Origin of the sequence: Actinomycetospora sp. NBRC 106378 (assembly GCF_030269685.1) — a bacterium.
In the GTDB taxonomy this organism is placed as follows: Bacteria; Actinomycetota; Actinomycetes; order Mycobacteriales; family Pseudonocardiaceae; genus Actinomycetospora.
This window is the reverse complement of the sequence record NZ_BSTT01000021.1, coordinates 1-56,478: the sequence shown is the minus strand read 5'-3', so window position 1 is coordinate 56,478 and position 56,478 is coordinate 1. Positions and strand designations below refer to the sequence as shown.

Sequence of the window (56,478 nt, the reverse complement as noted above, 5' to 3'; positions counted from 1 at the left end):
GACCGGTGACTTCCCGATGAAGCCGCAGCGCATCCTCGCGGACCTGCGCGCCGAGATGGACGACGACGACATCCTGATCTCGGACGTCGGGGCCCACAAGATGTGGGTCGCGCGGCACTACCCGACCTACACACCGAACAGCTGCATCATCTCCAACGGCTTCTGCTCGATGGGGATCGCCGTGCCGGGCGGGGTCTCCGCGTCGCTCGTACACCCCGACCTGCGGGTCGTCGCCCTCTCCGGCGACGGTGGGTTCCTCATGAACGGCCCGGAGCTCGCCACGGCGGTGCGGCTCGGCGTCGCCCCGGTGAACCTCGTCTGGGAGGACAACGGCTACGGCCTGATCTCCTGGAAGCAGGAGGTCGAGTTCGGGCGGCACTTCGGCACCGACTTCCCGTCGCCGGACCTGGTCAAGATCTCCGAGGGGCTCGGCTGCCATGCCCGCCGGCTCGAGAGCGCCGACGAGCTGCGGCCCGCGCTCAAGGAGGCGTTCGCGCAGCGCGATCGCCCGTCGGTGATCGTCGTGCCCGTCGACTACCGGGAGAACGTGAAGCTGACGAAGCGGCTCGGGCAGCTCATCGCGCGGTGAGTCCCGACGGTCAGGTCCGCTCCACCCGGCGGACCTGACCGCGCTCGCATCTGGCTCTGTGCAATGCTCCCGGTCCTGTCGTCGCAGGGACGGCGCTCACGCTCGCGAGGAACCGATGGCTGACGTCTCGTCGCCCGCCGTCGAACGGCGGAGGCGATCTCAGCGCACCCCACGGGAGTGGGATCGCATCGTTTGGTGGGCGATCGTCCTCGGAGCGTGCCTTCGGGCAGTCTGGATCCTCGCCGTCCATCCGCCGGTGCGTTTCGTGTACTCGGACATGCTGGGCTACGTCGAGCGGGCGGCCCGGCTCGCGTCGGGTGCGCCCCTCGCTCCCATCGACGCATTCTTCCCGCCCGGCACCCACCTCCTGCTGTCGATCCCCATCGCCCTGTGCGGGCTCGTGACCGGGTTGTGGGTGGCCACGCTGCTCTGGTGCCTGCTCTCCATCGCCACCGTCTACGTGTCGTGGCGCCTGGCGCGGATTCTGCTCACACCCGCCGCTGCCGCCCTCACGGCGGCGTTCTGCGCAGTGTGGCCGCTCTTCATCACCTATGGCGGCTACTTCACGTCAGAGACCCCGGCGTTGGCTTTTCTCGTGACCGCGCTCTGGGCAGGGGTCGAGGCCACTCGACGTGACGGCCGAGCGGCTCTGGTCCTCGCTCTCGCCGGCGGGATTCTCGGCGGGGCCGCGGCGGCGACACGACCACAACTGTTGATCAATGCACTGATACTTCTCACCGTCGCCCTGTTCAGCAGGAAGGCGAGCGCCGCCTCCGCGGCGGGGCTGGCGTCCGGACTCCTGCTGGTCCTCGCACTGGTCGTGGCCCTCAACAGCGCTGCCTCCGGACACTTGGTCGGACTGGCGCGGAACGGCGGCGTGAACTTCTGGCTCGGGCACTGCGACGTGAAGACCGTCAACACCGTCAATGCCGACAATGTCCTGACCTACTCGATCACCCATCCCGTAGCGTCACAGCTCGGGCGAACAGGCGTCATCGTGGTGAAGAACCACGATGTCTGGGACGAGGGACTGTTCGTCGGGCTGGGCCTGCGATGCATCGAGGAAGACGGGGTCGGTCACATCGCGCGCCTGGGTCAGAACATTCTCGACATGACAGCGACGACCACGCCGTGGCCCCAGTCGGCGGCCGACGGTTGGCCGAGAACTGTCGTACAGGCGGCCAACCTCGCCTACGCCGTGCTCCTGCCTTTCATCCTCGTCGGCTCCCTGCTCCTCCTCGTGCGGCGGAGGCGAGAGGGGTGGAACAGCGGCGAGGCGTTCTTCCTGGTGAATCTCGTGTGCGTCGTGGTGGTGGCGGTTCTGGCCATCGGGGACCCTCGTGTGCGGACGGTCTACGACGTATTCGGTTTCGCCCTCCTCGGGGCGCTGCTCGCCGACCGTCTCCACCTCGACCGTCTGCCCGACGAGGAAGCACTCGAGGACCGCTGAATCCGGCCGGTCAGGTCCGCTCCACCCGACGGACCCGACCATCCGGGCGCCACGACTCGATCACGAGCCGGTCGCCCAACTCGGCGATCCGGGTCAGCACCACCTCGGTGACGTCGAGGGCGAACGACGCCCCCTCCTCGGCCGGCGGCCCGCTCCGGGCGCGCCCGGCCACCTTGGCCTCACCGGGCCACTGCGACGGGTCCTCCGGCGGGTCGACCGACGGCGAGTGCAGCGCGACGCGCGGATCGCGCCCTACGTCGGCGAGCTTCACCGAACCCGGCATCATCCCGAAGGTCAGCTCACCGTCGACGAACTCCGTCTCGATCCCGCTGATGCGCGGCGAACCGTCCGCCCGCAGCGTGGCCATCGTCTTGTGCTTCCCCCGCTCGAAGCACGCCCGCACCGCGGCGGCCAGCTCGGGTGCCGCTCCCTCGACCTCGCTCCACGTCGTCACGGATGGAGGTCTAGCAGCGGCCCCCGACACCGTCACCGACGATGCGGGGTCCCTGCCACTGGATGACAGCAACGACGCTTTCCTGCCACGGCGAGGCGATCCGGCGTCGTTCTTCACACCCGATGTCCTTCCGTGGGCGAACCATCCAGACTGGGCACACGTGACCACCGCCGCGCCGCGACGCCCCGCCGCGTCCCTCGGGACCCCGCTCCTCGTCGCCGCGATCGTGCTCGTGGCGCTCAACCTCCGCGGCCCGATCGTCGCGGTCAGCCCGGTCGTCGACGCGATCCGGGTCGACCTGGGCGTCTCGGCCGCCGTCGCCGGGTTGCTGACGAGCCTGCCGGTGCTCGCGTTCGCCCTCGCCTCGCCACCCGCGTCCTGGCTGATCGGACGGATCGGGGCGGAGCGGGCGATGCTCGTCGGGCTCGCGGTCCTCACCGCGGGCACCGTGCTGCGGTCCGCGGACGGGATCGCCGGCGCGCTCGTGGGGACGGCCGTGATCGGCGCCGGCATCACGGTCGGCAACATCGTGATCCCGGTGGTCATCGGCCGCGACTTCCCCCACCGTTCGGGGCTGCTGCTCGGCGTCTACACCGCCACGATGAACGTCGGCTCGATGATCACGCTCTCGGCCACCGTGCCGATCGCCGCCGGTACCGGGTGGCGGCTGGCGCTCTGCGCCTGGCTCGTCCTGGCGGTGGCCGCCGCCGTTGTCTGGACCCTCGCGACCCCCTATCGGCGTGCTCAGCTGCTCTGCCGCGAAGCCCCCGACGAGTCCCGTCCCGACGACAGCTCGGTGGCGGCCCGTGCTCCCTGGGCCCGGCCCGTCGGGTGGCTGCTGCTGTTCGCGTTCGCCGGGCAGTCGTTCTCGTACTACGGCCTGACCGCCTGGCTGCCCGAGATCCTGCGTGACCTCCGGGGACTCGACGCCACAGGTGCCGGGGTGGCCTCGTCGCTGTTCCAGATCCTCGCGGTCGCCGGGGCGCTGGTGACGCCGCTCGTGGCGCGGCGAACCAGCCTGCGGCTGGCCTTCGTCCCGGTCGCGGCAGGGTTCCTCGCCCTGCCGGGCGGGTTGCTGCTCGCGCCGTCGCTCTGGCCGCTGTGGTGCTCGCTCGCCGGCGCCGCGCAGGGCGGCGGTTTCACCGTGATCTTCTCCGCATGCCTGGCCGCGAGCCGCGACACCACCGAGAACCGCCGGATGGCCGCGTTCATCCAGGGCGGCGGCTACCTGCTCGGCGCGCTCGGACCGTTCCTGCTCGGCGCCGTGCACGAGGCCGTCGCCCCTCCGGCCTGGGACGTCCCGCTCGCCGTCGTGCTCGGCGCGCTGGTCGTCCTCGCGGTGGCGGGAGCCGCGGCCGTGACCCGCGTGCGGACTCAGTAGCTGCGCGGCATTCCCAGCACGTGCTGGCCGACGTAGGCGAGCACGAGGTTGTTGTTGACCGGCGCCACCTGGTAGAGCCGGGTCTCGCGGAACTTCCGCTCGACGTCCCAGGTGTCGACGAAGCCGTAGCCGCCGTGGGTGTCGAGGCACGCGTTGCCGGCCTGCCAGCTGGCCTCGCTGGCCAGGAACTTCGCGAGGTTGGCCTGCTCGCCGCACTTCTCGCCGGCGTCGAACAGCGCCGCCGCGCGGTAGCGCATGAGGTCGGCGGCACCGACCTGGGCGTAGGCGCGGGCGAGCGGGAACTGCACGCCCTGGTTGGCGCCGATCGGGCGCCCGAACACCTGGCGGTCGTTCGCGTACGCGGTCGCGCGGTCGATGAACCAGTACCCGTCGCCGACCGCCTCGGCCGCGAGCAGGATCCGCTCGGCGTTCCAGCCGTCGAGGACGTAGCGGAACCCCTGGCCCTCCTCGCCGATCAGGGCGCTCGCGGGCACCCGCATGTCGTTGTAGCGGACCTCGTTGGTGGCGTAGTTGAACATGGTGCGCACCGGCTCGACCTTGAGCGTGTCGGGCTCGTCGCGGCGGACCTCGCGCAGGTCGACCAGGAACAGGCTGATGCCCTGCGTCCGCTCCTTCGGGTCCCCGCCGCGGGGGCTGGTGCGGGCGAGCACGAGCGCGAGGTCGGACTGCTCGATCCGGCTGGTCCAGTTCTTGTGTCCCGAGATGACGTAGTCGTCGCCGTCGCGGATCGCGGTGGTGCGGATGTCGGTGGTGTTCGACCCGGCCTCGGGCTCGGTGATCGAGAAGGCCTGCAGGCGGATCGACCCGTCGGCGATCCCCGGCAGGTAGGTCTTCTTCTGCTGCTCCGACCCGTGCTTGAGCAGCGCGCCCATCGTGTACATCTGCGCGTGGCAGCCCGCGGAGTGCCCACCGGAGCGGTTGATCTCCTCGAGCACGATCGAGCCCTCGGTGATCCCCAGCCCGCTCCCGCCGTACTCGCTCGGGATCAGGACGGCCAGGTACCCGGCCTCGGTCAGCGCGTCGACGAAGGCGTCGGGGTACTCGCGGTTGCGGTCCCGCTCGCGCCAGTACTCGTCGGGGAACCGGGCGCACAGCTCCCGCACCCGTCCCCGCAGCTCCTCCTGCGCCTCGGTGGTGACACCGACGGGGGTGGGGGTGCTGGGCATCGGTGCGCTCCTCGGGCCGGTCTGCTCGACGAAGACCATCTTCCCTTCCCGACGGCGGGTGCGCTCGGGCTGCCAGCTGGGGCAGGAGACGACGAACGGCCGCCGTCCGGGGCGGACGACGGCCGTTCAGGAGTGGACTTCGATCAGGTCTTCCGGACCTCGGTGAGGTTCGCGTAGACGATGATGTTGGCCTCGTAGCTGCGCGCGGCGGGATCGAAGACGCCACCGCAGGTGATCAGCCGGAGCTGGGCGTCCGGGGTGTCGCCGTAGACCATGTTGGCGGGGAAGGCCGCCTTGGGCACGGTGTCGACGTTGCTGACGGTGAAGACCGCCGTCTGACCGTCCTGCCGGTTGACCATGATCTGGTCGCCGGCCTTGACATCCTTGAGCTTGTAGAAGATCCCGGGCTTCCCGCTGCCGTTGACGTGTCCGAGGATCACGGCGGGGCCCAGCGACCCGGGGGTCGGGCTCTTGTCGTACCAGGCCGCCTGCATCGGGGTCTGGAGGGAGGGAACCTCGAGTTCGCCGTCCGGCTTCTGGCCGAGGGCCAGGAGCGAGGACTGGGCGCCGATCGAGGGCACCGACACCGACGTGGGTGTGGACGCGGCGAGGGTCTCGACTCCCGACCCTCCGCCGCCGCGGGACCCACCGGAGGTCCCGACGGCGACGAGGGCCACGAGTGCGAGGAGCACGACGATCCCGATACCGACCTTGGTGGTGACGGAGTCGGTCCGTGACCGCTCCTTGGTCGGCGGGGTCTCCGTCGATGCATCGCTCACGAGTGATCTCCTACTGGAACGAGCCGTCGCCCGTGTCCACGCCGCCCTTGGGCACGCTGGACACCTGCGTCGCCACCACGGTCGTGGGCACGTAGGTCGGCGCCGCGTAGCGGTCGCAGCCGCAGCCGTGGTCGTAGTACTTGCCGTAGTAGCGGTGGCCGTAGTCGCCGAAGACCGGCACCGGGTACGGGCTGTACTGGATGACCGTGTTGTTCCCGCTGGGCCCGGTGGGCGTCGTCGACGTCGTGGCGTTGGTGGACACGATGCTGGTCAGCGTGTCGGTGACGGCCGTGGCGCCCTGGGTGAGAGCGTCGGTCACGGAGCTGACGACGTCGGTGACCGGGTTGGACCCGGTGGTCGTGCCGGCGTCGGTGGAGACGATGCTCGTGAGCGTGTCCGTCACCGACGACAGGGCATCGGTCCCGCCGGTGGTGCCGGTGCCGGTGGTGCCGCCGCCGGTGGTCTGCGCGAAAGCAGCCCCGGACATCGTCGTTCCTACGAGCAGCATCCCGGCGAGCACCACACCGGTGCGGCGGAAGATGTCCCGCCCTCTCGACTTCATTCCAGCCCCGTCCTGTTCGATCCGACCCACATCTACGTGTCCGCTTGTCGTGCGGACAGAGACCTTCGTTACGTCGAACGAGCGACCGTCTCGCCAGTTTCGTCTCGAATCGGTAACGGTCGGCCTCGCGCCCTGGACAGCCTGCCCCGGAACCACATGATCACCCGCCGGGCGGCCTCCGGCGACAGGAACACCAGGTAGAGGCAGAGCATCCCTGCGCTGAAGAAACCGACGATGACGCCCACCGCGATCAGGAGGTGCATGAGCACTCCGAGCGCGATCACGTAGGGACGAGCGCGTCGGTTCCAGACGAGGACACCCAGGCTGAGCTCGAGCAGCAACGTGCCGAAAGTGAGCCACTCCGACACGACCACGGAGCCGAGCAGGGCATCGGGCGGCGGGAATCGCGTGATGTCCTGGACACGCAACGCGTAGGTGACCGCGGTGCCGTTCCGCCAGGTATCGCCCTGGAGCTTCGCCCAGACGGTCGAGACGTAGATGAGGCTCAGCTGGATCTGGAGCAGCCGGAGGGCCCAGGGTGCACGGAGTTCTGCGGTCCAGAAGCTCGCCCGGTCCCGGCGCCAACGGTCCAGCGACAGAGCCGCTCCGGACGGCGCGAGCATCAGGTAGAAGGCGAGATAGCGCAGGAGATCGTCGCCGTTGTTGAGGACGTAGGAGTTGCGCCGCTCGATCGACAGGATGCCGACGAAGACGATCGCGGCGGCGAGACGCGGACGGCGGCCGACCGTCAGTGCCACCGCTGCCAGGAGGGTGGCGAGCCAGACCACGGACACGGCGAGCACGCTGCTGTTGAGGTTCAGCAGGCCCCATTGCCACGACTCGAGCGGACGGGGCGACGGCAGGACGCCGTTCGGACCGAGGAACGTGAAGAGGTCGGGCAGGTGACTGAGCGTCCACAGCGTGGCGACGACGCCGAACGCGATGCGGAAGAGCGCCAGCGGCGTCGTGTCCGTGGGCTCGAACCAGAAGCGGTTCCACGCGACCAGTGCGGCACGTACGCGTCCGCGGGTCCCGGTCACGGCGCGACACCGATCGCGAAGAACTCGCGGTAGACCGCCGGGCCCCGAGCCGGACCGTCGCCGGGCGGCAGCGTGTCGGACCGCCGATTGACCAGGGCGACCCGTACCGGCTTCCCGCCGGCTGCGCGGTCCTGATCGGCGAGGTAGCGGCAGAACGGGTCCCACATCGCCACGTTGTCGGGGCCGTTGGCGAGCCGGTCGGCCCATCGCTGCCAGCGGTAGGTCCAGTACTCGTCCAACCCGCGTCCGGACTCGATCGGCACGATCCGCTGGGAGCCGTCCACCTGCTGGATGTGGGCCTCGACCTCGAGACTGAAGCCGCGCGGGTTCGGGGCGAAGACGCCCCACCCCTGCTCCATGCCGAGGGCGCTGAGTACCGGGGCCACGACGGTCATCAGCCCTCGTTTGGTGGCGCTTGCCGGAGCGTTGATGACGAGCAGCGAACCGACGAGGACGACGAGGAAGACCGAGATCGCGATGCGCCCACGACGGGTTCGCTCCAGCCGGACGCTCCACGGTTCCTTCCGACCCATCGTCGCGGAGTCACTCGGGACGGACTCCGGGGAGTTCTCCGTGTCGGCCTCGTCGTGGCGAGCGCTCCCGTCGAAAGAGGTGCTCACGAGGAGGACCGTCGTGAGGGGCGCCACAGCACGCACGGCACGCTAGCGGACGTGACTACCCGCAAGTACCTCGGCTCCGGCTGGGACTGCGACGCGTGGCTCGTGGACGGCGTCTGGGTGGAGCGCACCGCGAAGCGCCCCGACGTCGAACCGTGGCTGCACACCGAGACCACCCTGCTGAGTCTCCGCTGACGGTGCGCCACCGGATCGTCCCCGGGCGTCCGGCCCTTCCCGACGACGGGCCCGGCGTCGGGACCGCGATCGGCGAGTTCCTCGCAGCCCTGCACGCCGTCGACCTCGCCGAGGCCGTCCGCCGGGGCCTCCCGCCACCGGAGCGGACGTCTGCGATGCGGGACGCGCACGTCGACCGGTTCACCGCCGAGGTCGTCCCCCGCCTGCCGGGTGCGACGGGTCGGTGGTTGCGCGGCCGGCTGGACCTCCTCCGTGACGCGCCCGCCGCCGTCGTCGTGCACGGGGATCTCTCGGCGGATCACGTGCTCGTCCACCGGGGACGGGTCTCGGGCGTGATCGACTGGGGCGACGCCCGGGCCGGCGACCCGGCCAAGGACCTGGTGTGGCCCCTGCTGCGGGCGGGCCCGGACACGGCACGCGAGCTGGCCTCGGCCTACGGCGTCACCGACGAGCTCGCCGCCCGAGCGCGGGCCTGGCTCGACGTCGGCCCCTGCTACGCGGTGACCCACGGGGACGACGTGGGCGACCCGTCCCTCGTCGCCGAGGCCCTCACCTGGTTTCCGGCGCTCTGACGCGTGGGTAAGTCAGCTTACTGGTCGTCGGGGATCGGAGGAGTGCCATGCGGTGGAGTCCCCCCGGATGGGACGCGGTGGTCGGCTTCGGTCTCACGACCATGGGCCACGCGACCATCGGCGTCACGGGCCTGCGGCACCGGTCCGTCGGGCCGACCGAGCAGGTCACGCACCCCGGCGGCGGCCCCGTCGTGCTGCTCGGCGGGATGTGCGAGACCGGACCCTGCCTCGAGCCGATGGCCCGGTGGCTGACCCGCCTCGGCTACGACGTCCACCCGTTCACCCTCGGCTCGGGGATGGGCTGCGCGCAGCGCACCGTCGACTCGCTGACCCGGCGGGTCCGCACGATCGCCGCGGACGCCGGCGAGCCGGTCCGCGTGATCGGGCACAGTCGCGGCGGCCAGTTCGGCCGCGCGGTGGGCGCCGCCGCGCCGGAGTCGGTGGCCCAGTTGATCACCATCGGCACGCCCTTCGACCGCTGGGGCGGCCTCACCCCGTCCATGGCGGCCGTCGCCTGGAGCATGGCCGCCATCGGTTCCGCCGGGATGCCCGGGCTCTTCGGGCTCGGCTGCATGATCGGGCGCTGCTGCGCCGACTTCCGCGGGACGCTGCGCGCGCCCTGGCCCGAGGACGTGCCCTTCACCAGCATCTACAGCCGCACCGACGGCGCGGTGCCGTGGCGGTCGAGCCACGACCCCTACGCCCGCAACGTCGTCGTCGAGGGCGGCCACATCGCCCAGCTGACCTCGGCGGCCGTCCAGCGCGTCGTCGCGGCCGAACTGGCCTCGGTCCCGACGACGGCTGACCGCGCGATCGCCTAGGCGCTGCGCCGCGCCCGGCTACGGCATCCCCGGCGCCAGGTGCCGGGCGAAGAAGTCGAGGATGATCTCGGCGCGCTGCACGCGACGGCGGGGGGAGCCGGTGCGCGACAGCTCGTGGCCCTCGTCGGGGAACCGCCAGTACTCCACCTCGCGGCCGAGCAGGCGCAGCGCCAGGTACAGCTGGTCGGCCTGCTCCGGCGGGCACCGCAGGTCGTCGTCGGCGTGCAGGATCAGCAGCGGGGTGTGGATGTGCTCGACGGACGAGGTCGGGGACATCCGGCGATAGACGTCCGGGTGCGCGAGGTGGTCGACACCCATCTCGAACCGGAAGAAGCCCGCCAGGTCCGACCCGCCCCACTCCAGCGACAGCAGGTTGTTCGCCGCCCGCTCCGAGCAGGCCGCCGCGAACCGGTCGGAGTGGGCGATCAGCCACGTCGTCATGAACCCGCCGTAGGAGCCGCCGAGCACGCCCACCCGCGCCGGGTCGAGCGCGGCGTCGCGCGCGAGGGCGGCGTCGAGGGCGGCGAGGACGTCGTCGGCGTCGACGCCGCCCCACCCGGTGCCCGGCGTCTCGGCGGATTCCGGCGACCGGATCGCGCGCAGCGCGGCCTCGGTGTCGCCGCTGGACCCGTGCGGGTTGCACCAGAGCACGGCGTAGCCGGCGCCGGACCACATCGCGAACTCGTCGAACCACGCCGTCGGGTACTGGGTCATCGGCCCGCCGTGCACCGAGAGCAGCAGCGGCGTCCGGCCGTCGGCGCCGGCCAGCGCGGCGCTGCGCGGCCGCAGCAGCCACGCGTCGATCTCCCCGCCGCCGGACGAGGGCACCCGCAGGTGCTCGGGCGCGTCGACGGGCAGGTCCCGGTGGAAGGCGGCGGAGAACGACGACAGGGTCGTCTCCCGACCGTCGCGCACCACGGCGAGCTCGGGCCGGGAGGTCGGACCCGTCGTCAGGACCGCGAGGGTGTCCCCGGCCGCGTCGTACCCGACGATCGCGCGGGTGCCGCCGAGGACCTCGACGGGCTCGCCGGAGCCGTCCGCGGGGACGGCGTACAGCGGCTGCGTGCCGTGGTCCTCGACGGTGAAGAGGAGCTCGGAGCCCCGCCACAGCGGCGCGCGGCCGCCGACGAACGGCGCCGCCTGACGGTCGAGTCCCGCCGTGAGCACCGCCGGTTCCCCACCCGTCGTCGGGACGACCGCGACCCGCCCGAAGGACGGGATGAGCGTGACGTCCTCGGTGAGCACCGCGATCGACGCGCCGTCGGGGGACCACGACGGGCGGGTCACCGAGAGGCTCGAGGAGGTGGTGAGCGGCCGGATCTCCCCGGTCCCGACGTCGAGCCGGTGCAGGGCCTCCACCATGGTCAGGTCGGCGTCCGGCTCGTCGCGCACGGTCGTGACCGCGAGCTCCCGCCCGTCGGGCGACCAGGCCGGTCCGCTGATGTCGTAGCGGTGGTGGGCGATGAGCCGGGCGGACGCGGGCGTGTCGGCCGCGACCACGAAGACCGCCCGCGGGCGGTCGACGATCCAGCCCTCGCCGTCGAGCTTGGGGAGCAGCCGGTCGATGCGGCGGGGGAGCGTCGTGCGGTCGGGCGTACCCACGACGGTGAACGGGGGCGCGTCGGGCCGCGGCTCCCGCGAGGTGAAGGCGATCGCGGACCCGTCCGGGGACCACGCGGGCTCCCCGATCGCGGACGCGCGCTCGACGAGCGTCACCGGCTCGCCGGGTCCGTCGACCGGGAGGACCAGCAGCTGGTGCGGGCCGTCCGGCCCGGGTCCGGAGCGGGTGAACGCGAGCCGCGTCCCGTCCGGGGACCAGCGGGGGTTCGCGTCCCCGTCGCCGCTGGTCAACGGCCGCGGCCGACCGTCCACCGGCGCGATCCAGATCGCGGTGCGGTAGCGGTCGGCCTCGAGGTCGACGCGGCTGACGACGAGCGCGACCCGGCTGCCGTCGGGGGAGACCCGCGGGTCACCGGGGCTGACGAGTCGGGCGATGTCGGCCGGCTGCACGGGCGCCGACGCTAACCGGTTCCGACGCGGTGCGCGCCCGGATTCGCGGTCGGGTCCGGCGCGCGGGTTCAGCGGTCGGTGCGCTCGCTGGGGTAGCGGCGGGTGGTGGAGCCGTCGGCGCGGTAGGGGTCGTACCGGGACTGCTGCGGCCCGTACTGCCCGGCCTGGCTCGGCCCGGGCACCGTGCGTCCGGGGACGCTGGTCTCCTTGCGGACCTGACGCAGCGCCCCGTCGATCTGGCGGCGGAAACGGCCGTTCGTGCGCTGGTCGATGAAGGAGGCGGCCTGGTCGGCGTACCGGTTGACCTTCTCCGGGTTCTGGCGGGCGTACTGCCGGGCCGCGGCCACCGCGGCCCCGAGAGTGGCCACTCGACGCATCAGAGCCATGTGCTGCACCTCGTCGGTTCGGGGACTGGCGGGCAGGGGCCCGGACCGGTGGAGGCACCGACGCCCGGGACGCCCATCATCGTGGATACCACGACCGACGGCTGCCCGACCCCGTTCCTGCGGGCCGACGGGACGGGCCCGAGTTCGAGTAGCCGGGCAGCACACCTCCGGGTCTGGGGGGGTGACCCGGATTTCGTCGGGGGGAGACGTTGCTGCCCGGCTACGGATGCCACGGTAAACCTTGCGAGGACCCGACGACAAGCGTCGGCGCGGAAATCGCGATCGCGCGGGAAACCGGGCGGTAGGTCGGATCACGGTGCGGAGCAGGGGAGCGTGCCACCGGACGCCGGTTCTGCGAACGCCCAGCTCACACGCGGGGTGGCGGATGGGGGAGACGTCGACTCCACCTGGGGGGCGAATTGATCGTCCGGTCGAATTCACAGTGCACGATTCAATTGTTCGGCGCGACGGAAATGCAGAACCCATGGTTCCGTATGCATGTATCGATCCGGTCGCGGCCGTCACCATTTCCTCACGCGTCGGCGCCGGAGCGCGCCGTGGCGTGCGGGAAGCCGAGGTGGTGCTGCGGCACCTCGGGCGAGGCGGTGTCGAGCGGGACGGCGGGGGAGCGGACGAGCCCGAGCTGGGCGCTCTGGCGCGGCTGCAGGGCCTCGAGCATCCAGTCCACGGCGATCCGCAGGCGGTTCCCCGGCATGGCGGCGAGGTGGTAGCCGCGGGTCACCACCTTCGCCGGGAGTCCGGTCAGCGGGACGCGCAGCGGGGCGGCGGCCGCCTCCAGGCCGCCGAGGTCGACGACGAAACCGAGGTCGCGGTGGCGGTACGGGCGCACGGTGCCGTAGCCGAGGGAGGCGGCGACGTTGCGCCCGGCCAGCGCGCCCTGGCGCACGGCGTGCTGGGCGGTCATCGGGGTGGCCTCCCCGGGGCGACTCGGGTCGGGCACCGCCGCCGCGTCACCGCACGCGTAGAGGTCGGGACGGCCCGGCACCTGCAGCGTCGCCTCGACCACCACCCGCCCGCCGTCGATCTCGATGGGCAGGTCCTCGATCAGCGGGTCCACGCGCACCCCGACGCACCACAGCAGCGTCCGGGTCGCGATCCGCTCGCCGGAGGACAGGAGCACGTCGTCCCGCGCGGCCTCGTCCATGGTCGTGTCCGTGTGCACCTCCACCCCGCGACGACGCAGGACGGCGTCGGCGGTGCGGGAGAGGTGCTCGTCGAGCCCGGCGAGGACCCGGCCCCGGCTGACCAGCACCCAGCGCATGGAGTCCGGGTCGAGGCCCCGGCTGCGCGCCAGGGCCCGCGTGAACAGCTGGCCCTGCGCGGCGACCTCGGTCCCCGTGTAACCCGCGCCGACCACGACGAAGGTGCACCGCGCGGCGACCTCGTCCGGATCCTCGCTCATCGCCGCGAGGTCGACCTGGCGGACCAGGTGGTCGCGCAGGTAGTGGGCCTCGGGGACCCCGCGGAAGCCCACGGCGTACTCGCTCACGCCCGGCACCGGCATCACCTTGTGGACGCTGCCGGCGGCGAGGACCAGGCGGTCGTACCCCGTCCGGTGGGCGACACCCTCCGGGTCGAGCCAGCCGATCTCCCGGGCCTCGAGGTCGATGGCGTCCACCTCGCCCGGCGCGTGCCGCACGCACGGGGGCAGCGTGTCGGAGAGGGCGACCGCGATCCGGCGCGGCTCGAGGATCCCGCCCGCGACCTCGGGGAGCAGCGGCAGGTAGAGGAAGTAGTTCGTGGGGCTGACCACGACGATGTCGATCTCGCCACGGGTGCGCCGGGCCAGGGATTTCGCCGTGTGGTATCCGGCGAAGCCGCTGCCGACGATCACCACCCGGGGTCGTGTGCGGACGGTGCCGTCGGCCCGGGGTGTCATGGTGGCCGAGGGTGCCTCATCGAACACGGGGCGCGGAACCGCCCACGTCACCACGAGATGTCGTTCCTGTGACGGCTCACGCCTCCTGGAGCATCTGCGACAGGTGACGCAGGCTGTGGGCCGGCGCGTCCGGCGCGATCGCGTCCGCGATGCCGGCGGCCGCCCCCCGGGCGGCGGCCTCGCTGCGCGGGAACATCAGCTCCTCGTACGCGGTGATCCCCGCGGGGCCGTGCTCGGCGAGGGCGAGGGCCAGGTCCGAGCCGTCGAGCATCGCGAGGTTCGCGCCCATCCCGGAGAACGGGCTCATGAGGTGGGCGGCGTCCCCGACGAGGGTCATCCCGGGCACGGGCTCCCAACGGTGCCCGACCGGGAGTGCCGTGATCGGCCGCACCACGAAGCCCTCGTCGGCGGCCCGGACGAGGTCGGTGAGCTCGTCCGCGTAGTCGGCGAAGTACCCGAGCAGGACGTCGCGGTCGTCGAGGTCCGGCGTGTCGGCGGGGCGACGCAGTGCCGCGTAGCCCCGGACGACGCCGCGGGCGTTGCGCTGGGCGATGAGCGAGCGGTTCGCGTAGGGGGCCGACATCGACCCGCGGCCGACGAGGGCGGCGAGGTCCGGACGGCGGGTGTCGACGTCGGTCAGGCGGAACTCGACGAACACGACGCCGGAGTACTCGGGGCGGGCCGGGGAGAGCAGCGGCCGGACCCGGGACCAGGCCCCGTCGGCCCCGACGACCACGTCGGCCGCGAGCCGGGACCCGTCGTCGAGCACGAGGTCCGTGCCGTCGATCCGGTCGAACTTCGTGCCCCAGCGCACGGTTCCGGGGCGCAGCGCGTCGAGCAGGAGTGCCCGCAGGTCGCCCCGGTCGATCTCCGGCGCCACCTCCTCCGGGCCGGCGACGTGGCTGATCAGGGTCTCCCCGGTGTGGGCGAGCAGGCGCACGTCCTGGCCCTCGGGGCGGGCGACCGCGTGGAAGGCGTCGAGGAGGCCGGCGCGCTCGAGGGCGGTCTGCCCGGAGCCGGCGTGCATGTCGAGCGTCCCGCCCTGCGGGCGGTCGTCGGGGCCGTGGTCGCGGTCGAGGACCACGACGTCGTAGGGGGCGTCCAGGCGCTGCAGGACGCGGGCGAGCGTGAGGCCGGCGGGGCCGGCGCCGATGACGGCGAGCGTGGTCACGACCCCGACCGTAGATGCAGCGAGTACGAAAGTGAAGCGACTACAGTTTCGGATCGGCTACGGTATCGGCATGACCTCGCCACCGGGCCGTCGGGAGCGGAAGAAGGCCGCGACGAGGGCGGCCGTCGCCGAGGCCGCTCTCGGGCTCTTCCTCGAGCGCGGGTTCGACGCGGTGACGGTGAAGGACGTCGCCGAGGCGGCCGACGTCTCCCTGACGACGCTGTTCAACCACTTCCCGAGCAAGGAGGCGCTGGTCTTCGACGAGGAGGCCGAGCGCGAGGCCCGGCTGCTGGGGGCGGTGCGCGACCGGCCCGGGGACGTGGACGTGCTCACCGCGCTGCAGCGCTTCGCCCGGACGGCCGCCGACCGGCGGGTCGAGCCGGGATACGACGGGTTCATCGCGATGATCGAGGCAGCTCCCTCGCTCCAGGCCTACTCGCGGCGGATGTGGGAGTCCTACGAGGCCTCCCTCGCCGCGGCGGTGGCGCTCGACGCCGGACTCGACACGGCCGATCCGCGCGCCCGGGCCCTCGCCCACGTGGTGATCGGCGCGCTCACCCTCGACCCGGCACAGGTCGACGCGGTGTTCGACCTCCTGCGCCACGGCTGGACGGTGTGAGCGGCGTCGCGCTGTGACCTGACCCCACGCTGGATCGATCCGGTCGATCACGCGGGTAAGTCTGGGCTCGTGACTGCCTCGCTCGTGACCCTCGGCGACCAGCGCTTCGTCTCGCTCACGACCTTCCGCCGCTCCGGTGACCCCGTGGCGACCCCGGTGTGGGTGGCCCGCGACGGCGACGGCCTCGTCGTCTACACCACCGCCGAGAGCGGCAAGGTCAAGCGGCTGCGCCACGACCCCCACGTGGAACTGCGCGCGTGCGACCGGCGCGGCCGCGTCGCACCGGGGACGCCCACCGTGCAGGCGACGGCCGTCGTCGACGACGCCGCGGGCGCGGTCGACGATGCCGAGGACCTCCTGAGGGCCAAGTACGGCTGGGAGTTCGGCGGCATCCGGTTGATCCAGGCGGCCGAGCGCACCTTCCGGCGGGGCGGCCCGCCGCGGGAGCGCGTGGTGCTCCGCCTGACGGTGGACTGACGCCCCGCCCGGTCATCCTGGTCCCGTGACGATCTCCGCGACCCGGGTGCGGCCCTCCCTGCTCGGCCGGGCGGGCGCGCTCGGGGCGCTCGCCGTCGTCGTCGTGGTCGGTCTTATGCACCTGCTGGAGCCGTGGTCGCGACACGACCCGGTGCGCCGGACGATCAGCGAGTACGCGGTCGGCCCGGGTGGCTGGCTCTTCGACGTGGCCGTGCTCGGTCTGGTCGTGGCCACCGTGGCGGTGGTCGTCGCCCTCTCGGTGCGGCAACCGGTCCCGACGGCGGCGGTGGTCCTGTTCGGCGTCTGGTGCGTCGGGCTCGTGCTGGTCGTGGTGTTCGAGAAGACGAACTGGTCGGTCGGCCCCAGCCTCTCCGGGTCGATCCACCGCTACGCGAGCCTCGCGGCGTTCTTCGCCCTCCCCGCGGCCGGGCTCCTGACGGTGCGCGGACACCGCGGCGAGGCGTGGGCCCGGTGGACGACGGCGTTCTCTCTGCTCGCGCTGGCGTCGTTCCTGCCGATCATCGGCGCCATCGCCCTGGACCCGCTGCTCACCACGCCCTGGTACCGGGCCGTGCCGCTGGGACTGATCGAGCGGGTGCTCTCCCTGGCGGAGGTGCTGGTGGTCGTGACGCTGGGGTTCCGGGCTGCACGCTCGGTCCCGGTCGAGCGAAGGGCACCGTCGCTCAGGTAGCGGGCTCGGCCCTACCGCCTGGCCGCGAATGGCACATCAGACAGTTTCCGGTGCTTCGCGGCATGCCTCACGTGCCCCTCGCGGTGATCCCGGCGTGAGGCCGTGTCGATCAGCTCCTGCACCTGCGGCTACGACGACGTCGGGGGCTGCGGCAGCCACGCGCGCGAAGATCTGATCGCGCGGAGCGAAGTGATCGCTGAGCGACCACTTCGCTCCGCGCGCCTGGATCTTGCTGGCTCAGGCCGGGAGCGCGGCGGGCTCGCGCAGGTCGACGTCGCGGGAGACGGGGCCACCGCCGAGGTGCTCGGCGTGGGACGCGCCGTCCGCCCGGACGACGAGCAGGTGCGGCGCGCCCGGCTCGGCCGCGGCGACGACGTAGGTCCCGTCCACGGCCGACACCGCCCGACCGAGCTGGCGGCCCGCGTTGCTCACGACGGTCACGGTCGCCCCGACCACCGGCTCGCCACCGCGACGCACGACGCCCGAGACGAGCGGGCGCGCGACGGGCGCCGTGGCGGGCTCCGGCACCCCGACGACGGGCTCTCTCCCGACGACGGGCTCCGGCTCCCCGATGGCGGGCCGGTTCCCGACGACGGGTGCGGGCGCCGCCGCGTCCGGCTCGGGGCGGCGCGGCACGAACGCCATGATGACCAGCGCGATGACGGCGCCCCCGGCGCCGAGCAGCATGACCAGCACGAACGCGCCCTCGGTCGGAGCGCCCGACGCCGAGACCAGCGAGGCGAGGAGCACGCCCGCGATGGCGCTGGCGAACGAGGTCCCGAGCGCGCGCATGAGGTTGTTGAGGCTGTTGGCGGCCGCCGTCTGGGTCACCGGCACCGCCGCCATGATCAGCGCCGGCATCGCGCCGTACGCCAGCCCGATCCCGCAGGCGATGGTGACCGAGCTGATCATCAGCTGCCACACCGCGCCGTGGAACAGTGCGCCGATCCCGTACCCGACGGCGACGACGACGGCGCCGACCATCAGGGTCGTCCGCGGCCCGGAGGCGGCGCTGATCCGCGCCGACACCGGCGACATCGCCATCATGCAGAGCCCACCGGGGGCGAGGACCAGGCCGGCGACGAGGATCGACTGCCCGAGGCCGTAGCCGGTCGAGGCCGGCAGCTGCAGGAGCTGGGGGTAGACCAGCGACATCGCGAACATCGAGAAGCCGAAGACGATCGACGCGGCGTTGGTGAGCAGCACCTGACGTCGGGCGCTGACCCGCAGGTCGACCAGCGGCTGGGGGGTCCGCAGCTCCCAGAACGTCCACGCCGCCAGCACCACGACCGCCACCGCGAACAGCGTCACGGTCGTCGCGCTGCCCCAGCCCCAGCCGGAGCCCTTCGACACCGCGAGCAGGAGGCTGACCAGCGCGACCGCCAGCCCGACCGCGCCGACGACGTCGAACCGGCCGCCCGCCCGTTGCGCGGACTCGGGCACGAGGGCGAGGACCAGCACGAGGACGAGGACGCCGAGCCCGGCGGCCGCCCAGAACAGGACGTGCCAGTCCGCGGTCTGGGCGATCAGGGCGGCCAGTGGCAGTCCGAGCGAGCCACCCACGCCGAGCGAGGCGCTCATCAGCGCGACGGCCGAGCCGAGACGTTCCGCCGGCAGCTCGTCGCGCATGAGGCTGATGCCGAGCGGGATGAGGCCGGTCGAGAGCCCCTGCAGGGCGCGCCCGACGATCAGCGGCACCAGCGACGTCGACAGGGCCGCGACCACGGACCCGGCGATGAGCATGACCAGGCAGAACAGCAGCATGCGCCGCTTGCCGGTCATGTCCGCGAGGCGGCCGACGATCGGGACGGCGACGGCGGCGGTCAGCAGGGTCGAGGTGACGATCCACGCGGTGTCCGCGGGGGCGGCGCCGAGCAGGCGCGGGAACTGCGGCACCAGCGGGACGACGAGGGTCTGCTGGAGCGAGACCGTGATGCCGGCGAGGGCGAGGACGGCGACGAAGGCGGGCGACTTGGCCCGCGCCTCGTGGGGGGCGGCGGTGGTCACGGCACTCCTCGAGCAGGGGGCGACCCGACAATGATGGCACGGAGCGCCAAAAAGTCGCGCGGGACGGTGCGCGCCGGTCGCCGCACGGATGGCCGATCGGCCGTCCGGGTAGACAGGCCTGCGTGCCCGACCTCGAATTCTTCTTCGACCCCCTCTGCCCGTTCTGCTGGGTGACCTCCCGCTGGGTGGTGGAGGTGCAGTCGCAGCGTGCGCTGCGGGTCGAGTGGCGGCCGCTGTCGCTGGCGCTGCTCGACGAGAAGCTCCCCGACGAGCAGCCGGAGCGCTCCGACGCGCGGCTCCGCGGGCTGGAGATGCTCCGCGTGGTCCACGCGGCCCGGGAGGCGCACGGCTCGGAGGTCGTCGGGGACCTCTACACCGCGCTCGGTGAGCTGGTGTGGGACGCCGAGCCGGTGGAGGGCACCGTCGAGGCCGTCGTGCACGAGATGGCGCGCGAGCGGGACCTCACCCCCGCGCTGCGCGAGTGCGGCCTGCCGGTCTCGCTCGCCGAGGCGGCGTCGGACACCACGCGCGACGCGGCGCTGCGCGACGAGACGTTCGAGGCCGTCGACCGGTGCGGCGGGGGCGTCGGCACGCCGATCCTGTCGTTCGACGGCAAGACCGCGCTGGTCGGTCCGGTGATCGACGAGCCGCCGGCGGAGGAGGACGCCGAGGACCTCTACGACGCGGTCGACAAGCTGGGGCGCTGGCCCGGGTTCGCCGAGCTCAGGCGCTCGGCGCGGTCGTTCCCGGTGACGCGGCTGTCCGCGAACCTCGCGCGCACGGATACCTGGGTGCGCTGACCGGGCACTCCTGCTCGCATGGCGAAGGAGATCCTGGTCAGCTACGGAGTCGACATCGATGCGGTCGGGGGGTGGCTCGGCTCCTACGGCGGGGAGAACTCGCCCGGCGACATCTCCCGCGGCCTGTTCGCCGGTGAGGTCGGGGTGCCGCGGGTGCTCGAGCTGTTCCGCCGCTACGGGCTGCGGCAGACGTTCTTCTGGCCCGGGCACTCCATCGAGACGTTCCCGGAGCAGTTCGAGGCCTGCGTCGCCGCGGGCCACGAGATCGGCGTGCACGGCTACAGCCACGAGAACCCGATCGCGATGTCGCGGCAGCAGGAGTCGGACGTCCTCGACCACTGCATCTCGCTGATCGAGAGCCGCTCCGGCACCCGGCCCACCGGGTACGTCGCGCCGTGGTGGGAGTTCTCCGAGATCACCAACGAGCTCGTGCTCGACCGCGGGCTGCGCTACGACCACTCGCTGATGCACGACGACTTCACGCCCTACTACGTCCGCGTCGGCGACTCGTGGACGAAGATCGACCTGGAGCGCGAGGCGGCGGACTGGATGAAGCCGCTGGTCCGCGGCGAGGAGACCGACCTCGTCGAGCTTCCGGCGAACTGGTACCTCGACGACCTGCCGCCGATGATGTTCATCAAGGGCAGCCCGAACTCGCACGGCTTCGTCAACCCGCGCGACATCGAGCAGCTCTGGCGCGACCAGTTCGACTGGGTCTACCGCGAGATGGACTACGCGGTCTTCACCATGACGATCCACCCGGACGTCTCCGGCCGGCCCCAGGTCCTGCTCGCGCACGAGCGGCTGATCGAGTACATCAACTCCCACGAGGGCGTGCGCTGGCTGACCTTCGACGAGATCGCGCAGGACTTCCAGCAGCGCTCGCCGCGGCACTCGTAGAATCTTCAACGAGACTCTTGCGGCCCGACGTCAGGACGTCGCAGGATTCCGATCCATGGTGACCACCGACGTCGTCGTCGTAGGGAGCGGTCCGGCCGGGGCGTCGATGGCGCTGGCACTGGCCCGGCTGGGCGTGGACCACATCGTGGTCACCCGGTACGAGACCCTGGCCGCGGAGCCCCGGGCGCACATCACGAACCAGCGCACCATGGAGGTGCTGCGCGACCTCGGCGTCGCGGAGAAGGTGGAGGCGCTGGCCACTCCCCAGGACCTCATCGGCACGACGACGTTCTGCACCTCGCTGGCGGGGGAGGAGCTCGGTCGGGTGCGCTCCTGGGGCACCCACCCGCGCAGCCGTGCCGCGCACGCGCTCGCGAGCCCGGCGGGCATCTGCGACATGCCGCAGAGCCTCATGGAGCCGATCCTGGTGCAGGGCGCGCAGGCCGCCGGGTCCCGCATCCGGTTCTCCACGGAGTACCTGTCGCACGCGGTCGACGACGACGGGGTCACGGTCACCGTCCGGGACCGCCTGCGGGGCGACGAGTACGAGATCCGCGCGAAGTACCTCTACGGCGCGGACGGTGGGCGGTCGCGGGTCGCGGAGCACGCCGGGCTTCCCATGCGCGGCGACATGGGCGTGGCCGGGTCGCTCAACATCGTGTTCCGCGCCGACCTCTCGCCGTGGGTCGCGCACCGCCCGAGCGTCCTCTACTGGGTGCTGCAGCCCGGGTCGGACATCGGCGGGATCGGGATGGGCGTGGTCCGCATGGTCCGACCCTGGAACGAGTGGCTGACGATCTGGGGCTACGACGTCGCCGACGGACCGCCCGACCTCTCCGAGGAGTTCACGACGGGGCTCGTCCGGCAGCTGGTCGGGGTGGACGACCTCGACGTCGAGATCGTCGGCAGCTCGGCGTGGACGGTGAACCACATGGCCGCCGACCACTACGGCTCGGGGCGAGTGTTCTGCGGCGGCGACGCCGTGCACCGGCACCCGCCGTCGAACGGGCTCGGGTCGAACACCTCGATCCAGGACTCGTTCAACCTCGCCTGGAAGCTCGCCTACGTGCTGCGCGGCTGGGCGGACCCGTCGCTGCTCGACACCTACAGCGACGAGCGCGCGCCGATCGGCCGGCAGGTCGTCGACCGGGCGAACCAGTCGATCGGCGAGACCGGCCGCATCTTCGACGCGCTCGGCGTGAGCGGCACCGACGACCCCGCCGTCATGCGGGAGAACATGGCCCGCCGTCGGGAACCCGCCGCCGAGAAGCAGCGCCGGGCACTGCGCGAGGCGATCGCGTTCAAGGCCTACGAGTTCGACGCGCACGGGGTCGAGCTGAACCAGCGGTACGTGTCCTCGGCGGTCGTCCCGGACGCGCTGGCGCCCGACCCGCTGGCCGCGATCGAGGACCCCGAGCTCACCTACGCCGCGTCGACGACACCGGGTGCCCGCGTGCCGCACGTGTGGCTGGCCGGGCGCCACGGCGACGTCTCCACGATCGACCTCGCCGGGCACGGGCGCTTCACGCTGTTCACCGGGCCGGGCGGGTCGTGGCCGGCCTCCGAGCAGGTGCGGGTGGTCGTCGTCGGCCCGGGGGAGGAGATCGAGGACCCGTACGGCGACTGGGCGCGGCTGCTCGAGGCCGAGGGGATCGGGGACTCCGGCGGGGTCCTCGTGCGGCCCGACCACCACGTCGCCGCGCGGTTCGCCGCCCTGCCCGACGACCCGGCCGCGACGCTCGACGCGACGGTGCGCCGGATCCTGGGGGCCTGACGTGGACTTCAGCGAGGCGGACTCGGTCGACGCCGTCGTCGCGAGCTTCGCCGACACCCCGGACCCCCGGCTCCGCGAGGTCATGACGAGCCTCGTGACCCACCTGCACGGGTTCCTGCGCGACAGCCGGCCGTCGCTGGCCGAGTGGGAGACGGCGATCGGCTTCCTCACGGCGATCGGGCAGAAGTGCGACGAGCACCGCCAGGAGTTCATCCTGTTCTCCGACGTGCTCGGGGCGTCGATGCTGGTGGAGACGATGGAGGCCGAGCGGCAGGCCGGCGACGCCACCTCCTCCACGGTGCTCGGGCCGTTCCACGTGGTGGCGAGCCCCGAGCGCGCGCTCGGCGACTCGATCTCGCTGGTCGACGGCGGCGAGCCGTGTCTGATCACGGGCCGGGTCACGGCGCCCGACGGCACGCCGGTCCCCGGGGCGCGGATCGACGTCTGGCAGGCCGACGAGAAGGGCTTCTACGACGTCCAGGTGCCCGACGCCCAGCCCCTCGGCAACGGGCGGGGGCTCTTCGCTGCCGACGACGACGGCCGCTACCACTTCCGCAGCATCGTCCCGGCGCACTACCCGATCCCGACCGACGGGCCGGTCGGGCAGCTGCTGACGGCGACGAAGCGGCACCCGTACCGGCCCGCGCACGTGCACTTCATCGTCGAGGCCGAGGGCTACGTGCCGGTGACCACGCACGTCTTCGTCGCCGGCAGCCCGTACCTCGACTCGGACGCCGTGTTCGCCGTGAAGCAGGCGCTGGTCCGCGACTTCGCCCCCGTCGACGACGCGGACACCGCCGATCGCCTCGGGCTGCCGAACCCGTTCCGCCGGGCGGAGTTCGACGTGGTGCTGCAGCCGACGGGCTGAGGTCGGACCCGTCGGTCAGCTCCGCGTGACGATCTGGTCGGCCAGCCAGTGCACCACCTTCTCCGGATAGGGAGCGGGCAGCGAGAGGACGAGGTGGGAGAAGCCCGCGTCGAGGGCCTCGGCCACGTGGGCTCGGGTCTGTCCCGGGTCGTCGTAGGAGACCGGGACGACGAGCGACCGGGTGATGCTCGCGGGGTCCCGACCGATCTCCGCGCAGTACCGGTCGAGCAGGGCGCCGCGGGCGCTCGCGTCGGCGACGTCGCCGCCGGGGTAGTTCCAGACGTCGGCGTGCTCGGCGACGACGCGCAGGGTGCGCCCGGCGCGCCCGCCGATCACCAGGGGCGGGCCCGGACGCTGCACCGGCTTCGGGCTGCACCACGCCCCGGTGAGCTGCAGGTACTCGCCGTCGACGTCGAACGGCTCCTCGGCGGCCCAGAGCCGGCGGAGCAGGGTGCACGTCTCGGCGAGCCGCGCGACGGCCTCGGCGGAGTCCCAGTACGGCAGGCCGTGGGCCTCGTACTCGCGGCGGGCGAACGGGACGTCGGGGCGCGAGCCGGCGCCGAGCCCGAGGTCGAGCCGCCCGTCGCTGACCACGTCCACCGTCGCGGCGATCTTCGCGAGGACCGCCGGCGGGCGGAACCGGTTGCTGGTGACGAGCACCCCGAGACGCAGGCGCTGCGTGGCCGCGGCGAGCGCCGCGAGCAGCGTCCAGCCCTCGAAGGTCGGACCGAGCGGGTCGCCGAAGATCGGCAGCAGGTGGTCGTAGAGCCAGGCGTGCTCGATCCCGTCGACGGTGTCGGCCTCCTGCCAGACCCGGAGCAGGTCGCGGTAGTCGACCTGCGACGGCGCCGTGATGATCCCGAAGCTGGGCATCACGCGGCCGACCGTTCGGTCGCCGGACGACGGCGCAGGCGGGGCTGCGCGAGCGGCGGGGTCCCGTACGCGTGCGGCAGCGGGCTGACGTCGGTGCCGGGCGCCACGATCTCGTCGATCCGGTCGAGGACCTCGTCGTCGAGCGCGACCTCGGCGCCCGCCAGGACGTCCTCGAGGTGGGCCATGGTGCGGGGGCCGATGATCGCGCTGGTGACGGCGGGGTGCGCGACCACGAACGCCATCGCGAGGTGGGTCAGGGACAGGCCCGTCTTGTCCGCGAGGGTGATCAGCTCCTCGACGGCGTCGAGGCGGCGCTCGTCGCGCATGTGCGCGAACCCGTACTGCGCCCGGCGGGTGTCCGGCTCCTGGCCCTTGCGGTAGCGGCCGGTCAGCATCCCGCCCGAGAGCGGGCTCCACACGAGGGCGCCCATGCCGTAGCGCTCGACCGTCGGCAGGACCTCGCGCTCGATCCCGCGGTCGAGGATCGAGTATGGCGGCTGCTCGGTGCGAAAGCGCTCCAGGTTTCGGCGCTCGGCGACCCACTGCGCCTCGACGATCTGCGAGGCCGGGAAGGTCGACGACCCGATGGCGCGCACCTTGCCGCTGTGCACGAGGTCGGACAGGGCCGAGAGGGTCTCCTCCACGTCGGTGTCCGGGTCGGGGCGGTGCACCTGGAAGAGGTCGATGTGGTCGGTCTGCAGGCGGCGCAGCGAGTCCTCCACGGCCCGGACCAGCCAGCGTCGGGAGCTCCCGCGTCGGTTGGGGTCCTCGCCCATCGGGTTGAACGCCTTGGTCGCGAGCACGACGTCGTCGCGGCGGCCCTTCAACGCCTTGCCGACGATCTCCTCCGACTCGCCCTGCGAGTACATGTCCGCGGTGTCGACGAAGTTCACGCCGGCGTCGAGGGCGCGATGGACGATCCGGACGGACTCGTCGTGGTCGGGGTTGCCCATCGCGCCGAACATCATGGCGCCGAGGCAGTAGGGGCTGACCTTGATGCCGGTCCGGCCGAGTGTGCGGTACTGCACGGGTTCCTCCTGAGCTAGGCTCCGCGGAAGCGGAACGTGCTTCCGGAACCGTAGACGGAACCTGGTTCCGGTTGCAAGGGGAGGTGTCGTGTCGACTCCGCGACGGGTCCGCGCCGACGCGCGGCGCAACTCCGACGCGCTGCTCGAGGCGGCCACCGAGGTCTTCGCGACGGCGGGCGTGGACGCCCCGGTGCGCGACGTCGCGGCCCGGGCCGGGGTGGGGGTCGGGACCGTCTACCGGCACTACCCGAAGCGCTCCGACCTGGTCGCGGCCGTGTTCCGCCACCAGGTCGACGCCTGCGCCGACGCCGCGCCCGTGCTCGCGGCGTCGCATCCCCCGGCCGAGGCCCTCGACCGGTGGCTGGCGCGCTTCGTCGAGTTCCTCGCGACGAAGCGCGGGCTCGCCGCGGCGCTGCACTCGGGCGACCCGGCCTTCGACGCCCTGCCCGCCTACTTCGACGCCCGCTTCCGGCCGGCGCTCACGTCGCTGCTCGAGGCCGCGGTCGCGGCGGGCGAGGTGCGCGACGACGTCCCCGCGGTCGACCTGCTGCACGCGGTGGCCCACCTGTGCCTGCCCGCCGAGGGGGTGCTGCCGGACCACGCCCGGCGCATGACGGGCCTGCTGGTGGACGGGCTGCGCCTCTGACCCGTCAGTCGGGTCGAGTCCCCGCGGCCCGGGCGGCGTTCCGGATGCCCTCGTAGCCCGTGCACCGGCAGAGGTTCGAGGCGAGCAGGGCGTCGAGGCGGTCGTCGTCGTCGACGACGGTCGGGTCCTCGTCCAGCGCACCGCGCAGCAGCATCAGGAAGCCCGGCGTGCAGAACCCGCACTGGAGCGCGTGGTGCTCGGCGAAGACGCCGGGCAGCGGGTCGTCGTCGGCGAGGCCCTCGACCGTGCGGACCTCGTGACCGGTCGCCTGCACGGCGAGCACCAGGCACGAGCGCACCGGCTCGCCGTCGAGCAGCACCGTGCACGTGCCGCAGACCCCGTGCTCGCACCCGAGATGGGTCCCGGTGAGACCCAGGTCCTCGCGCAGCACGTCGGCGAGGGCCCGGCGCGGTTCGACCGTGACCTCGTGGCGCGTGCCGTTGACGTCGAGCTCCATCAGGAGGCCTCCTGCAGCGCGCGGCGGACGAGCACGCCCGCGACGTGCCGGGTGTAGGGGATCGGGGCGTGCGGGTGCTCGCGCGGGTCGGCGTCGAGCTGCGCCGCGGCGGCGCCCGGGTCGTCGCCCCGGGCGAGGGCGGCCTCGGCGGCGTGGGCGCGCACGCCGGTGGGTGCCGCGCCCGCCAGGCCGAGCCGCGATCCACCGTCGGGAAGGAGCGCCGCGACGGCGGCGACGTGCGCGTAGCTGGCGTGGGTGCGCCGCGACTCGACGACGCCGACGCGGGTGCCCTCGGGGAGGACGGGGACGAGGAGGGCCGTCGCCAGCTCGTCCGGTCCGGCCGCCGGCGTGAAGGAGTCGCGCAGGAAGTCCGCGACCGTCACCTCCCGGCGTCTGCGGACCGAGACGAGCTCCACCGTCGCGTCGAGCCCGGCGGCCAGGCCGCACCACTCCGACGACGGGTGGGCGACGCAGAGGCTGCCGACCATCGTCCCGCGACTGCGCACCGGCGGGTGCGCGATCCAGCGGGCGGTCGCGGCCAGGAGCCGCCCGAGCGGCCCGCCGACCGCGCCGCGCTCCAGGTCGACGTGGCGGACCCGGGCGCCGATCCGGACCCGGTCGCCGTCGTCGTGCACTCCCCGCAGCTCCTCGATCCGGGCGATGTCCACCAGCAGCGACGCCGAGGTCCGGCGCCACCGCAGGTCCTGCAGCAGGCTCTGGCCGCCCGCGATCACGCGTGCGCCCGGGGTGCCGAGCAGCGCGACCGCCTCGTCGAGCGTCGTCGGGGTCGCGTACTCGAACGGTGCCGGCTTCACGGCTGCATCGCCTCCCACACGACGGACGGCGTCAGCGGCATCCGCAGCCGGGACGGATCGCCGCCGAGGGGTCGGATCGCGTCCGCCACGGCGTTCACGACGGCGGGTGGCACGCCGATGCATCCCGCCTCGCCGGCTCCCTTGACGCCGAGCGGGTTGTCGGGCGCGGGCACCGCGGTCTCGTCGACCCGCAGGTCGCGGGGCATCTCCGCGGCCGTGGGCAGCAGGTAGTCGAGCAGGCCGTCCGGCATCACCGTGGCGCCCTCGTCGTCGAGCACGACTCCCTCGGTCAGCACCTGCCCGAGGCCCTGCGCGATCGAGCCGAGGGTCTGGCCGTGGGTGGCGGTGTGGTCGAGGACGGTGCCGTAGTCGTCGACGGCGACCAGCCGGAGCAGGGTCACCGCGCCGAGGTCCGGGTCGACCTCGACCACGACGCCGTAGCTGCCGTACGGGAACGCGGGCGGGGAGGTGAAGCGGTGCTCGGCGTGCAGCGGTGCGAGTTCGGCCACGGGGAGCTCCCGGGTCCCGGCGCGGAGCACGCCCTTGTCCCAGGCGACGTCGCCGGAAGAGAGGCCCCAGCGGGCCGCGGCCTGCAGGCGGGCCTCGTCGATCAGGGCGTCGGCCGCGCCCGCGAGGGCGGCGCCGCCCATCTGCGTGCTCCGGCTGGCGAACGTGCCGTGGCCCTCGGGGACCTCGCCGGTGTCGCCCTCGACGAGGTCCACCACGTCGGCCGGGACGCCGAGCCGGTCGGCGACGAGCTGCGCGAATACCGTCCGGTGGGGCTGGCCCGTCGAGGAGGTGCCGACGCGCCCGGTGAAGCCCGCCGGCTCCACGGTGACCGACCCGTACTCCTCGAGGATCCCGGGCTCGCCGCCGCTGCGCTCGACGTAGCAGGCGATCCCGACGCCGGTCGGCCGCTCCCGCTCGCCGCGCCACCGGTCGGGTTCGAGCAGCTCGAGGCACCGGTCGAGGCAGGCGGCGTAGTCCCCGCTGTCGTAGCGGCGGCCGGTGGGCGTGTCGTAGGGGAAGTCGCGCACGAGGTTCCGGCGCCGGAGCTCGGCGGGGTCGAGACCGAGCTCGGCGGCCAGCTCGTCGACCGCGCGCTCGACCGCGTACGCCGCCTCCGGCCGACCGGCACCGCGGTAGGCGTAGGTGGGCGCCGTCGTCGTGAACCAGGAGCGGACCGTCGCGTGCACCTCGGGGACGGCGTACGCCTCCGAGGCGGCGAGGGCGGTCTGCCCGGGCAGGGCGGCGCCGAGCGGGTGGGCGCCGATGTCGGCGTCGACCTGCAGGTCGATGGCGAGGATGCGCCCGTCGACGTCGGCGGCGATCCGCACGTGCTGGTCCTGGCCGCGACCACGGCTCGACGCGGTGAGCGCCTCCGTGCGGTCCTCGACCCAGCGGACCGGCCGGCCGAGGTCGCGGGCCGCCGCGACGACGGCGAGGTACTCGGGGTAGGTCGGGCTCTTCGAGCCGAAGGCGCCGCCGGCGTCGGGGACGATGACCCGCACGTCGTCCTCGGCCAGACCGAGGGCGCCGGCGATCCCGGTGCGCAGGCCGTGGGGGAACTGGTGGGAGCAGTGGACGGTGAGCGGGGAGCCGGGCTCCACGAGGATCGCCCGAGCCTCCAGCGACGTCGGCGCGAGGAGCTGCTGGCGGTAGCGGGAGTCGATGACGACGTGGGCCTCCTGCCAGGTCGTGTCGGCGACGGGCGGGCCGAACTCCTTCTCGAGGGCGAGGTCGTCGTGGTCCGGGTACAGGCGATCGGCGCGGCCGGGAGCGGCGTGCCCGGGGCGGCGGTGGAGGTCGAGGCGGACCGCGGCGGCGGCGTCCTCGGCCCGGTACCGGTCGTCGGCGATCACGACCGCGACCGCCTCGCCCTCGTGCCGCACCCGGTCGGTGGCCAGCGGACGCCACGGCGGGGAGTCGTCGGTGCCGAACATGGTGGGGACGTCGCCGACGTCGGTGAGGTCGTCGGCGGTGAGGATCGCGGCGACGCCGGGCAGGGTGCGGGCCGTCGTCGTGTCGACCCCGAGCAGGTCCGCGTGGGGGACCGGGCTGCGGACGAAGGCGGCCTCGAGGCACCCGTCCACGCGCAGGTCGGCGGTGTAGCGCCCACGTCCTCGCGTCAGCCTGTCGTCTCCGCGCACCGGAGGGGATGCCTCGCGGGGCGGGATCTCAACCCGGGCGACGGGCCGCCCCGCCGTCCGCGAGACTCACACCGGGCAGGTCGCGGCGGCCGCGGACCTGCCTGGTGTGACCGTCGCGAACGCGTCGGACGGTGCTCCGAGCACGAGAGTTGCGTGAGGCAGGTTCTGCGGCCGGAGAACCTGCCCGACGTGCACCTCGCGAACGCGTGGGCCGGGCCTACCGGGTCGCCGCGGCCGGCTCCGGGGCGGAGACGTCGTACAGGTTCCGCCGGAAGCGCTCGCGGATCGAGGCGACGGCGACGAACGTGATCGCAGCGCAGGCGATGATGTACACCGCCACCGACCAGGACGCTCCGGTGGCCGCCAGCAACGCCGTCATGATGAACGGCGCGAGCCCGCCCGCGAGGACCGACGCGACCTGATAGCCGAGCGACGCGCCGGAGAAGCGGACGTCGGCGGGGAACATCTCGGCGTAGAGCGTGGCCTGCGGCCCGTACATCGTCGCGTGGATGGTGAAGGCGATGAGCAGGGCGAGCAGCACCAGCGGGACGGACCCGGTGTCGATCAGCCAGAACAGCGGGAACGCGAACACCGCCATCGACACGCAGCCGATGAGGTAGAGCTTCTTGCGCGAGCCCATGCGGTCGGTCAGGGCGCCGAAGAACGGCATCGTGACGAGCTGCGAGAGCCCGGCGACCATCACGCAGACCAGGATCGAGGTGCGGGACATCCCGACCTCCGTCGTCGCGTAGCCGAGGATGCCGGAGATCAGGATGTAGAAGACGGCGTTGACCACGAAGAACGCGCCGGCGGCCTGCACGATCGCGAGCCCGTGGTGGCGGACCGCCTGCACGAGCGGCGCCTTGCGGACGCCCGCCTCGCGCGCCGCGGCGGCCGAGCGCTCGCGCAGCTCGTGGAACACCGGGGTGTCCTCGATCTTGAGCTGCACGTAGACGCCGATCCCGATGAGCAGCAACCCGGACAGGAACGGGATGCGCCAGCCGTACGCGTCGAAGGCGGCGGGGGACATGGTGGCGGTGAGGATCAGGAAGAACAGGTTGCCCAGCACCGCGCCGGCCACGGCGCCCGTCTGGACGAGGCTGCCGTAGTAACCCCGGTGCTTCTCGGGCGCGTGCTCGACGAGCAGCAGCGCCGCCCCGCCCCACTGCGCCCCGACGCCGAGGCCCTGCACCAGCCGGGCGACGACGAGCAGGACCGGCGCCCACACCCCGATGCTGGAGTAGGGCGGCAGGACGCCCACCGCGAAGGTCGCCAGGCCCATCACCAGCATCGCGCCCACGAGCGGGGGCTTGCGGCCGAAGCGGTCCCCGATGTGGCCCGCGATGATCCCGCCCACCGGCCGTGCGACGAACCCGACGGCGAAGGTGGCGAACGAGGCGAGGGTCCCCGCGACCGGGTCGGCCGAGGGGAAGAACTGGTGGCCGAGCACCAGGGCGGCCGCGGTCGCGTAGATGAGGAAGTCGAACCACTCCAGCGTCGTCGCGAAGACCGCGGCGGCGGCGAGCCGCCGCATCTTCGCGGGAGCGACCTCGGTCCCAGCCGTCACGGCGTGCCTCCACCTGTCTCGGTACGAACGATCGTTCGTAACGTACGAGTGTGGTCCACCTCATGGCAAGGCCTCAGCGCGCGAGCGGGGCCTCCAGCAGTGCCAGGGCGTAGCGCGCCTGCTGCTCGGCGAGCTGGCCGCGGGAGAGCCGGCCGTCGGCGCGGTACCACCCGGCGACCGCGGAGAGCGCCGTGAGCACGGCGCGGGCGGCGTCGTCGGGATAGGGCGTCGCGAAGGTCCCGTCGGCCACGCCCTGCGCCACGATGTCCTCGAAGACCGCCTGCGTGGCGTCGCGCTCGGCCACGAGGGCGGCCCGGTCCGCGCCGGTCAGGTACCGCACCTCGTTCGTCGACACGACCATCGCGACCTGGTGGTCGACGATGAACCGCACGTACGCCCGCACCGCTTCCCGCAGGCGGGAGGCGGCGTCGTCCCCGGCGTCGGCGAGCGCCGCGCGCAGGCGGGCCGCGAGCTCGTCGTTGGCCCGGCGCAGCACCTCGGCCAGCAGCCGCGACTTGCTCGGGACGTAGTTGTAGAGGTTCGACAGGCTCGTGCCGGCCCGCTTCGCGACGTCGCGCATCGACGCGCCGTGGAAGCCCTGCGCGCCGAACGCGTCGAGCGCGGCGTTGAGGATCGCGGCCTCGTTCCCGCGGCCGGTGTCGGCCACGAGGGTGGCCGGGGAACGGGCGTTCATGACGACGAGGCTAGCGGTCTTGACGGGCCGGGAGGCTGGTGATTCGGTGGTGAACGATCGTTCGTATGCGAGCGCGAGGAGGAGAGCGTGACCGCAGCACCGGCTCCCGTGGACACCGGGCGGTGGTTCGAGGACTTCGCCGTCGGGGAGCGGTTCACCAGCGCGGCCCGCCCGGTCACCGCCGACGACCTCGCCGCCTTCACCCGGCTCTCCGGCGACGACCACCCGCTGCACGTCGGGCCGGACGCGATGCTGCAGGGCCCGTTCGGGATCGCCGTGGCCATGGGACTCCTGCAGTCGCTCGGGCTCCACGGCGAGGCGGTGCAGGGCCTGCTCGACACGCACTGGACCTACCGCGCACCCATCCGCGTCGGCGACGTCGTCCACCTCGAGCTCACCGTCGCGCGCGTGCGTCGTACCCGCTCCGGCACCCGGGGCGCCGTCACCCGGCACATGCGGCTCGTCGGGGACGACGGGGTGACCCGGCAGGAGGGCACGACGACGGCGCTGGTCGCGGCGCGCGCGAGCGGTCCCGACGACGACGGGCGCGCGTTCGGCACCGTCGGCTGGGGCCGGGCGGTGGCGGCGGCGCTCGACCCGGAGGTGACCACGCTGCTGGAGACCTGGGACGGCACCGTCGGGTTGCGGTGCGACGACGAGGAGGTGCACCTGCGGGTCTACCGGGGCGCCGTCATCGACGTCAGCCGCCGGGCCCCGCACGGGGCGACCTTCACACTGGTCGCCGACGCGCTCACCTGGCTCGAGCTCGTCGAGGCACCGGAGAACCCGTTCCTGCGCCTGGCGATGACGGGCCGCCTCTCCGCCACCGGCGACGGCTACGAGTACCTGCGGCTGACGCGGGCGCTGCACCTGGTCGTCGACGCGGCCCGGGCGATCGCGTGACCGGCTACGTCACCGTCGACGGCACGCTCGCCTTCGTGGAGGACCACGGCGATCCGGCTGCGCCCCCTGTCCTCTGCCTGCACACCGCCGGCCAGTCCGGCGTGCAGTGGCGTCACGTCACCCCGGGTCTCGTGGCCGCCGGGTACCGCGTGATCGTGCCGGACCTCCCGGGCCACGGGCGCTCCGAACCCGCGCCCGACGGCCCCGTGGACGACCTCGGCGCCTACGCCGCCTGGCTGCTCGCGCTCGCCGACGCGACGGGCCTCGACCGGTTCGCCGTCGCCGGCTGCTCGATCGGCGGCAAGATCGCACTCGACCTGGCCGTCCGCGCCTCCGACCGGCTCACCGCCGTCGTCGCGATGGCCGCCGACGCGTGGACCGGGGGCCGCCCGAGCCCCCGCGGCCTCCGTCGGGAGCTCGTCGACGTGGCCGCGCCGAGCCGCTCGGACCGCACCGAGCTGGGCACCCTCGCCGTCCTCGGCCGCGCCACGGAGCCGGAGCGGGCGCGGCTGATCGCCGCGATGCACCGTCGGGAGGACCCCGTCGTCTCGAACTCCGACCTGATCGGCTGGGCGTCGCACGACCTGCGCGAGCAGCTGGCCGCGATCACCTGCCCGCTGCACCTCGTGGTGGGAGCGGACGACCTGTGGCTCGACGCCGACCGCGTGCGGTGGGCGGCCTCCCGGATCCCCGGCGCACGGTGCACGGTGCTGGACGGGGTGGGGCACTACCCGATGGAGGAGATGCCCGGCTTCCCCGCCGTGCTCGACGGCTGGCTGCGGGAGCTCACGGCGGGGACGGAGGCGGCATGACCGAGCTGCGCAGCGTGGCGCCCTTCCCGGCGGCGGGGGAGCGGCCCACCGACCTGCCCGACCTCGTCGGGCGCCTCGCGCGGCGCGAGCCCGACGTCGTCGCGGTTCACGAGCGCACCCCCGACGGGCTGGTCGCGGTGACCCGCGGCGAGCTGTGGCAGCGGGTCCGGGCGCTCGCCGAGGAGCTGCGCGAGCACGGGGTCGGCGCCGGCGACACGGTCGCGGTGTGGATGCCGAACTGGACGGACGCGCTCGTCTGGCAGTGTGCCGTCGCCGCGCGCGGCGGGCTCGTCGTCGGGATCAACACCCGCTACGGCGTCGAGGAGGTCACCCACGTCCTCACCCGCGCGCGCCCCGTGCTCGTGGCGCTCGCGTGCGGGTTCCACGGGCTCGACCTGGCCGGGAAGCTGCGCGCCGCCGTCGAGGGGTCGGGCGTCCGGCCGCAGGCGGCGCTCGTCCGCGGCGACGGGACCAACCCTGACGTCGGGAAGCTCGACGCCTGGACCCCGGCGCGGACCGACGGCCCGGAGCCGGAACGCTCCGACCCGGATCGGCTCGCCGTCGCCTTCACGACGTCGGGCTCCACCGGGCTGCCGAAGCTCGCGGCGCACACCGGCGCCGCGGTGCTGACCCATGCCGTCGCGGGCGCCGCGGCGCTGGGGCTGGCCGAGGGCGACGTGGTGCTCGGCGCCCTGCCCTTGTCGGGCGTGTTCGGCTACAACGCGGTCATGGCCGGGCTGGCGGCGGGCGGGGCGGCGCTGCTGGAGCCGGTCTTCGACGCCGACGACACGCTCGCCGACATGGCCGCCGCCGGGGTCACGCACCTCGCGAGCGGCGACGACCTCGTGCTCCGGCTGGTCACGGCGTTGCGGGAGCGCCCGCGGGCGCTGCCGACGTGGCGGTGGTGGGGCGTCGCCGACTTCCAGGGGCGCTCGCACGAGCTGGCGGCGTGGCTCGACGACCACGGCGTGGCGACGGCGGGCGTCTACGGCTCGTCCGAGCTGTTCGCGCTCGCCGCGACGTGGCCGCTGTCCGAGCCGACGCCGCAGCGCTGGGCCGGTGGCGGGCGTGTGGTGCACCCCGGGATCGAGGTGCGCGTGCAGGGCGGACCCGGCGTCGAGGGCGAGCTGGAGTTCCGCGGGCCGAACGTCGTGGACGGGTACCTGGGGTCGTCGCCGGACGTGTTCACCGACGACGGCTGGTTCCGCTCCGGTGACCTCGGGGTGGTCGTCGACGACGGCGCGTTCGTCTACGTCTGCCGCGCCGGCGACGCGCTGCGGCTGCGCGGGTTCCTCGTCGACCCGGCCGAGATCGAGCTGCGGCTCGCGGCGCACCCGGCGGTGCACACGGCGAAGGTCGTCGGGACGGAAGGCCCCGACGGCGGGTCGGTGGCGGTCGGGTTCGTCACGCTCGACGCCCCGGCCTCACCCGAGGACCTGCGCGCCTGGTGCGCCGCGACGCTGGCCGCGTTCAAGGTGCCGGCGGCCGTGCACGTGCTCGAGGCGATGCCGACGACCTCGGGCACGAACGGGACGAAGATCCGCACGAGTGTGCTCGCTGCGCTCGCACGTGAGCACTAATCCGTGCTGGAGCACGGATTAGTGCTCACCTGGCGAAGCCACATTCTGCACGTGCTGGAACCCGAACCGACCCTTGATGCACAGGTGTCCGTGCGTCACGGAGTGGTCGGACGGCGAGGTCACGTTGACGATCGTGTTGTCCTGCACGTGCAGCTCCAGCGAGCAGCCGACGCCGCAGAACGAGCAGACCGTCGTCGTGACCGTCTCGCCCTCGGGGTCCCACGTGCCGGCCTCGCGACGCTCGTGCTCGGCCACCGACTTCAGCGCCCCCGTGGGGCAGACGCCGATGCAGTTCCCGCAGTACACGCACGCCGAGTCGGGCAGCGGGACGGCGAACTCGGTGGAGATCGTGGCGTCGAACCCGCGGCCGGCGACGGCGATCGCGAAGGTGTTCTGCGCGTCGGTGCCGCACGCCTCGACGCACTTGTAGCAGAGGATGCAGCGGGCGTAGTCGCGCACGTAGAGGTCGTTGTCCACGGTGACCGGCTGCGCGACCGTCGCCCGCGTCTCGCCGTCGGGAATCCCGTGGTGACCGGCGTGCCGGTTGCCGCGCTCGCCGGCGGCGGCGGGCGGCCCGGGTGGGCCGTAGCGCTCCGGGTCGGCGCCGTACTCGATCTGCCAGCGGGCGACGTCGTCGCCGGCCTCCGACAGGTCGTTGGCGCTCGCGAGCAGCTCCAGCACCATCTTCCGGCTGTGCGCGACGCGTTCGGTGTCGGTGCGGACGACCATGCCGTCCTCGACCTTCCGGGCGCACGACGGCACGAGGGGACGCGACCCCTCGACCTCCACCACGCACACGCGGCACGCGTTCACCGGCGTGAGGTTGGGCGCCTGGCACAGCCGCGGCGTGTCGGCCCCGGCGTCGTCGAGGACGTCCATGATCGTGGCGCCCTCGGGCGCGCGGTGCTCGACGTCGTCGACGGTGACGCTGACGAGCCGGCGGATCGTGCCGAGGTCGACGGTCGTCATGACCCTCCGATCAGGCCGAGGGCCAGGGCCGAGCGGACCGCGGACGCCGCGGTCTGGCCGAGGCCGCAGATGGACGCGTCGGTCATGACGCGGTCGACGTCGCGGAGCAGCTGGAGCTCGATGGTGCGGCCGCCGATCTCGCGGCCGCGCACGATGCGCGCGAGCGCCTCCTCCTGGCGCACGGTGCCGACGCGGCACGGCACGCACTGCCCGCACGACTCGTCGCGGAAGAACCCCGCGATCCGGCGCAGGACGGCGGCGAAGTCGGTCGTCGAGTCGAAGCACAGCACCACGCCCGAGCCGAGGGTCGCACCGATCTCGCGGGTGCCTTCGAGGGTCAGCGGGACGTCGAGCTGGTCGGGCGTGACGAACGAGCCCGCGGCCCCACCGAGGAGGATCGCCCGCAGGTCCGGCGGAACTCCACCGGCGAGCTCGAGCAGCTCGCGCAGCGTCGTCCCCATCGGCACCTCGTAGACGCCGGGCCGGGCCACGACGCCGGACAGGCAGAACAGCTTCGTCCCGGTCGACCGTCCGGAGCCGATCGACGCGAACGCCGGGCCGCCCTCGGCGACGATCCGCAGCACGTTGACCAGCGTCTCGACGTTGTTGATCACCGTCGGCTTCCCGAACAGGCCGGCCACCGTCGGGAACGGCGGTTTCGCCCGGGGCTCGCCGCGACGGCCCTCGAGCGAGTTCATCAGCGCGGTCTCCTCGCCGCAGATGTAGGCGCCGGCGCCCCGACGGACCTCGAGGTCGAACGCCCGTCCCGAGCCCATGACGTCGTCGCCGAGGTAGCCGTGGCGCCGGGCCTCCGCGACGGCGCGCAGGATCGCCCGCTCCGCCGCGGGGTACTCGCCGCGCACGTAGAGGTAGCCGGTCCGGGCGCCGACCGCGATCCCCGCAACCGTCATCGCCTCGACCAGCGCGAACGGGTCGGCCTCCATGAGCACGCGGTCCTTGAACGTGCCCGGCTCGGACTCGTCGGCGTTGCAGACGAGGTACTTCTCCGGCTCGGGGGAGCCGGCGACGGCGGCCCACTTCGTGCCGGTGGGGAACGCGGCGCCGCCCCGGCCGGTCAGCGAGGCGACGGTGATCTCGTCGACGACGCGGGCGGAGCCGACGGCGAGCGCGCGCCGCAGGCCCGCGTACCCGCCGGCGGCGCGGTAGGAGTCGAGGTCGCCGGGGTCGACCACCCCGACCCGGGACAGCAGCTCCAGGTCCGGCCCGCCCGCCTGCGGGGTGCTGACGACGGGGTCGGGGCCATCGACGTCCTCCCCGTCGAGGGCGCGCAGGACGGTGTCGGCGGTCGCGGGCGCGATCTGGGCGTGGTCGCCGCCGGGAGCGTCGTCGTGAGGGGAGGACGCGAGCGCTCGTGTGGCCTCAGGGTTCCCCTCGTCCTCGGCGGAGGGGGAGGCGCGCTGCAGGAACACCGCGGGCGCCCGCTCGCACAGGCCGAGGCAGGGGCTGCGCGTCCAGGTGACCTCCTCGCCGGACCCCGGTGGGCCGAGCCGTTCCTCCAACGCCGCGCACAGGTCCTCACCGCCGAACGCGGCACACCCGACGTCGTCGCAGACGTGCGCGGTCCGCGGCGCTCGCGGGGTCACCGAGAACAACGCGTAGAACGTCGCGACGCCGTAGGCCTCGGCCGGCGGGACATGCAGCCGGTCGCAGACGTAGGACAGCGCGCCGCGGCTGATCCAGCCCACGGCGTCCATCACGGCGTGGAAGGCGGGCAGCAGCAGGTCGCGCCGCTCGTGGCCGGGGGAGCCGACGGCGGCGTCGACCGCCGCCCGTTCGGCCTCGGTCGCCGCGTCGGGCAGCAGGACCAGGTCCACGCGGGCCTCCTAGGCGCCGGCCACGGGGACGCGGGCCCCCACAGCGAGCTTCTCGATGCGGATCGCGGTCGCCTTGAACTCCGAGGTCCCCGACTGCGGGTCCCAGGCCTCGTTGGTGATGAGGTTGACGTCGACCTGCTCGGAGAAGTGCGGCGTGATGAAGGCGAGGCCAGGGCGGGCGGCGGCGTCGACGCGGACGGGCGCCTCGACCGCCCCGCGGCGCGAGACCACCCGTACCCGCTCGCCGTCGTGCACCCCCAGGGCACGCGCGTCGGCGGCGTCCACGCAGAGCGCCTCCTCGCGGCGCAGCGGCGAGGTGTAACCGCCGGTCTGCACACCGGAGTTGTAGGAGTCCAGCCGCCGCACCGTGGTGAGCCGCAGCGGGAACTCCGGCGACAGCTCGTCGAGCGGTCCGGCGTGCACGACGGGGGCGAACGGTGCGGGCGTTCCCCGGAGCGCGGGGTCGCGCTCCCAGAGCCGGGTGTGCATCGTCGGGGTGCCGGGGTGGTCCAGCGAGGGGCACGGCCACTGCAACCCGCCCTCGGCCTCGAGCCGCGCGTAGGACATCCCCGCGTGCCAGTCGAGCGAGAGCGACCGCAGCTCGTCCCAGACCTCCTCCGGGGACGGCGTGCCCCAGTCGTGCCCGAGCCGGCGGGCCAGGTCGCACAGGATCTCGGTGTCGGGCCGGGCGAGGCCGGGCGGCTCGATCGCCTTGCGCACCCGTTGCACCCGGCGCTCGGACGAGGTGACCGTGCCCTCGTACTCGCACCAGTCCGCGCAGCTGGGCAGCACGACGTCGGCGAACTCGGCGGTCGCGGTGCGGAAGATGTCCTGCACGACGAGGTGGTCGAGGCCGCCGAGCAGTGCCCGGGCGTGGGCGACGTCGGCCTCGGACTCGGCGGGGTTCTCGCCGACGACGTAGACCGCGCGGATCTCGCGACGCTCCATCGCCTCGAACATCTGCGAGAGGTGCAGGCCCTTCTCCGGAGGGATGGCGCTGCCCCACGCCGCGTCGAAGCGGGCGCGGTGGCCGTCGTCGGTGACGTCGTAGCCGCCGGGCAGCCGGTTGGGGATGGCCCCCATGTCGCCGCCGCCCTGCACGTTGTTCTGCCCGCGCAGGGGGACGAGCCCGGAGCCCCAGCGCCCGACGTGGCCGGTGAGCAGGGCGAGGTCGATCAGCGCACGGACGTTGTCGACGGCGTTGTGGTGCTCGGTGATCCCGAGCGTCCAGCACAGCTGCGCCCGGTCGGCCCGGGCGTAGGCCAGCGCGGTCTCCCGGATCAGGTCGGCGTCGACGCCGGTGACCTCGGCGGTCTTCTCGAGCGTCCACGGCTCCACCGCGCGCACGTACTCGTCGAACCCGGTGGTGGCCCGCTCGATGAACGCCCGGTTCTCCAGCCCGGCGTCGAGGATGGCGCGGCCCATCCCGTGCGCCAGCGCGATGTCCGTCCCGACGTCGAGCGCTAGGTGGCCCCGCGCCCACCGCGCGGTGGCGGTGCGTCGGGGATCGACGACGTACATCCCGGCCCCGCGGCGCAGGCCCGTCAGCACGTGGTGGAAGTAGATCGGGTGGGTCTCGCGGGCGTTCGAGCCCCAGAGCAGGACGAGGTCGGTGTCCTCGACCTCGGAGTAGGCGCTGGTGCCACCACCGGCGCCGAACACCGCCGTCAGACCGACGACGCTGGGAGCGTGTCAAGTGCGGTTGCAGGAGTCCACGTTGTTGGACCCCATCACCACCCGCGCGAACTTCTGCGCCATGAAGTTCAGCTCGTTGGTGGCCTTCGAGCACGAGAACATGCCGTACGCGTCGCCCGGGACGCCCCGGAAGCCGGCGGCGGCCCGGTCGAGGGCCTCCTCCCAGCTCGCCTCCCGCAGCTCACCGCCGTCACGGACGAGCGGGGTGGTCAGGCGGACGTGGCGCGGTGCGCGCATCTCGGACCTCCGGGACGGAGAGCGACTGTGCTCCCCGTCACGCTAAACGTCGTGGAGATCGAACACGACCCACGTCGCGGATCAGTCCGGCAGGTCCGGGAGGGCGATGCCGCCGAGCAGGCCGCCGAGGCCGTCGAGGTCGGGGTCGAGGCGCATGGCGAGGATCCGCTCGGCGACCACGATCAACGGCAGGGCCGCGGTGTTCGCGAGGTGGGCGACCAGGGCGGCCGACGCCCCGTGCGGGAGCTCGGTGGCCTCCGCGAGCACGTCGATCGCGCGGACCAGCAGCCGGTCGTGCTCGCGGGTCGGGTCGAGGGCCCAGGGCGTCGTGGCCGGGTCGGGGAGCGTGAACGGCACGGTCGGCGGACCCACGACCCCGGGCAGTGCGGGCGGGTGGGGCGGGCGCGGGGCCGACCCGGTCGCTCGCGCGGCGGCGGCCGACGGCTGGTGGGTGGCCAGGTGGACCAGGTAGCCGTGCAGCCGCAGGGCCTCGGACCGGCGGCCGATCGGGTAGCCGATCGCCGTCATCTCGTGGATCTCCCCGGTGACGGACACGATCCGATGCCGGTGGGTGTACGCCAATCGGTTGCTGCACGCGTCGGCCATCACGTGCTCGACGTGCGCCCGGTCGGCCGGGTGCTTGTGTGCGACGACGAGGGCGCGGCTCGGCCGGACCTGCCCGGGGACGTACCCGAGCAGGTGGAACATGGTGTCGTTCCACTCCCAGCGGTCGATGCCGGGACTCCAGGTGTACTCCCCGACCCGGTCCATCCCACCCCCGGAAGCACTCTGGCGCGTGTCACCGGAGCGTAACGAGCCGAGCACGATCGGGGGAAGGACCCATTTCAACCAATCGGCGGACGCACGTGGCCCAGCGTGCTCGCCTGCGCCGGGACCGGAGCCGGGACCGGAGCCGGGACCGGGGTCGGCTCCGGTCCCGGCACCGGGGTCCCGGCTGCGAGCGGCACCGTCAGGACGAAGTCCGAACCGTCCGGGGCGGCGCGGTAGACGAGGTCCCCGTCGTGCGCGCGCACGAGGGCGCGGGCGATCGAGAGCCCCAGCCCGGCCCCGCCGCCGTCGCGCGCCCGGGCCTCGTCGAGGCGGACCAGCCGGTCGAAGATCCGGTCCCGGTCCTCGCCGGCGATGGGCTCGCCGTCGTTGTGCACGACGGCCCGGGCGGAGTCCCCGTCGGCCGACAGCGAGATCCGTACCGACCCGCCGTCGCGGACGTGACGTCGGGCGTTGCCGAGCAGGTTGACCAGCACCCGGCGCATCTTCTCGGCGTCGACCGGCGCGACGACGGGTCCGTCGGCGTCCACCTCGACGTCGAGGTCCGGGCTCACGAGCCGGAGGTGGTCGGCCTGCTCCCGGGCGAGGACGACGAGGTCGACGTCCTCCCGCGCGAGCTCCTGCCCGCCCTCGATGCGCGCGAGGTCGAGCATGTCGGTGACCAGCGACGAGGCCCGCGAGGTCTCCCGGACGAGGGCGATCGCGAGCTCCTCGCGCACCTCGCGGTCCTCGTCGGAGTCGCGCACCAGCGTCTCGGCGAGGGTCTGCATCCCGGCGAGCGGGGTCCGCAGCTCGTGGGCCGCGTCGGAGAGGAAGCGGCGGGTCGTCGTCTCCGAGCGGCGGGCCTCCTCGGCGGCCGCCCGCTCGCGCCGGGCGGCGCCGTCGGACCGGGCCTGGGCGGCGTCGAGGGCGTCGAGCATCTCGTCGAACGCGGCGGCGGTCCGGCCGATCTCGGTGTCGGCGCTCGACGGTCGGAGGCGACGCCCGCGGTCGCCGGTGGTGATCGCGCGCGCCACCCGCGTCATGGCGTCGAGGGGGCGCAGGGCCGCGGTGACCCCGCTGAACAGCAGCAGCGCCGAGCCGATCACCCCGACCAGACCCACCCCGATCATGACGCCGCGCAGCCGGTACACCACGGCCTCGACCTCGCCGCGGTCGGACGAGAGCACGATGGCGGTGCCGTCCGCGAGGGGTCGCGTGATGCTCAGGGTCTGTCCGGAGCGCACGGGCGGCGGTCCGGGGCGGGGACCGTCGGCCCGTCCCGCCGGCCCGCCGTCGGGCGGCGCCGGGGGCGTCGGCACCCCCTGCAGCACCGCGCCGCCCGCGGCGATCCGGACCGCCTGCACGCCCTGCCCGTTGAGCAGGGCCACCATCTCGTCGGCGGGCACCTGCTGGGCGACCAGCTGGTCGACCCGGGCCGCCCGCTCGCTCAGCCGGTCCTGCTGGTCGCGTTCGAGCGCCGCGGAGAGCACGAGGTCGAGCACGACCCCGGCCACCAGCAGCGTCACCACCATGACGGCGACGACCGTCGCGGTGACGCGGAAGCGCAGCGACCGGGCCGGGACGGCCGAGGGGTCCCGACGACGGAGGCGGTCGCGCAGGCCGCTCACGACGGTGCCCCGGCCGGGTCGGCGTCGGTCGCGCGCAGCGTGTAGCCCAGGCCCCGACTGGTGTGCACGATGCGCGGTCCGTGGGCCTCGAGCTTGCGGCGCAGCGCGGAGAGGTGGACCTCGACGAGGTTCGGGTCGTACGCGTCGTAGCCCCACACCTGCGTGAGGATCTGGTTCTTGCTCACGGTGCGTCCCCGCTGCTCGGCGAGGTAGCGCAGCAGCCGCAGCTCGGTCGCCGTCAGCTTCAGCGGCGCGCCCGCCCGTGTGGCGACGCCCGCGTCCTCGTCGATCACGAGGTCCCCGACGACGAGGGCGGTCGGCGTCCGGCCGCGCCGCCGCAGGACCGCGCGCACCCGGCTCGCGAGCTCCTCGAGCAGGAACGGCTTCACGACGTAGTCGTCCGCGCCCGTGTCGAGGCCGCGCAGTCGGTCGTCGAGCGCGTCGCGCGCGGTCACCATGACGATGCCTGCGTCGGTGCGGTCGCGGACGACGGTGAGCAGGTCGAACCCGTCGCGGCCCGGGAGCATGACGTCGAGGATCACGAGGTCGGGCCGGAACCCCTCGAGGGTCTCCTCGAGCGACCCGCCGTCGGGAAGGCCGCGGGCGACGTGCCCGGAGCGGTTGAGCGCCCGCACGATCGACTCCCGCACGGTCGCCTCGTCCTCCACGACCAGCACGCGCGGCGCGTTCGGATCCGTCTGACCACCCATGACGTGCCATCCCACCAGGCGCGACTGAACTGCGCCTGAAGTCGCTGAAGCCCAGCTGAGGAACGGCGGGGCCGCCTCCGACCTCAGGGTGGCTTCAGGTCCGCCGCCGATGGTCGTCCTCAGCCGCGGAATCGCGGGACGAACGAGACGGATGAGGACGTTCGATGAGCGACTACGACCCAGAGACCTCCCCCGTGGAGCCGGTGCCGCAGCGGTCGCGCTGGGCCCGCTTCCGGGACTCGACGCGGGAACGCCGGCCGCGTGGTCGGGCGATCGGGATCCTCGGCACGGTCGGGGCCTTCGTGCTCGGCCTGGTGGTGGCGGGCGTCGTGCTGCTGGCGACGCCGCTGGGGACCTCGCTGTCGGGCCCCGGCGGGGTCGGTGACGCCGGGCCGGTGGCGATGGCCTCGCAGCAGGGTCCCGACGGCGGGCCGGGTGGACCGGGCGGCCCGGGTGCACCCGGCCCGGGTGGGCCCGGCGGTCCGGCCGGTGGCCCCGCGGCTCCGGGTGGCCCGGGTGCTCCGGGTGGTCCGGCCGGCGGTCCCGGGCGCTGCGCCCCGACCCCGCCGCCGCCGCCGGCCGGCCGGGCCCCGGCGGCGCCGAACGGCCAGGCGCCGGCCGCCCCGGCCGCGCCCAACGGGCAGGCCCCGGCCGCTCCGGCGGCGCCGAACGGGCAGGCCCCGGCCGCTCCGGCGGCGCCGAACGGGCAGGCCCCGGCCGCTCCGGCGGCGCCGAACGGGCAGGCCCCGGCCGCACCCGCGGCGCCGAACGGGCAGGCCCCGGCCGCCCCGGCCCCCGCGCCGGCCGGCTGAGCCGACCCCACCCCACCGCCCCGGCCGTGCTCCCTGCGGCCGGGGCGGTGCTCCGCTTCGACGATGGCGACCTGCTCCCACCCGGTGCGAGCAGGTCGCCGTCGTCGCGTCCGGGCCCCGTGCGTCGGCGCGCGCATCGAGCGTGGCGCGCTGCTGACACCGGACGTCAGCCGTGTGCCACCGCTGACACCGGACGTCAGCCGTGTGCCACCGCTGACGTCAGCCGGTTGCCGACTCCAGGATCCCCTTGAGCGTCGCCAGGTCCGCCGCGACCAGCTCGGCGTCGGCCGCTACGTCGGCGTCGCTCATCCCCGTCCGTGGCCGGACGCTGAAGACCACCTCCGCGTCGTCGCCCCACGGGACGACCCGCATCGGGTTGAGCACCTCGGTCCCGTCGGGCAGGCGCACGACGTGGTCGAGCACACCGAAGGTGTTCCGGGAGCAGAAGCGCACGCCGACGGTGCCCATGGGGGAGTCGGCGGTCCACCAGCCGTCGTCGCCGGGCACGAGCGCCGCGGAGGCCAGCCCGGCCGCCCAGAGCGGGAGGTTCGCGGGATCGGCGGCGTAGTCGTAGACCTGCCGCCAGGGGCGGGCGACGACCGTGGAGACGTGCGGCACCGATCCATCCCACCACGCGTGACCACCGCGTCGACCCCGTCCGGCGCCGTCGGGTGACGCGACCCGGCCGTGCTCGACGCTCGGTCGACCATGATCACCCGATCCGGCGGAGTGCGTCCGGAAACCGTGTCCTGCCGCGGTCGGTGCAGTTGACGACACGTCTTGTGGACGGGTCCGTTCCCCGTCCGGACCCCGATCCCGAAAGGACGTGCACGTCATGTCGACGCTGCGCAGGACCGTTCTCGCGACCGCCGTCATCTCCACCGGCCTCGTCTCCAGCGCCGGCATGGCCTTCGCCGGCGACAACCCCTCGGGCGACCACGGGTCCCACCACGGTCACCACCACGGCGACGTGACCGTGCAGAAGGGCCTGATCAACTCCAGCGACTTCGCGCCGAACACCGCGCTGAACCTCTGCAACAACAACGTGCCGGTGAACGTCGCGGGCATCCAGGTCCCGCTCCAGGACAACATCCTGTCGCTGCCGATCCTCTCCGGCGCCAAGCACGGCAACGCCGCGTCGAGCAGCAAGTCCTGCTCCTCGCCGATCGACGCCGTCAACTAGTCCGACCACCCGCCGTCGGGACCCCTCCCGACGGCGGGACGGTGGGTCGCGCGGTCCCAGGACATCCGTTCCCCTCGCAGGGTCGGGTCCCACGCGGCAGCCTGGGGCCATGTCCATCACGACGGAACTGCCCGGCGGCACGTACCACCTCGGCGACCTCGAGGTCACCCGCGTCGGCTACGGGGCGATGCAGCTCGCAGGCCCGCACGTCTTCGGTCCGCCGGCCGACCGCGACGCCGCGATCGCGGTCCTGCGTGAGGTGGTCGCGCTCGGCGTCAACCACATCGACACGTCGGACTTCTACGGCCCGCACGTCACCAACGAGATCCTCCGCGAGGCGCTCGCGCCCTACCCGGACGACCTCCGCATCGTCACGAAGGTCGGTGCGTTCCGTGACGAGCAGGGTGGCTGGCCGCAGGCGCTCGAGCCGCACCAGCTGCGTCAGGCGGTCGACGACAACCTCCGGCGGCTCGGGCTGGAGACCCTCGACGTCGTCAACCTCCGGATGCCCGGCGGCGCCGACACGATGACCCCGCAGCCGCAGGAGCCGATCGAGGAGCGCTTCGGCACGCTCGCCGACCTCCAGCAGCAGGGCAAGATCCGGCACCTCGGGCTCTCGACGGTGAACGCCGACCAGATCGCCGCCGCGCAGCGCATCGCGCCGGTCGTGTGCGTGCAGAACCCGTACAACCTCGCGCGCCGGGACGACGACGCCCTGATCGACTCGCTGGCCGCGCAGGACATCGCGTACGTGCCCTACTTCCCGCTCGGCGGCTTCTCCCCGTTGCAGTCGGCGGAGCTCGACGCGGTCGCGTCGCGACTGGGGGCCTCGCGCCTGGCCGTCGCGCTCGCCTGGCTGCTGCAGCGCTCGCCGAACATCCTGCTGATCCCGGGCACCTCCTCGGTCGACCACCTGCGGGAGAACGTCGCGGGCGCCGGCCTGGAACTCCCCGCCGACGCGGTGGCCGAGCTGGACGCCCTCGGTTCGTGATCTGATCGGCGGCGATGCGGATCCGGATCGAGCTGCCCGAACAGTCGGACGTCGAGGCGCACGCGGCCGCCCACGCCCGCGGCGAGATCCCCGACCGCACCCCGTACGGCCTGCACCACCTGGCCGACGAGCCCGACGTCGAGCTCGAGTTCCGCCCGCCGCTGACGGGACGGGCGGCGTGGGTCGCCCGCAAGGTCCGCAACCGGCTCGACGGGTACGAGCCGGTGGCGGAGCTGCTCGGGGCCCGGGCCCGCCGACGGGCCGACGCGGTGTACTGCATGGACGAGCGCACCGGTTTCCCGGCGGCCCTGCTCCCGGGCGGGCCGCCGGTGGTCTCGGGCCTGGTCTGGGTGGAGGGGCCGGAGCGGTACCCCCGGGCCGCGCGACCCGTCGTCGGGACGGCCCTGCGGCGGTTCGCGGGCATCGTCACCCTCGGGCCGGGGATGTACACCGACCTGGTCGAGGGCTGGGGGATCGACCCGGCGCGCGTACACCCGTGCCGGCTCGGGATCGACACGGAGTTCTTCGCCCCGCGACCGTGGTCGGAGGCGACACCGCTGGTCGCCGGGGTCGGGGACGACGCGGCCCGCGACCACCCGCTGCTCGTCGAGGCGGTCTCGCGGCTCGCCACCCGGCGGCCGGTGCGGCTGGAGATCGGCACGACGATGGACGGGGTCGAGATCCCGGAGGAGCTCGGCGTCGTGCACCGCCGCCGCATGGAGGGCGCGGTCCGCGCGATGTACGGCCGGTCGACGGTGGTCGCGCTGGCGCTGCACCCCACGACGCGGGGGAGCGGTTCGACGGTGGTGCTGGAGGCGGCGGCGAGCGGGCGACCCGTCGTCGCGACCCGGACCGCGGCGATGGAGGCCCTGGTCGACCCGTCGCGCGGCGTCCTCGTCGACCCGGACGACCCGGACGCCCTGGCCGACGCCCTCGGCGCGCTGCTCGACGACCCCGAGCGGGCGCGAGCGATGGGGGAGGCCGGGCGCGCGTGGGTCCGCGAGCACCACAGCAGCGCGCAGATGGCGTCCGACATCCGGGCCGTGGTGCACCAGGCGGTTGCGGACCACCGATAACGGTCACCCGGTTGGGTGATGTCCTCCGCACTCGTGACGGGTGCGTCCTCCGGGATCGGTGAGGCGTTCGCGCGGGCGCTCGCCGCGCGTGGCCACCCCCTCGTCCTGGTCGCCCGGTCCGAGGAGGCCCTGACCGCGCTGGCCGCCGAGCTGGACGTGCCGGTGCGCGTCGTCGTCGCCGACCTGACGACCTCCGAGGGGCTCGACCGGGTGGAGGCGGAACTCGGCGGGGTCGACCTGCTCGTGAACAACGCCGGCGCGGCGACCTACGGCGAGCTGGGGGAGCAGACCCACGACGACCTCGACGACGCGGTCCTGCTCAACGTCCTCGCCCCCACCCGCCTGACGGCGGCCGCACTGCGCGAGATGGCGCCCGGCAGCGGGATCATCAACGTCTCCTCGACCGCCGCGGGCCGGGACGACCCGGCGACCGCCGCCTACGCCGCGGGCAAGGCCTACCTGGAGACCCTGTCCCGGGCGGCCCGGCACGAGGGTGAGCAGCACGAGATCCGCGTGACCGTGGTGCGCCCGGGCCGCACCGCCACCGCCTTCCACGAGCGCTCGGGCGAGGAGTCCGCGCACCTGCCGGCGTGGCGGTGGCAGTCCGCCGACACGGTGGCCGAGGCGGCGCTGGACGCGCTCGACCGCGGCGAGGAGGAGGTCACGGTGGCGCCCGGGGACGGTCACGAGCGCAGGTGACGCTCCGTCCAGAGCGCGGCCTGGGTGCGGTCGGTGACGCCCAGACGTTGGTAGATGTGCGTCAGGTGGTTCTTCACGGTGCGCTCGGTGATCGCGAGCCGGCGGGCGATCTGCTTGTTGCCCAGGCCGTCGGCGACCAGCAGGAGCACCTCGGACTCGCGGTCGGTGAGGTCGACGGTGCGGGGCGGGTCGGACCGGGAGCTCAGGAGCACACGGGCGGCCCGGCCGTCGAGCGGGGCCTCCCCGCGGGCGACCTGGCGCAGTCCCTCGAGGATCGTCTCCGGCTCGGCGTGCTTGAGCAGGTATCCGTCGGCGCCCGCGTCGAGCGCGGCGAGGACGTGGCGCTGGTCGGCGAACGAGGTGAGCACGAGGACGCGGACCTCGGGTGCCGCTGCCCGGATGCGGCCGGTGGCCGTCGCCCCGTCGGTGCCCGGCATCGACAGGTCCATCAGGACGACGTCGGGTCGCAGCGCCGCCACGAGCTCGACGGCGGCCTCGCCGTCGCTCGCCTGCCCGACGACGTGCAGGTCGTCGACCGTGGAGATCAGTGCGACGAGGCCCTGCCGGACGACGGCGTGGTCGTCCACCACGAGCACGCCGGTCACGGGCGCGGCACCCGGACGGTGACGGTGGTTCCCGCCCCCGGCGCGGAGCGGACGTCGACGGTCCCGCCGGCGTCGTCGACGAGGTCGGCGATGGCACGGAGGCCGAGATGGCCGTCCGCCTGCCGGGCGGCGGTCCCGGTCGGGTCGAACCCGCGCCCGTCGTCGGAGACGGCGAGCTCCCACCGGGACGGGTCGGCGGCCAGCGTGACGGTCACGGTCCTCGCGCCCGCGTGGCTGACGACGTTGCGCACGGCCTCCTGCGCGGCCCGGTAGAGCAACGCGGCCTCGGCGGGCCCGACGGCGTCCACGGTCCCGAGGGCGACGGTGACGTCGAGGCCCCGGCGCCGCAGGCCGCCCGCGAGGTCGTGCAGCGCCGGGCCGAGCCCCTCCTGCGTGAGGTTGGGCGGGTAGATGTCGACCAGCAGGGTGCGCAGCGACCCGATGCTCTCGCGCAGCCGCGTGGCCGACTCCGTGACCACCGTCGACTCCGACCCGCCGCGCAGCCGGCTCGCGTCGAGGCCGTAGGTGATGCCGGTCAGCTCCTGGACCACCCCGTCGTGCAGGTCCTGGGCGATCCGGCGTCGCTCCGCCGTGGACGCCTCGACGGCGTGGCGCAGCAGCCGTTCCCGCTGCCGTTCGCGGCGCTGGAGCTTGCGGGCCAGGACGACGGCGAGCGGCACCTGCACCAGTTCGAGCAGCAGCAGGGCGCCCACCGAGAGCGGCGCGAACGACCGCCAGGCGTCCCACCCGGCCTCGACGACGGCGTCGTAGCGGAAGTAGGCCTCGTAGAGCAGCGGCGTGCCGTCCGGCGTCCGGACCCCGGTGTAGACCTCGAGGACGCGACCCGAGCCCGACCCGTCCTCGGCGACGCCGGCCTGCTGCTCGGTCCCGGCGAGCGCCCGGCGCTCACCCTCATCGAGGTCGTGGCGCTCGCCGATCTCACCGGGCCGGTCGCTGTAGACGATCCGTCCGTCGGCGTCCCAGACGTTCACGCGGAACAGGGAGTGGCCCAGCACCGCGCGGCGCACGGCGTCGTCGACGGCCCGGATCGCGTCCGGGTCGCCGCTGAGCAGGCCGTCGGAGAGCTGGGGTTCGACGACGCCGTGGGCGGTCGCGGTGGCGATCTGCGTGACCTGGTCGATGGCCACCACCGTCGCCCGTTCCCGGGCCATGAGGGCGATCGCGACGGCCAGGCCGAGCGTGACGAGCACCCCGGCCGCGGTGAAGCCCGCCACGAGCCGGGGCGCGGTGGCCCTCAGGAGCCGTCGCGCGGGCGCCGGGGACGCCGGAGCGGGCGCCGAGTCCACCTCTCCGATCACTCTGCGATCACGACGGCGAGACTACGCATTCCGGGCACCCCGACCAGGGGTACCGGGACCATCGTCCAGTGGTCGCGGGTCCACGACGGGCCACAGGCTGACGATCATGACGATCACCCCGCTCCCCGTGGCTCCGCCGTCCGTGCGTCCCGTCGGGTCGGCGGCGCTCGTCACCGGCGCCTCCTCGGGGATCGGGGCGGCGTTCGCGCGGGAGCTCGCCGCGCGGGGACGGCCGCTGGTGCTCGTAGCGCGCTCGCGGAGGGCCCTGCACCGGCTGGCCGCGACGCTGCCGGTGCCGGTGCGGGTGCTCGTCGCCGACCTGACGGTGCCCGACGACCTCGCGCGGGTGGAGGAGGTGCTCGGCGGGGTGGGGCTGCTGGTGAACAACGCCGGGGCGACGCGGTTCGGCGGCCTGCACGGGCAGACCCCGGCCGAGCTCGAGGCGTCGGTGCTGCTCAACGTCCTCGCACCGACCCGTCTCACGGCGGCGGCGCTGCGGGTGATGGCCCCGGGCAGCGGGATCCTCAACGTCTCCTCGACCGCGGCGGGCCGCGACGACCCGGCGCTCGCCACCTACGCGGCGGGCAAGGCCTACCTCGAGTCGTTCTCCCGGGCGGCCCGCCGGGAGGCGGCGGAACGTCGGATCCGGGTCACCGTGGTGCGGCCCGGGCGGACCCGGACCGCCTTCCACGAGCGCGCGGGCGAGGACTCCGGACACCTCCCGGCCTCGCGCTGGCAGAGCCCGGCGGCCGTGGTGCACGCCGCCCTCGCCGCGTACGACCGCGGCGAGGACGAGGTGACGGTGCTTCCCGGGTCGGAGCCGGGCTAGACCGCGAGCAGGCGCTGCATCTCGTCGATCTCCGCCCGCTGCGCGACGATGATCGACCGTGCGAGCGTCCGGGCCTGCGGGTTCGTGCCCTGCGCCAGCTCGGTCTGCGCCATCTCCACCGCCCCGGCGTGGTGCGCGATCATCATCGTGAGGAACGCCCGGTCGAACGCCGGCCCGGACGCCGCGACGAGGTCGGCCATCTCCTGTGGGCCCATCATCCCGGGCATGCCGGTCATGCCCATCGGCTGACCGGCGGGCGCGCCCCAGGCGGTCAGCATGGCCGTCATCTGCTCGATCTCGGGGCCCTGCTCGTCCTCGATGCGGGCGGCGAGGGCCGTGACCTGCGGCGAGGCGGCGCGGGTGTCGGCCAGTCGCGACATGGCGACGGCCTGCTGGTGGTGCGGGATCATGCCCTGCGCGAAGGCGACGTCGGCCGGACCGTGGACGGGATCGACCGCGATCGTGGGCGGTGCGGCCTGAGGGGTGCTCGTGCACGCGGTGAGCAGGGCGAGGACGACGGCCGTCAGCAGGCCGCCGAGAGGACGGGACACGGGGAACTCCTCCGGAGCTGGAAGGGACGCGGGCGTGGCGTCCCGGCCTACAGCCGGAGGATCTGGAGGGCGGCGAGCCGTCGGGGTACGGGCACCGGGGCGGGCCCGGCGAGCACCGGGGTGGGTCCCCGTGTCGTCCGCGGGCTGCCGGCGGGGGCGAGGAGGAGCGCGACGACGAGCGCCCCGGCCGGCGTCGCGAGTGCGACGAGCACGGCCAGGCACAGGTGCGCGAGCATCGAGGTGTGGCCGGGAGGCATCTCGTGGCCGTGCTCCTGCAGCGCCACGACGCTGGTCGCCGCGCCGTGGTGGGCCGTGGGAGCGACCAGCTGGTGCATCCCGACGAGCCCCGCGAGCAGCGCGAGCACCAGCAGGGCGCGGGCCCAGGCCGGCGCGCCGCGGTGCTCGATCACGGGCCCGACGTTACCGGGGGCGGCTCGCACGGCCGCGGAGCGAAGGGCACCACTCGCCCACCTGTTCGACCGAAGGTGCCCTTCGCTCAGGACCGCCGCAGACCCCGCACCAGGCCCCCGACGACGGACGGCCCCGGGACCCCGGGCGCCCGCCGGTAGCGGTCCGGCATGCCGAGCAGCACGTAGCGGCGGAGCAGCTCGGCGTCGTGGTCGGTCGGGCGCCCGGCCACCAGCGCGGCGTAGGTGTCCGCGTCCACCCGCTCGCCCGCCGAGGTGTAGCCGCGCATGGCCGCGTTCTCGAAGGCGTACCAGGTCGAGGGGAACCGGAACGCGAGATCGACGCCGTCGTCGTGCCGGGTCACCGTGAAGACCGGGTTGAGCGTCGGCCTCCCCGCGGCGTGCGGGGGAGCGGTGAAGGCGCCGTGGTCGGCGAACACCCGGTCGTCGGTCGACGTGACCAGCATCAGCCACTTGGCGCTGTCCAGCTCCGCGGGGTGCCGCGGGGACGCGAGCTGCGGCCCGTACCCGGCGAGGTAGTCGGCGAGCAGCTCGTCCTCGCAGGTCATCCGCCACGGGGCGCCGCGCAGCAGCCGGACGTAACCGGACGGGTCCCGTTCGAGCGGTCCGTCGGTGGGGGCGAGCCGGGCGTTGCCGAGCCGGTCCAGCAGCACCGTGTCCGCGACCGCCACGCGCCGCAGCTCGTCGAGCGAGCCCTGCTGGGCGTCGAAGTAGTGGAAGGCGTCGGAGCACAGCGCCGCGGCGAAGGCGTCGTCGTCGAAGGGCATCGCGTCGACCCGGTCGGCGCAGACGAACCGCTGCGTCTGCGCCACGTAGCGCCGCGCCACCCACAGCTGCAGGAAGTTGCGGTCCACGCCCACCACGGCGCGCGGGTCCGGTCGCGCCGCGAGGTGGTGCGCCACGTGCCCGAAGCCGCAGGCGAGGTCGAGAACGGGTCGCGACCGGTCCTCGGGAAGGCCCTGCAGCAGCGACGCGGTGGCGAGGAACCGTGGCTGCCCGAAGCGGGCGAGGAAGTAGGGCAGCAGTTCGTCGTCGATGCGGTCGCTGGAGCGGGCGTAGGCGAGTTCCATCCAGTCCTGCGCGGTGAGCCGCTCGTGCCGGGCGAGCATCCCGCGGACCTCGGCGCGCCGGGCGGCGAGCGCGACCCGCGGCCACGGCCCGCGGGTGAACGGCAGCCGCACGCCGGGCCGCGACGTCGGCGCCGGCGGTGGGAAGGCGAGGAGCGCGACGAGGGCGTCGAGCGGGCGGTCGGCCTCGAGGAGGGCGACGAGCTCGTCCGCGGTGGGGCCCGCGACCTCGCAGCGGCCGGTGAGGTGGTCCTGCGAGTCGACGCGGCCGCGGCGCAGGACCGGGATGTCGTCGATCTGCGGGTAGGTGGCGCAGGCGCAGCGCAGCAGCCCGAAGGTCCCGCCCGCCAGGGGCTGGGTCCGGGTCGGGGTGAGGGTAGGGCGGGCGCCGCAGTCGGGGCAGCGCAGCGCCGGGACGGCGGTGCGGACGGTGGCCAGGGCAGGGGAGAGCGTCACGGGACCTCGCACGGGGAGTCGACGGGGCGGGCGCGGACGTGCTCAGGCGCGCGGCGGTCCGCGGCGCGGCAGACACCGCGCGAGGTCGGCCCCGACGAGGGTCCCGACGGCGGGTGCGGCGGCGGGCAGCGACCGCGCCGGTCCGTCGGGGTGCAGGGTGGTGAGCAGGCGGACCAGCGAGGGGAGGGTGACCGCCTCGAGGAGCGGCTCGCTCGCGGCCACGGTCACGACGAGCAGCGTCACGGCCACCTGCAGCGCGACGGGCGGCGTCCCGGTGGCCGGCGGCGCGAGGGCCGCGACGGCGAGGGCGGCGGGCTGGGCGAGGACGGCCACGTTGAGCAGCGCGAACGTGCCCCACGCGCGGTGTGGCAGGCAGAGCCGCGCCGCGCCCACCGTCGTCGCGGCCAGCGCGACGCCGAGGACGTGGTCGCCGTCGGCCCGGGCCAGGACGTCGACCACGACCGCGACGACCAGCACCAGGACGGCGCTGAATCCCCTCGGTGTGATTCGGCCGCCGGACATGGCGCGGGACCGTAGCAGCGGATTCCCGGGCCCCGATCGGGTCCCGGTGCCGGGGAAGCGGCACGCCCGGAGCCGGGTGACGGGCGCGCGGCGCGCCGCTACGGGTCGACGACGGCCGGCCGCTCGCCCGCCGCCGACGACGGGTCGGGCTCCGGCTCGAGCACCGTGCCCTGCTCGCCGATGACCGACGCGTCGCCCTCGACCGTCCAGGTGCGGCCCTCGGCGTCGACCTCCGCACCCTCCGACTGTCTCGGGTCCTCCAAGCGGCCGGCGTAGCGGAACTCGTCGTCCTCGAGCAGCCAGGCGTCGTCGGGCCGGCCGACGGGGTCACCGGCGGTCGGACTGCCGCCCTGCGGGCGGTACCGGGTGTCGGGCTGGGGCCGGGTCATCTCGTTCTCCCTCTCGCGGGCTCGCGGGAGGAATGCCCTTCTCAGGGCAGGTGTACGCCGACCGCCTCACGTCGGGCGCGGATCACCTCGTCGATGCCGGTGGCCTCGGCGAGCCCGGCGCCGCGCTCCATCGCGTCGAGCCAGACGCGCTCCCGGTCCTCGACCGCCTGCGTCAGGCGGACGACCTCCTCGACGTGCTCGCGCGGGACGACGACGAGCCCGCTCGCATCGCCGCGGACCACGTCGCCCGGGCGTACGGCGACCCCGCCGAGCACGACGTCGACGTTGATCGCGCCGGGACCCTCGTTCGACGCCGTCGTCGGGTAGACCCCACGGGCGAAGACCGGCAGACCGATCCCGTCGATGCCGTCGGCGTCGCGGATCACCCCGTCGATGGCGATGCCGACCGCGCCGATCCGCGCGAGCGCGCCGCTCATGATGTCGCCGAGGATCGCGGCGTCCGTGCGCCCGCCGCCGTCGACGACGAGCACGTCGCCGGCACGCACCAGGTCGGGGGCCTTGAGCAGGAAGAGGATGTCGCCCGGTCTGGTCCACACCGTGACGGCCGGGCCGCAGAAGTCCCGGCCTCCCGCCCGGCGCACGATCCCGGGGCCGACCACCGACACGGGGCCGCCCGAGTCGGCGATCTGCGTCGTCGGGAAGGCGGCGAGGGCCGCCACCGCCGCGGGGTCGGGCCGGTGGTCGTCGTCGCTGATCGTCCACTGCTGCGGGTGCGCCTTGCTCACGATCACGGAGCCTTCCGCAGACGTCCCACGCCCGCCACCGTCGTCGTGCCGGGGAGGCCGGTGGTCGTACCCGCCGGGCCGTCGATCGCGCCACACGGGCTCGACGCATGGAGGGACGGTTGCCAGGGATACCTCTCTCCGTCGGACGGCCGCCGTATCGATACGCCCGGGGAGGCGGCCGTGTCACCGGAAGGACCTCGCATGGACGCCGTCGAGTTCGAGCGCGTCGAGTACAGCGCCGACGTCGGCCAGGGGCCCCGTATCCGCGACGACCTGCGGCAGTGGCTGCGCTCGTCCGCGGTGCCCGCCGTCGTCGCCGACGGGATGGTGCTGGCCGCGAGCGAGGCGATCGACAACGTCGTCGTTCACGCCTACGACGACGACCACCGCCGCGACGGAGTCGCCCGCATCGACCTCACGGTGATGCTCGACGACGGCGAGGTGCTGGTGACCGTCGCGGACGGCGGGCGCTGGCGGGAGCCCGCCGGGGACCTGGAGCACGACGCGGTCGGACGACCGGCCCGCCACGGCCGCGGCATCCGGTTGATGACCTCCGAGGTCGACGAGGTCGCGATCCACCACGACACCCGGGGCACCACGGTGCTGCTGCGCTCCCGTTACCGGGACCGGGTGAACTAGGCCCAGTGCGGCGGGCGCCTCTCCGCGAACGCCGCCAGCCCCTCCGCCCGCTCCGGGCCGTCCACGATCGCGGCGACGGCGGCGTCGGTGTCCGCCCAGCCGCGGGCGTCCGCCTCGAGGACGGCGGAGTCGACGGCGGCGAGGGTCGCCGACACGGCGGCGGGAGAGCGCTCGGCGATGCGCTGCGCGACCTGCCGGGCGACGGCCTCGGCGCCGCCGGGTTCGGCGAGGTCGGTGACCAGGCCCAGCTCGTGGGCGCGCGCGGCGTCGATCGGGTCGCCGGTGAGCAGGAGGCGCTTCGCGACGGCGGGGGTGAGGGCCCGCGGGGTGCGGAACAGCGCGCCGCAGTTCGCGACCAGCCCGAGCCCCACCTCGGGCAGCCCGAACCGGGCGGCGCGCGAGGCCACCACGAGGTCGCACGCGAGCGCGAGCTCGAACCCACCGCCGTAGGCGATGCCCTCGACCGCCGCGAGCAGCGGGGTCCGCCGCCGCCGTGCGACCACGCCGTAGTTCCCGCCGCGCGGGGTGGGCGCCCCGGGGCCGACCGCCACGTCCGTGCCCGCGCAGAACGCCCGGTCGCCCCCGAGGAGCACGCCGCACCGCAGACCGGGGTCGTCGTCGAGCCGGTCCAGGGCGGCGTCGAGGCCGCGGGTCATCGCGGCGTCGATCGCGTTGTGCTTCTCCGGCCGCGTCATCCGGATGAGGAGCACCGTGCCGTCCTGCTCCGTCCGGACCCGCGCGGCGACCTCCTCGGCGCTCGGCTCGGGCTGGTCGGGCCACGGGTAGGTCATGGCCGCGACCCTAGGGGCGGGTCCTGCTCGCGAGGGTCACGCGGGGCAGGTCGGCGGGCCCCGGTTCCTGCCTGATGCGCACCTCGTGGAGGGACGTGCGGGGGTGCAGCTCGCGAGGGTGACGTGGGGCAGGTCCGCGGGTGCCGGCCCCTGTCTGATGTGCGTCTCGACGGCGGGCGTCCCGTCCCGACCGGGCGGGCGCTGCTGGCTCCGGGCGTAGATCTCGTCGCGCGGAGCACAGTGGTCGCCAGGCGATCACTTCGCTCCGCCGGTCAGGATCTTGCGTCGCGGACATCCCTTCCCGACGGCAGGCGCTGCTCGCGAGGGTGACGTGGGGCAGGTCCGCGGGCGCCGGAACCTGCCTGGTGTGCCCCTCGAGGCGCGTCCTCCCGCCCGGCCCGGTCGAGCGAAGGGGCCCTCTGCTCAGGCGGGCGCCGCGGCCGTCCCGGCGTCCTCGACCACCCGCGCGCCCGCGTCGACCGGCGTGAACAGTTCGGTCTCGGTGGTGCGTCCGCGCAGGGTGCGGTGTCCGATGGAGGTCCACCGCGTCGCCTCGTCCCCGGCCCGTTCGATCGCGGCGCCGGAACCCACCACTCCGCCTTCGACGTCCTTGGCGAGGTCGCAGAGCCGGGCGGCCTCGTTCACGGGGTCGCCGATGACGGTGTACTCGTAGCGGCGTCGGTCGCCGATGTTGCCCGCGACCGCCTCCCCGGCGGAGACCCCGATGCCGGCGCCGAGGTCGGTGGAGCCGGGGA

59 protein-coding genes (1 of these 59 only partly in view) are annotated in these 56,478 nt (G+C 74.1%); 24 read left to right on the top strand and 35 right to left on the bottom strand.

Annotated features, from left to right (window positions below; all coding sequences use genetic code 11):
* Positions 1-589: the 3' portion of an acetolactate synthase large subunit gene (locus QSK00_RS28595; RefSeq protein WP_285596566.1), read on the top strand. Its footprint begins 1,073 nt before the window's first position; 589 of the gene's 1,662 nt are visible here — the last part of the coding sequence; the start codon falls outside the window, past its left edge; the stop codon is at positions 587-589.
* A 256-nt stretch (positions 590-845) separates the two neighbouring features.
* Positions 846-2,039: a glycosyltransferase family 39 protein gene (locus tag QSK00_RS28590; RefSeq protein WP_285596564.1), complete on the top strand. Its 1,194-nt coding sequence runs from the start codon at positions 846-848 to the stop codon at positions 2,037-2,039.
* A gap of 10 nt (positions 2,040-2,049) precedes the next feature.
* On the opposite strand, the gene QSK00_RS28585 is transcribed toward QSK00_RS28590, so the two are convergent.
* On the bottom strand, positions 2,050-2,493 hold the full coding sequence (locus QSK00_RS28585) for a pyridoxamine 5'-phosphate oxidase family protein (RefSeq protein ID WP_285596562.1): 444 nt from the start codon (positions 2,491-2,493) through the stop codon (positions 2,050-2,052).
* Between the two features lie 160 nt (positions 2,494-2,653).
* Between QSK00_RS28585 and QSK00_RS28580 the strand changes: the two genes are divergently transcribed.
* Complete coding sequence (locus QSK00_RS28580; RefSeq protein ID WP_285596560.1) at positions 2,654-3,874, top strand: MFS transporter; 1,221 nt, start codon at positions 2,654-2,656, stop codon at positions 3,872-3,874.
* Here QSK00_RS28580 and QSK00_RS28575 read toward each other — a convergent pair.
* From QSK00_RS28575 to QSK00_RS28555, 5 genes are all read right to left on the bottom strand, one after another.
* A complete protein-coding gene (locus QSK00_RS28575) occupies positions 3,868-5,061 on the bottom strand; it encodes an acyl-CoA dehydrogenase family protein (RefSeq protein ID WP_285596558.1) in 1,194 nt (397 codons plus the stop codon). The genes QSK00_RS28580 and QSK00_RS28575 overlap by 7 nt on opposite strands.
* Positions 5,062-5,204: 143 nt before the next feature.
* On the bottom strand, positions 5,205-5,765 hold the full coding sequence (locus QSK00_RS28570) for a class F sortase (RefSeq protein ID WP_502872092.1): 561 nt from the start codon (positions 5,763-5,765) through the stop codon (positions 5,205-5,207).
* A gap of 85 nt (positions 5,766-5,850) precedes the next feature.
* Positions 5,851-6,402, bottom strand: coding sequence for a hypothetical protein (locus QSK00_RS28565; protein ID WP_285596555.1), 552 nt, complete (start codon positions 6,400-6,402; stop codon positions 5,851-5,853).
* Between the two features lie 68 nt (positions 6,403-6,470).
* Complete coding sequence (locus QSK00_RS28560) at positions 6,471-7,442, bottom strand: HTTM domain-containing protein (RefSeq protein ID WP_285596553.1); 972 nt, start codon at positions 7,440-7,442, stop codon at positions 6,471-6,473.
* A complete protein-coding gene (locus QSK00_RS28555) occupies positions 7,439-8,062 on the bottom strand; it encodes a hypothetical protein (RefSeq protein ID WP_285596551.1) in 624 nt (207 codons plus the stop codon). The genes QSK00_RS28560 and QSK00_RS28555 overlap by 4 nt, the downstream gene beginning before the upstream one ends.
* Positions 8,063-8,113: 51 nt before the next feature.
* Between QSK00_RS28555 and QSK00_RS28550 the strand changes: the two genes are divergently transcribed.
* The 3 genes from QSK00_RS28550 to QSK00_RS28540 are packed head-to-tail and all read left to right on the top strand — an operon-like array spanning position 8,114 to position 9,647.
* A complete protein-coding gene (locus tag QSK00_RS28550; protein ID WP_285596549.1) occupies positions 8,114-8,254 on the top strand; it encodes a hypothetical protein in 141 nt (46 codons plus the stop codon).
* Between the two features lie 2 nt (positions 8,255-8,256).
* The gene (locus QSK00_RS28545; protein WP_285596547.1) at positions 8,257-8,826 is read left to right on the top strand and encodes a phosphotransferase; all 570 of its coding nucleotides are present in this window, start codon (positions 8,257-8,259) and stop codon (positions 8,824-8,826) included.
* A 47-nt stretch (positions 8,827-8,873) separates the two neighbouring features.
* Positions 8,874-9,647 carry an alpha/beta hydrolase gene (locus QSK00_RS28540; protein WP_285596545.1) on the top strand — a complete coding sequence of 258 codons (774 nt, stop codon included), beginning with the start codon at positions 8,874-8,876 and terminating at the stop codon, positions 9,645-9,647.
* Positions 9,648-9,665: 18 nt separating this feature from the next.
* Here QSK00_RS28540 and QSK00_RS28535 read toward each other — a convergent pair whose 3' ends face one another.
* From QSK00_RS28535 to QSK00_RS28520, 4 genes are all read right to left on the bottom strand, one after another.
* A complete protein-coding gene (locus QSK00_RS28535; protein ID WP_285596541.1) occupies positions 9,666-11,657 on the bottom strand; it encodes a S9 family peptidase in 1,992 nt (663 codons plus the stop codon).
* 68 nt (positions 11,658-11,725) lie between these two features.
* The gene (locus QSK00_RS28530; protein ID WP_285596540.1) at positions 11,726-12,043 is read right to left on the bottom strand and encodes an antitoxin; all 318 of its coding nucleotides are present in this window, start codon (positions 12,041-12,043) and stop codon (positions 11,726-11,728) included.
* A 532-nt stretch (positions 12,044-12,575) separates the two neighbouring features.
* Positions 12,576-13,943, bottom strand: a complete 1,368-nt coding sequence (locus QSK00_RS28525) for an NAD(P)/FAD-dependent oxidoreductase (protein WP_285596539.1) — start codon at positions 13,941-13,943, stop codon at positions 12,576-12,578.
* Between the two features lie 76 nt (positions 13,944-14,019).
* The gene (locus QSK00_RS28520; protein WP_285596538.1) at positions 14,020-15,114 is read right to left on the bottom strand and encodes an FAD-dependent oxidoreductase; all 1,095 of its coding nucleotides are present in this window, start codon (positions 15,112-15,114) and stop codon (positions 14,020-14,022) included.
* A gap of 70 nt (positions 15,115-15,184) precedes the next feature.
* Between QSK00_RS28520 and QSK00_RS28515 the strand changes: the two genes are divergently transcribed.
* The 3 genes from QSK00_RS28515 (at position 15,185) to QSK00_RS28505 (ending at position 16,901) form a co-directional block, all read left to right on the top strand.
* Positions 15,185-15,733, top strand: coding sequence for a TetR/AcrR family transcriptional regulator (locus QSK00_RS28515; RefSeq protein WP_285596537.1), 549 nt, complete (start codon positions 15,185-15,187; stop codon positions 15,731-15,733).
* Positions 15,734-15,802: 69 nt separating this feature from the next.
* On the top strand, positions 15,803-16,210 hold the full coding sequence (locus QSK00_RS28510; RefSeq protein ID WP_285596535.1) for a PPOX class F420-dependent oxidoreductase: 408 nt from the start codon (positions 15,803-15,805) through the stop codon (positions 16,208-16,210).
* Positions 16,211-16,235: 25 nt separating this feature from the next.
* On the top strand, positions 16,236-16,901 hold the full coding sequence (locus QSK00_RS28505; protein WP_285596533.1) for a DUF998 domain-containing protein: 666 nt from the start codon (positions 16,236-16,238) through the stop codon (positions 16,899-16,901).
* Positions 16,902-17,138: 237 nt separating this feature from the next.
* Here QSK00_RS28505 and QSK00_RS28500 read toward each other — a convergent pair whose 3' ends face one another.
* Entirely contained in the window at positions 17,139-18,908 is a 1,770-nt protein-coding gene (locus QSK00_RS28500; protein WP_352231176.1) for an MFS transporter, read from the bottom strand.
* 122 nt (positions 18,909-19,030) lie between these two features.
* Here QSK00_RS28500 and QSK00_RS28495 point away from each other — a divergent pair, with 122 nt between their 5' ends.
* From QSK00_RS28495 to QSK00_RS28480, 4 genes are read left to right on the top strand one after another with little or no spacing between them, the layout of a single operon-like run.
* Entirely contained in the window at positions 19,031-19,708 is a 678-nt protein-coding gene (locus QSK00_RS28495) for a mycothiol-dependent nitroreductase Rv2466c family protein (RefSeq protein WP_285596532.1), read from the top strand.
* An 18-nt stretch (positions 19,709-19,726) separates the two neighbouring features.
* Positions 19,727-20,608: a polysaccharide deacetylase family protein gene (locus QSK00_RS28490; RefSeq protein ID WP_285596530.1), complete on the top strand. Its 882-nt coding sequence runs from the start codon at positions 19,727-19,729 to the stop codon at positions 20,606-20,608.
* Between the two features lie 55 nt (positions 20,609-20,663).
* The gene (locus QSK00_RS28485; RefSeq protein WP_285596528.1) at positions 20,664-22,382 is read left to right on the top strand and encodes an FAD-dependent oxidoreductase; all 1,719 of its coding nucleotides are present in this window, start codon (positions 20,664-20,666) and stop codon (positions 22,380-22,382) included.
* A gap of 1 nt (position 22,383) precedes the next feature.
* Positions 22,384-23,250 (top strand): dioxygenase family protein, encoded by an 867-nt coding sequence (locus QSK00_RS28480; protein ID WP_285596526.1) that lies wholly within the window; start codon positions 22,384-22,386, stop codon positions 23,248-23,250.
* A gap of 15 nt (positions 23,251-23,265) precedes the next feature.
* Here QSK00_RS28480 and QSK00_RS28475 read toward each other — a convergent pair whose 3' ends face one another.
* On the bottom strand, positions 23,266-24,123 hold the full coding sequence (locus QSK00_RS28475; protein WP_285596615.1) for an LLM class flavin-dependent oxidoreductase: 858 nt from the start codon (positions 24,121-24,123) through the stop codon (positions 23,266-23,268).
* Positions 24,123-25,151: an aldo/keto reductase gene (locus QSK00_RS28470; RefSeq protein ID WP_285596525.1), complete on the bottom strand. Its 1,029-nt coding sequence runs from the start codon at positions 25,149-25,151 to the stop codon at positions 24,123-24,125. The genes QSK00_RS28475 and QSK00_RS28470 overlap by 1 nt, the downstream gene beginning before the upstream one ends.
* A gap of 88 nt (positions 25,152-25,239) precedes the next feature.
* Between QSK00_RS28470 and QSK00_RS28465 the strand changes: the two genes are divergently transcribed.
* Positions 25,240-25,797 carry a TetR/AcrR family transcriptional regulator gene (locus tag QSK00_RS28465; RefSeq protein ID WP_285596523.1) on the top strand — a complete coding sequence of 186 codons (558 nt, stop codon included), beginning with the start codon at positions 25,240-25,242 and terminating at the stop codon, positions 25,795-25,797.
* A 4-nt stretch (positions 25,798-25,801) separates the two neighbouring features.
* On the opposite strand, the gene QSK00_RS28460 is transcribed toward QSK00_RS28465, so the two are convergent.
* From QSK00_RS28460 to QSK00_RS28440, 5 genes are all read right to left on the bottom strand, one after another.
* Positions 25,802-26,254, bottom strand: a complete 453-nt coding sequence (locus QSK00_RS28460) for a (2Fe-2S)-binding protein (RefSeq protein ID WP_285596519.1) — start codon at positions 26,252-26,254, stop codon at positions 25,802-25,804.
* Entirely contained in the window at positions 26,254-27,069 is an 816-nt protein-coding gene (locus QSK00_RS28455; protein WP_285596516.1) for an FAD binding domain-containing protein, read from the bottom strand. The genes QSK00_RS28460 and QSK00_RS28455 overlap by 1 nt, the downstream gene beginning before the upstream one ends.
* Complete coding sequence (locus QSK00_RS28450; protein ID WP_285596515.1) at positions 27,066-29,219, bottom strand: xanthine dehydrogenase family protein molybdopterin-binding subunit; 2,154 nt, start codon at positions 29,217-29,219, stop codon at positions 27,066-27,068. The genes QSK00_RS28455 and QSK00_RS28450 overlap by 4 nt, the downstream gene beginning before the upstream one ends.
* Positions 29,220-29,436: 217 nt before the next feature.
* On the bottom strand, positions 29,437-30,786 hold the full coding sequence (locus tag QSK00_RS28445; protein ID WP_285596513.1) for an MFS transporter: 1,350 nt from the start codon (positions 30,784-30,786) through the stop codon (positions 29,437-29,439).
* 73 nt (positions 30,787-30,859) lie between these two features.
* Positions 30,860-31,480: a TetR-type transcription factor C-terminal domain-containing protein gene (locus QSK00_RS28440; protein ID WP_285596511.1), complete on the bottom strand. Its 621-nt coding sequence runs from the start codon at positions 31,478-31,480 to the stop codon at positions 30,860-30,862.
* 87 nt (positions 31,481-31,567) lie between these two features.
* Between QSK00_RS28440 and QSK00_RS28435 the strand changes: the two genes are divergently transcribed.
* Genes QSK00_RS28435 through QSK00_RS28425 form a run of 3 tightly spaced genes read left to right on the top strand, consistent with a single transcriptional unit; the run spans position 31,568 to position 34,775 of the window.
* A complete protein-coding gene (locus QSK00_RS28435) occupies positions 31,568-32,383 on the top strand; it encodes a MaoC/PaaZ C-terminal domain-containing protein (protein ID WP_285596510.1) in 816 nt (271 codons plus the stop codon).
* Positions 32,380-33,195: an alpha/beta fold hydrolase gene (locus QSK00_RS28430; RefSeq protein WP_285596509.1), complete on the top strand. Its 816-nt coding sequence runs from the start codon at positions 32,380-32,382 to the stop codon at positions 33,193-33,195. Before QSK00_RS28435 ends, QSK00_RS28430 begins: the two co-directional genes overlap by 4 nt.
* A complete protein-coding gene (locus QSK00_RS28425) occupies positions 33,192-34,775 on the top strand; it encodes an AMP-binding protein (protein ID WP_285596508.1) in 1,584 nt (527 codons plus the stop codon). The genes QSK00_RS28430 and QSK00_RS28425 overlap by 4 nt, the downstream gene beginning before the upstream one ends.
* 18 nt (positions 34,776-34,793) lie before the next feature.
* Here QSK00_RS28425 and QSK00_RS28420 read toward each other — a convergent pair whose 3' ends face one another.
* From QSK00_RS28420 to QSK00_RS28395, 6 genes are all read right to left on the bottom strand, one after another.
* The gene (locus QSK00_RS28420) at positions 34,794-35,744 is read right to left on the bottom strand and encodes a 2Fe-2S iron-sulfur cluster-binding protein (RefSeq protein ID WP_285596507.1); all 951 of its coding nucleotides are present in this window, start codon (positions 35,742-35,744) and stop codon (positions 34,794-34,796) included.
* Positions 35,741-37,579, bottom strand: coding sequence for an NAD(P)H-dependent oxidoreductase subunit E (locus tag QSK00_RS28415; protein WP_285596506.1), 1,839 nt, complete (start codon positions 37,577-37,579; stop codon positions 35,741-35,743). The genes QSK00_RS28420 and QSK00_RS28415 overlap by 4 nt, the downstream gene beginning before the upstream one ends.
* Positions 37,580-37,588: 9 nt before the next feature.
* Complete coding sequence (locus tag QSK00_RS28410; RefSeq protein WP_285596505.1) at positions 37,589-39,511, bottom strand: molybdopterin oxidoreductase family protein; 1,923 nt, start codon at positions 39,509-39,511, stop codon at positions 37,589-37,591.
* A gap of 81 nt (positions 39,512-39,592) precedes the next feature.
* Entirely contained in the window at positions 39,593-40,282 is a 690-nt protein-coding gene (locus tag QSK00_RS28405; RefSeq protein WP_285596504.1) for a PAS domain-containing protein, read from the bottom strand.
* Between the two features lie 74 nt (positions 40,283-40,356).
* A complete protein-coding gene (locus QSK00_RS28400) occupies positions 40,357-41,910 on the bottom strand; it encodes a sensor histidine kinase (protein ID WP_285596503.1) in 1,554 nt (517 codons plus the stop codon).
* A complete protein-coding gene (locus tag QSK00_RS28395) occupies positions 41,907-42,620 on the bottom strand; it encodes a response regulator transcription factor (RefSeq protein WP_285596501.1) in 714 nt (237 codons plus the stop codon). The genes QSK00_RS28400 and QSK00_RS28395 overlap by 4 nt, the downstream gene beginning before the upstream one ends.
* Before the next feature lie 164 nt (positions 42,621-42,784).
* Here QSK00_RS28395 and QSK00_RS28390 point away from each other — a divergent pair, with 164 nt between their 5' ends.
* Positions 42,785-43,432, top strand: a complete 648-nt coding sequence (locus tag QSK00_RS28390) for a hypothetical protein (protein WP_285596499.1) — start codon at positions 42,785-42,787, stop codon at positions 43,430-43,432.
* Between the two features lie 219 nt (positions 43,433-43,651).
* On the opposite strand, the gene QSK00_RS28385 is transcribed toward QSK00_RS28390, so the two are convergent.
* On the bottom strand, positions 43,652-44,050 hold the full coding sequence (locus QSK00_RS28385) for an SRPBCC family protein (protein WP_285596497.1): 399 nt from the start codon (positions 44,048-44,050) through the stop codon (positions 43,652-43,654).
* Between the two features lie 217 nt (positions 44,051-44,267).
* Here QSK00_RS28385 and QSK00_RS28380 point away from each other — a divergent pair, with 217 nt between their 5' ends.
* The 4 genes from QSK00_RS28380 (at position 44,268) to QSK00_RS28365 (ending at position 47,381) form a co-directional block, all read left to right on the top strand.
* Complete coding sequence (locus QSK00_RS28380; RefSeq protein ID WP_285596496.1) at positions 44,268-44,615, top strand: hypothetical protein; 348 nt, start codon at positions 44,268-44,270, stop codon at positions 44,613-44,615.
* A 109-nt stretch (positions 44,616-44,724) separates the two neighbouring features.
* Positions 44,725-45,606: an oxidoreductase gene (locus QSK00_RS28375; RefSeq protein WP_285596494.1), complete on the top strand. Its 882-nt coding sequence runs from the start codon at positions 44,725-44,727 to the stop codon at positions 45,604-45,606.
* Between the two features lie 14 nt (positions 45,607-45,620).
* The gene (locus QSK00_RS28370; RefSeq protein WP_285596492.1) at positions 45,621-46,682 is read left to right on the top strand and encodes a glycosyltransferase; all 1,062 of its coding nucleotides are present in this window, start codon (positions 45,621-45,623) and stop codon (positions 46,680-46,682) included.
* An 18-nt stretch (positions 46,683-46,700) separates the two neighbouring features.
* Complete coding sequence (locus tag QSK00_RS28365) at positions 46,701-47,381, top strand: SDR family NAD(P)-dependent oxidoreductase (protein ID WP_285596490.1); 681 nt, start codon at positions 46,701-46,703, stop codon at positions 47,379-47,381.
* Here the strand turns inward: QSK00_RS28365 and QSK00_RS28360 are convergent.
* Entirely contained in the window at positions 47,366-47,986 is a 621-nt protein-coding gene (locus QSK00_RS28360; protein ID WP_285596487.1) for a response regulator, read from the bottom strand. The two genes, QSK00_RS28365 and QSK00_RS28360, sit on opposite strands and share 16 nt — an antisense overlap.
* A complete protein-coding gene (locus QSK00_RS28355) occupies positions 47,983-49,305 on the bottom strand; it encodes a sensor histidine kinase (RefSeq protein WP_285596486.1) in 1,323 nt (440 codons plus the stop codon). The genes QSK00_RS28360 and QSK00_RS28355 overlap by 4 nt, the downstream gene beginning before the upstream one ends.
* Positions 49,306-49,411: 106 nt before the next feature.
* On the opposite strand from QSK00_RS28355, the gene QSK00_RS28350 reads away from it, so the two are divergent.
* Positions 49,412-50,134, top strand: a complete 723-nt coding sequence (locus tag QSK00_RS28350; RefSeq protein ID WP_285596484.1) for an SDR family NAD(P)-dependent oxidoreductase — start codon at positions 49,412-49,414, stop codon at positions 50,132-50,134.
* Here the strand turns inward: QSK00_RS28350 and QSK00_RS28345 are convergent.
* The 6 genes from QSK00_RS28345 to QSK00_RS28320 form a co-directional block, all read right to left on the bottom strand.
* Positions 50,131-50,685 carry a DUF305 domain-containing protein gene (locus QSK00_RS28345; RefSeq protein WP_285596482.1) on the bottom strand — a complete coding sequence of 185 codons (555 nt, stop codon included), beginning with the start codon at positions 50,683-50,685 and terminating at the stop codon, positions 50,131-50,133. The genes QSK00_RS28350 and QSK00_RS28345 overlap by 4 nt on opposite strands.
* A 47-nt stretch (positions 50,686-50,732) precedes the next feature.
* The gene (locus QSK00_RS28340; protein ID WP_285596480.1) at positions 50,733-51,095 is read right to left on the bottom strand and encodes a DUF6153 family protein; all 363 of its coding nucleotides are present in this window, start codon (positions 51,093-51,095) and stop codon (positions 50,733-50,735) included.
* A gap of 86 nt (positions 51,096-51,181) precedes the next feature.
* A complete protein-coding gene (locus QSK00_RS28335) occupies positions 51,182-52,636 on the bottom strand; it encodes a class I SAM-dependent methyltransferase (RefSeq protein ID WP_285596478.1) in 1,455 nt (484 codons plus the stop codon).
* A gap of 42 nt (positions 52,637-52,678) precedes the next feature.
* Positions 52,679-53,158, bottom strand: coding sequence for a hypothetical protein (locus QSK00_RS28330; RefSeq protein ID WP_285596477.1), 480 nt, complete (start codon positions 53,156-53,158; stop codon positions 52,679-52,681).
* A gap of 98 nt (positions 53,159-53,256) precedes the next feature.
* On the bottom strand, positions 53,257-53,547 hold the full coding sequence (locus tag QSK00_RS28325; RefSeq protein ID WP_285596475.1) for a hypothetical protein: 291 nt from the start codon (positions 53,545-53,547) through the stop codon (positions 53,257-53,259).
* Positions 53,548-53,588: 41 nt separating this feature from the next.
* Entirely contained in the window at positions 53,589-54,299 is a 711-nt protein-coding gene (locus QSK00_RS28320) for an RraA family protein (RefSeq protein ID WP_285596473.1), read from the bottom strand.
* Between the two features lie 195 nt (positions 54,300-54,494).
* Between QSK00_RS28320 and QSK00_RS28315 the strand changes: the two genes are divergently transcribed.
* Positions 54,495-54,932, top strand: a complete 438-nt coding sequence (locus QSK00_RS28315) for an ATP-binding protein (RefSeq protein WP_285596471.1) — start codon at positions 54,495-54,497, stop codon at positions 54,930-54,932.
* On the opposite strand, the gene QSK00_RS28310 is transcribed toward QSK00_RS28315, so the two are convergent.
* Together QSK00_RS28310 and QSK00_RS28305 are read right to left on the bottom strand one after the other, a co-directional pair.
* Positions 54,929-55,723, bottom strand: coding sequence for an enoyl-CoA hydratase-related protein (locus QSK00_RS28310; RefSeq protein WP_285596469.1), 795 nt, complete (start codon positions 55,721-55,723; stop codon positions 54,929-54,931). The genes QSK00_RS28315 and QSK00_RS28310 overlap by 4 nt on opposite strands.
* 423 nt (positions 55,724-56,146) lie before the next feature.
* Positions 56,147-56,478: adenylate/guanylate cyclase domain-containing protein (locus QSK00_RS28305; RefSeq protein ID WP_285596467.1), on the bottom strand; the 332-nt coding region annotated here is incomplete at its 5' end.

Coding starts and splice junctions, on each gene's coding strand:
- QSK00_RS28330 (WP_285596477.1), bottom strand. CDS start 53,158: ATGTCCGGCGGCCGAATCACACCGAGGGGATTCAGCGCCGTCCTGGTG.
- QSK00_RS28405 (WP_285596504.1), bottom strand. CDS start 40,282: ATGGACCGGGTCGGGGAGTACACCTGGAGTCCCGGCATCGACCGCTGG.
- QSK00_RS28315 (WP_285596471.1), top strand. CDS start 54,495: ATGGACGCCGTCGAGTTCGAGCGCGTCGAGTACAGCGCCGACGTCGGC.
- QSK00_RS28515 (WP_285596537.1), top strand. CDS start 15,185: ATGACCTCGCCACCGGGCCGTCGGGAGCGGAAGAAGGCCGCGACGAGG.
- QSK00_RS28440 (WP_285596511.1), bottom strand. CDS start 31,480: ATGAACGCCCGTTCCCCGGCCACCCTCGTGGCCGACACCGGCCGCGGG.
- QSK00_RS28350 (WP_285596484.1), top strand. CDS start 49,412: ATGACGATCACCCCGCTCCCCGTGGCTCCGCCGTCCGTGCGTCCCGTC.
- QSK00_RS28460 (WP_285596519.1), bottom strand. CDS start 26,254: ATGGAGCTCGACGTCAACGGCACGCGCCACGAGGTCACGGTCGAACCG.
- QSK00_RS28565 (WP_285596555.1), bottom strand. CDS start 6,402: ATGAAGTCGAGAGGGCGGGACATCTTCCGCCGCACCGGTGTGGTGCTC.
- QSK00_RS28310 (WP_285596469.1), bottom strand. CDS start 55,723: ATGACCTACCCGTGGCCCGACCAGCCCGAGCCGAGCGCCGAGGAGGTC.
- QSK00_RS28370 (WP_285596492.1), top strand. CDS start 45,621: ATGCGGATCCGGATCGAGCTGCCCGAACAGTCGGACGTCGAGGCGCAC.
- QSK00_RS28575 (WP_285596558.1), bottom strand. CDS start 5,061: ATGCCCAGCACCCCCACCCCCGTCGGTGTCACCACCGAGGCGCAGGAG.
- QSK00_RS28390 (WP_285596499.1), top strand. CDS start 42,785: ATGAGCGACTACGACCCAGAGACCTCCCCCGTGGAGCCGGTGCCGCAG.
- QSK00_RS28530 (WP_285596540.1), bottom strand. CDS start 12,043: ATGGCTCTGATGCGTCGAGTGGCCACTCTCGGGGCCGCGGTGGCCGCG.
- QSK00_RS28475 (WP_285596615.1), bottom strand. CDS start 24,123: ATGCCCAGCTTCGGGATCATCACGGCGCCGTCGCAGGTCGACTACCGC.
- QSK00_RS28325 (WP_285596475.1), bottom strand. CDS start 53,547: ATGACCCGGCCCCAGCCCGACACCCGGTACCGCCCGCAGGGCGGCAGT.
- QSK00_RS28490 (WP_285596530.1), top strand. CDS start 19,727: ATGGCGAAGGAGATCCTGGTCAGCTACGGAGTCGACATCGATGCGGTC.
- QSK00_RS28525 (WP_285596539.1), bottom strand. CDS start 13,943: ATGACACCCCGGGCCGACGGCACCGTCCGCACACGACCCCGGGTGGTG.
- QSK00_RS28485 (WP_285596528.1), top strand. CDS start 20,664: ATGGTGACCACCGACGTCGTCGTCGTAGGGAGCGGTCCGGCCGGGGCG.
- QSK00_RS28365 (WP_285596490.1), top strand. CDS start 46,701: ATGTCCTCCGCACTCGTGACGGGTGCGTCCTCCGGGATCGGTGAGGCG.
- QSK00_RS28540 (WP_285596545.1), top strand. CDS start 8,874: ATGCGGTGGAGTCCCCCCGGATGGGACGCGGTGGTCGGCTTCGGTCTC.
- QSK00_RS28395 (WP_285596501.1), bottom strand. CDS start 42,620: ATGGGTGGTCAGACGGATCCGAACGCGCCGCGCGTGCTGGTCGTGGAG.
- QSK00_RS28375 (WP_285596494.1), top strand. CDS start 44,725: ATGTCCATCACGACGGAACTGCCCGGCGGCACGTACCACCTCGGCGAC.
- QSK00_RS28420 (WP_285596507.1), bottom strand. CDS start 35,744: ATGACGACCGTCGACCTCGGCACGATCCGCCGGCTCGTCAGCGTCACC.
- QSK00_RS28380 (WP_285596496.1), top strand. CDS start 44,268: ATGTCGACGCTGCGCAGGACCGTTCTCGCGACCGCCGTCATCTCCACC.
- QSK00_RS28425 (WP_285596508.1), top strand. CDS start 33,192: ATGACCGAGCTGCGCAGCGTGGCGCCCTTCCCGGCGGCGGGGGAGCGG.